Source organism: Phaeobacter inhibens DSM 16374 (genome assembly GCF_000473105.1).
Lineage (GTDB): Bacteria > Pseudomonadota > Alphaproteobacteria > Rhodobacterales > Rhodobacteraceae > Phaeobacter > Phaeobacter inhibens.
Map to the genome: position 1 here is coordinate 3,292,597 of NZ_KI421498.1, position 54,057 is coordinate 3,346,653.

At 62.2% G+C, this 54,057-nt stretch carries 59 protein-coding genes (2 of these 59 cut by a window edge); 34 read left to right on the plus strand and 25 right to left on the minus strand.

Features of this window, described 5'->3' with window-relative positions; translation table 11 throughout:
• The 4 genes in view from INHI_RS0119730 to INHI_RS0119745 are tightly spaced (at most 46 nt apart) and all read left to right on the plus strand, a layout consistent with a single transcriptional unit that may run on beyond the window.
• Positions 1 to 131, plus strand: partial view of a RidA family protein gene (locus INHI_RS0119730; RefSeq protein WP_027248666.1) — the 3' portion only. It extends 328 nt beyond the left edge of the window; the window shows 131 of its 459 coding nt (coding positions 329-459); the start codon falls outside the window, past its left edge; it ends in the stop codon at positions 129 to 131.
• The gene (locus tag INHI_RS0119735; protein WP_027248667.1) at positions 128 to 901 is read left to right on the plus strand and encodes a glycerophosphodiester phosphodiesterase family protein; all 774 of its coding nucleotides are present in this window, start codon (positions 128 to 130) and stop codon (positions 899 to 901) included. Before INHI_RS0119730 ends, INHI_RS0119735 begins: the two co-directional genes overlap by 4 nt.
• 46 nt (positions 902 to 947) lie before the next feature.
• Positions 948 to 2,135, plus strand: coding sequence for a GNAT family N-acetyltransferase (locus INHI_RS0119740; RefSeq protein WP_027248668.1), 1,188 nt, complete (start codon positions 948 to 950; stop codon positions 2,133 to 2,135).
• Positions 2,132 to 2,425 (plus strand): 4a-hydroxytetrahydrobiopterin dehydratase, encoded by a 294-nt coding sequence (locus INHI_RS0119745; RefSeq protein ID WP_014875812.1) that lies wholly within the window; start codon positions 2,132 to 2,134, stop codon positions 2,423 to 2,425. Before INHI_RS0119740 ends, INHI_RS0119745 begins: the two co-directional genes overlap by 4 nt.
• Before the next feature lie 74 nt (positions 2,426 to 2,499).
• Here INHI_RS0119745 and INHI_RS0119750 read toward each other — a convergent pair whose 3' ends face one another.
• Positions 2,500 to 2,988 (minus strand): peroxiredoxin, encoded by a 489-nt coding sequence (locus tag INHI_RS0119750; protein ID WP_027248669.1) that lies wholly within the window; start codon positions 2,986 to 2,988, stop codon positions 2,500 to 2,502.
• A 124-nt stretch (positions 2,989 to 3,112) separates the two neighbouring features.
• On the opposite strand from INHI_RS0119750, the gene INHI_RS0119755 reads away from it, so the two are divergent.
• The 4 genes from INHI_RS0119755 (at position 3,113) to INHI_RS0119770 (ending at position 6,081) form a co-directional block, all read left to right on the plus strand.
• Positions 3,113 to 4,324 (plus strand): NAD(P)/FAD-dependent oxidoreductase, encoded by a 1,212-nt coding sequence (locus tag INHI_RS0119755; protein WP_027248670.1) that lies wholly within the window; start codon positions 3,113 to 3,115, stop codon positions 4,322 to 4,324.
• Entirely contained in the window at positions 4,321 to 4,875 is a 555-nt protein-coding gene (gene rsmD, locus INHI_RS0119760) for a 16S rRNA (guanine(966)-N(2))-methyltransferase RsmD (protein ID WP_014881091.1), read from the plus strand. Before INHI_RS0119755 ends, rsmD begins: the two co-directional genes overlap by 4 nt.
• Before the next feature lie 24 nt (positions 4,876 to 4,899).
• Positions 4,900 to 5,568 carry an HAD family hydrolase gene (locus INHI_RS0119765; protein WP_014875808.1) on the plus strand — a complete coding sequence of 223 codons (669 nt, stop codon included), beginning with the start codon at positions 4,900 to 4,902 and terminating at the stop codon, positions 5,566 to 5,568.
• A 186-nt stretch (positions 5,569 to 5,754) separates the two neighbouring features.
• Positions 5,755 to 6,081, plus strand: a complete 327-nt coding sequence (locus INHI_RS0119770; protein ID WP_027248671.1) for a hypothetical protein — start codon at positions 5,755 to 5,757, stop codon at positions 6,079 to 6,081.
• Between the two features lie 85 nt (positions 6,082 to 6,166).
• On the opposite strand, the gene map is transcribed toward INHI_RS0119770, so the two are convergent.
• Positions 6,167 to 6,976, minus strand: coding sequence for a type I methionyl aminopeptidase (gene map, locus INHI_RS0119775; protein ID WP_027248672.1), 810 nt, complete (start codon positions 6,974 to 6,976; stop codon positions 6,167 to 6,169).
• A gap of 157 nt (positions 6,977 to 7,133) precedes the next feature.
• Here map and INHI_RS0119780 point away from each other — a divergent pair, with 157 nt between their 5' ends.
• Positions 7,134 to 8,060: a mechanosensitive ion channel family protein gene (locus INHI_RS0119780; RefSeq protein ID WP_027248673.1), complete on the plus strand. Its 927-nt coding sequence runs from the start codon at positions 7,134 to 7,136 to the stop codon at positions 8,058 to 8,060.
• A 4-nt stretch (positions 8,061 to 8,064) separates the two neighbouring features.
• Here the strand turns inward: INHI_RS0119780 and sfsA are convergent, their stop codons facing one another.
• A complete protein-coding gene (gene sfsA / locus INHI_RS0119785) occupies positions 8,065 to 8,772 on the minus strand; it encodes a DNA/RNA nuclease SfsA (RefSeq protein WP_027248674.1) in 708 nt (235 codons plus the stop codon).
• A gap of 50 nt (positions 8,773 to 8,822) precedes the next feature.
• On the opposite strand from sfsA, the gene INHI_RS0119790 reads away from it, so the two are divergent.
• The 4 genes from INHI_RS0119790 to INHI_RS0119805 are packed head-to-tail and all read left to right on the plus strand — an operon-like array spanning position 8,823 to position 11,841.
• Positions 8,823 to 9,545, plus strand: coding sequence for a competence/damage-inducible protein A (locus INHI_RS0119790; protein ID WP_027248675.1), 723 nt, complete (start codon positions 8,823 to 8,825; stop codon positions 9,543 to 9,545).
• On the plus strand, positions 9,542 to 10,285 hold the full coding sequence (locus INHI_RS0119795) for a GNAT family N-acetyltransferase (RefSeq protein ID WP_027248676.1): 744 nt from the start codon (positions 9,542 to 9,544) through the stop codon (positions 10,283 to 10,285). Before INHI_RS0119790 ends, INHI_RS0119795 begins: the two co-directional genes overlap by 4 nt.
• 3 nt (positions 10,286 to 10,288) lie before the next feature.
• The gene (locus INHI_RS0119800; protein WP_027248677.1) at positions 10,289 to 10,864 is read left to right on the plus strand and encodes a peroxidase-related enzyme; all 576 of its coding nucleotides are present in this window, start codon (positions 10,289 to 10,291) and stop codon (positions 10,862 to 10,864) included.
• A complete protein-coding gene (locus INHI_RS0119805; protein ID WP_027248678.1) occupies positions 10,861 to 11,841 on the plus strand; it encodes an OmpA family protein in 981 nt (326 codons plus the stop codon). The genes INHI_RS0119800 and INHI_RS0119805 overlap by 4 nt, the downstream gene beginning before the upstream one ends.
• A gap of 87 nt (positions 11,842 to 11,928) precedes the next feature.
• On the opposite strand, the gene INHI_RS0119810 is transcribed toward INHI_RS0119805, so the two are convergent.
• Complete coding sequence (locus INHI_RS0119810) at positions 11,929 to 12,834, minus strand: LysR family transcriptional regulator (RefSeq protein ID WP_014875799.1); 906 nt, start codon at positions 12,832 to 12,834, stop codon at positions 11,929 to 11,931.
• Between the two features lie 222 nt (positions 12,835 to 13,056).
• On the opposite strand from INHI_RS0119810, the gene INHI_RS0119815 reads away from it, so the two are divergent.
• The 4 genes from INHI_RS0119815 (at position 13,057) to INHI_RS0119830 (ending at position 14,670) form a co-directional block, all read left to right on the plus strand.
• Positions 13,057 to 13,500 (plus strand): DUF4399 domain-containing protein, encoded by a 444-nt coding sequence (locus INHI_RS0119815; RefSeq protein WP_027248679.1) that lies wholly within the window; start codon positions 13,057 to 13,059, stop codon positions 13,498 to 13,500.
• Between the two features lie 98 nt (positions 13,501 to 13,598).
• A complete protein-coding gene (locus INHI_RS0119820; RefSeq protein ID WP_027248680.1) occupies positions 13,599 to 13,922 on the plus strand; it encodes an NIPSNAP family protein in 324 nt (107 codons plus the stop codon).
• The gene (locus INHI_RS0119825) at positions 13,919 to 14,275 is read left to right on the plus strand and encodes an antibiotic biosynthesis monooxygenase family protein (RefSeq protein WP_027248681.1); all 357 of its coding nucleotides are present in this window, start codon (positions 13,919 to 13,921) and stop codon (positions 14,273 to 14,275) included. The genes INHI_RS0119820 and INHI_RS0119825 overlap by 4 nt, the downstream gene beginning before the upstream one ends.
• 47 nt (positions 14,276 to 14,322) lie before the next feature.
• The gene (locus INHI_RS0119830) at positions 14,323 to 14,670 is read left to right on the plus strand and encodes a hypothetical protein (RefSeq protein WP_027248682.1); all 348 of its coding nucleotides are present in this window, start codon (positions 14,323 to 14,325) and stop codon (positions 14,668 to 14,670) included.
• A 70-nt stretch (positions 14,671 to 14,740) separates the two neighbouring features.
• On the opposite strand, the gene INHI_RS0119835 is transcribed toward INHI_RS0119830, so the two are convergent.
• Both INHI_RS0119835 and INHI_RS0119840 read right to left on the minus strand, forming a co-directional pair.
• The gene (locus tag INHI_RS0119835; RefSeq protein WP_027248683.1) at positions 14,741 to 15,292 is read right to left on the minus strand and encodes a type 1 glutamine amidotransferase domain-containing protein; all 552 of its coding nucleotides are present in this window, start codon (positions 15,290 to 15,292) and stop codon (positions 14,741 to 14,743) included.
• Between the two features lie 160 nt (positions 15,293 to 15,452).
• Positions 15,453 to 17,480, minus strand: coding sequence for an NADPH-dependent 2,4-dienoyl-CoA reductase (locus INHI_RS0119840; protein WP_027248684.1), 2,028 nt, complete (start codon positions 17,478 to 17,480; stop codon positions 15,453 to 15,455).
• 156 nt (positions 17,481 to 17,636) lie between these two features.
• Here INHI_RS0119840 and INHI_RS0119845 point away from each other — a divergent pair, with 156 nt between their 5' ends.
• Together INHI_RS0119845 and INHI_RS0119850 are read left to right on the plus strand one after the other, a co-directional pair.
• Complete coding sequence (locus INHI_RS0119845) at positions 17,637 to 18,119, plus strand: RNA pyrophosphohydrolase (protein ID WP_027248685.1); 483 nt, start codon at positions 17,637 to 17,639, stop codon at positions 18,117 to 18,119.
• Between the two features lie 39 nt (positions 18,120 to 18,158).
• Positions 18,159 to 18,674: a hypothetical protein gene (locus INHI_RS0119850; protein WP_027248686.1), complete on the plus strand. Its 516-nt coding sequence runs from the start codon at positions 18,159 to 18,161 to the stop codon at positions 18,672 to 18,674.
• A gap of 21 nt (positions 18,675 to 18,695) precedes the next feature.
• Here the strand turns inward: INHI_RS0119850 and INHI_RS0119855 are convergent, their stop codons facing one another.
• Entirely contained in the window at positions 18,696 to 19,565 is an 870-nt protein-coding gene (locus tag INHI_RS0119855) for an EamA family transporter (protein ID WP_027248687.1), read from the minus strand.
• A gap of 83 nt (positions 19,566 to 19,648) precedes the next feature.
• On the opposite strand from INHI_RS0119855, the gene INHI_RS0119860 reads away from it, so the two are divergent.
• Complete coding sequence (locus tag INHI_RS0119860; protein ID WP_027248688.1) at positions 19,649 to 20,137, plus strand: MarR family winged helix-turn-helix transcriptional regulator; 489 nt, start codon at positions 19,649 to 19,651, stop codon at positions 20,135 to 20,137.
• A gap of 101 nt (positions 20,138 to 20,238) precedes the next feature.
• Here the strand turns inward: INHI_RS0119860 and INHI_RS0119865 are convergent, their stop codons facing one another.
• Positions 20,239 to 21,228: an adenosine kinase gene (locus tag INHI_RS0119865; RefSeq protein WP_027248689.1), complete on the minus strand. Its 990-nt coding sequence runs from the start codon at positions 21,226 to 21,228 to the stop codon at positions 20,239 to 20,241.
• Positions 21,225 to 21,869 (minus strand): endonuclease III, encoded by a 645-nt coding sequence (gene nth / locus INHI_RS0119870; RefSeq protein ID WP_027248690.1) that lies wholly within the window; start codon positions 21,867 to 21,869, stop codon positions 21,225 to 21,227. Before nth ends, INHI_RS0119865 begins: the two co-directional genes overlap by 4 nt.
• A gap of 176 nt (positions 21,870 to 22,045) precedes the next feature.
• Between nth and INHI_RS0119875 the strand changes: the two genes are divergently transcribed.
• Positions 22,046 to 22,903 carry a methylated-DNA--[protein]-cysteine S-methyltransferase gene (locus INHI_RS0119875; protein WP_014881070.1) on the plus strand — a complete coding sequence of 286 codons (858 nt, stop codon included), beginning with the start codon at positions 22,046 to 22,048 and terminating at the stop codon, positions 22,901 to 22,903.
• On the opposite strand, the gene INHI_RS0119880 is transcribed toward INHI_RS0119875, so the two are convergent.
• Positions 22,858 to 23,136 (minus strand): hypothetical protein, encoded by a 279-nt coding sequence (locus tag INHI_RS0119880; RefSeq protein WP_027248691.1) that lies wholly within the window; start codon positions 23,134 to 23,136, stop codon positions 22,858 to 22,860. The two genes, INHI_RS0119875 and INHI_RS0119880, sit on opposite strands and share 46 nt — an antisense overlap.
• A 103-nt stretch (positions 23,137 to 23,239) precedes the next feature.
• Between INHI_RS0119880 and INHI_RS0119885 the strand changes: the two genes are divergently transcribed.
• The 3 genes from INHI_RS0119885 to INHI_RS0119895 all read left to right on the plus strand — a co-directional run bounded on the left by INHI_RS0119885 (position 23,240) and on the right by INHI_RS0119895 (position 25,483).
• On the plus strand, positions 23,240 to 23,947 hold the full coding sequence (locus tag INHI_RS0119885) for a helix-turn-helix transcriptional regulator (RefSeq protein ID WP_027248692.1): 708 nt from the start codon (positions 23,240 to 23,242) through the stop codon (positions 23,945 to 23,947).
• A gap of 123 nt (positions 23,948 to 24,070) precedes the next feature.
• The gene (locus INHI_RS0119890) at positions 24,071 to 24,730 is read left to right on the plus strand and encodes a YiaD family glycine zipper/OmpA-like lipoprotein (protein WP_014875783.1); all 660 of its coding nucleotides are present in this window, start codon (positions 24,071 to 24,073) and stop codon (positions 24,728 to 24,730) included.
• Positions 24,731 to 24,940: 210 nt separating this feature from the next.
• On the plus strand, positions 24,941 to 25,483 hold the full coding sequence (locus INHI_RS0119895) for an NADPH-dependent FMN reductase (protein ID WP_027248693.1): 543 nt from the start codon (positions 24,941 to 24,943) through the stop codon (positions 25,481 to 25,483).
• Between the two features lie 77 nt (positions 25,484 to 25,560).
• Here INHI_RS0119895 and INHI_RS0119900 read toward each other — a convergent pair whose 3' ends face one another.
• Together INHI_RS0119900 and INHI_RS0119905 are read right to left on the minus strand one after the other, a co-directional pair.
• A complete protein-coding gene (locus tag INHI_RS0119900) occupies positions 25,561 to 25,977 on the minus strand; it encodes a VOC family protein (protein ID WP_027248694.1) in 417 nt (138 codons plus the stop codon).
• Between the two features lie 23 nt (positions 25,978 to 26,000).
• Positions 26,001 to 27,065 (minus strand): NAD(P)/FAD-dependent oxidoreductase, encoded by a 1,065-nt coding sequence (locus INHI_RS0119905; protein WP_027248695.1) that lies wholly within the window; start codon positions 27,063 to 27,065, stop codon positions 26,001 to 26,003.
• Positions 27,066 to 27,123: 58 nt separating this feature from the next.
• On the opposite strand from INHI_RS0119905, the gene mnmC2 reads away from it, so the two are divergent.
• Both mnmC2 and INHI_RS0119915 read left to right on the plus strand, forming a co-directional pair.
• Positions 27,124 to 27,822 (plus strand): tRNA (5-methylaminomethyl-2-thiouridine)(34)-methyltransferase MnmC2, encoded by a 699-nt coding sequence (gene mnmC2 / locus INHI_RS0119910; protein ID WP_027248696.1) that lies wholly within the window; start codon positions 27,124 to 27,126, stop codon positions 27,820 to 27,822.
• Positions 27,819 to 28,736 carry a DMT family transporter gene (locus INHI_RS0119915; RefSeq protein ID WP_014881064.1) on the plus strand — a complete coding sequence of 306 codons (918 nt, stop codon included), beginning with the start codon at positions 27,819 to 27,821 and terminating at the stop codon, positions 28,734 to 28,736. The genes mnmC2 and INHI_RS0119915 overlap by 4 nt, the downstream gene beginning before the upstream one ends.
• Here INHI_RS0119915 and INHI_RS0119920 read toward each other — a convergent pair.
• Entirely contained in the window at positions 28,710 to 30,668 is a 1,959-nt protein-coding gene (locus INHI_RS0119920) for a lytic transglycosylase domain-containing protein (protein ID WP_027248698.1), read from the minus strand. The genes INHI_RS0119915 and INHI_RS0119920 overlap by 27 nt on opposite strands.
• A 141-nt stretch (positions 30,669 to 30,809) precedes the next feature.
• Between INHI_RS0119920 and dapA the strand changes: the two genes are divergently transcribed.
• A complete protein-coding gene (gene dapA / locus INHI_RS0119925) occupies positions 30,810 to 31,682 on the plus strand; it encodes a 4-hydroxy-tetrahydrodipicolinate synthase (RefSeq protein WP_014875776.1) in 873 nt (290 codons plus the stop codon).
• A 370-nt stretch (positions 31,683 to 32,052) separates the two neighbouring features.
• Here dapA and INHI_RS0119930 read toward each other — a convergent pair whose 3' ends face one another.
• The 7 genes from INHI_RS0119930 to INHI_RS0119960 form a co-directional block, all read right to left on the minus strand.
• On the minus strand, positions 32,053 to 32,934 hold the full coding sequence (locus INHI_RS0119930) for a sigma-70 family RNA polymerase sigma factor (protein ID WP_027248699.1): 882 nt from the start codon (positions 32,932 to 32,934) through the stop codon (positions 32,053 to 32,055).
• The gene (locus INHI_RS0119935) at positions 32,931 to 33,401 is read right to left on the minus strand and encodes a carboxymuconolactone decarboxylase family protein (RefSeq protein ID WP_027248700.1); all 471 of its coding nucleotides are present in this window, start codon (positions 33,399 to 33,401) and stop codon (positions 32,931 to 32,933) included. Before INHI_RS0119935 ends, INHI_RS0119930 begins: the two co-directional genes overlap by 4 nt.
• A gap of 147 nt (positions 33,402 to 33,548) precedes the next feature.
• Positions 33,549 to 34,436: a dimethyl sulfoxide reductase anchor subunit family protein gene (locus INHI_RS0119940; RefSeq protein ID WP_027248701.1), complete on the minus strand. Its 888-nt coding sequence runs from the start codon at positions 34,434 to 34,436 to the stop codon at positions 33,549 to 33,551.
• Positions 34,436 to 35,230 (minus strand): 4Fe-4S dicluster domain-containing protein, encoded by a 795-nt coding sequence (locus tag INHI_RS0119945; RefSeq protein WP_027248702.1) that lies wholly within the window; start codon positions 35,228 to 35,230, stop codon positions 34,436 to 34,438. Before INHI_RS0119945 ends, INHI_RS0119940 begins: the two co-directional genes overlap by 1 nt.
• Entirely contained in the window at positions 35,227 to 35,748 is a 522-nt protein-coding gene (locus INHI_RS0119950; protein ID WP_044041642.1) for a DUF6882 domain-containing protein, read from the minus strand. The genes INHI_RS0119945 and INHI_RS0119950 overlap by 4 nt, the downstream gene beginning before the upstream one ends.
• Positions 35,749 to 35,789: 41 nt before the next feature.
• Positions 35,790 to 38,630 carry a molybdopterin oxidoreductase family protein gene (locus INHI_RS0119955; RefSeq protein ID WP_027248704.1) on the minus strand — a complete coding sequence of 947 codons (2,841 nt, stop codon included), beginning with the start codon at positions 38,628 to 38,630 and terminating at the stop codon, positions 35,790 to 35,792.
• Positions 38,631 to 38,706: 76 nt separating this feature from the next.
• Positions 38,707 to 39,840, minus strand: a complete 1,134-nt coding sequence (locus tag INHI_RS0119960) for a citrate synthase (RefSeq protein ID WP_027248705.1) — start codon at positions 39,838 to 39,840, stop codon at positions 38,707 to 38,709.
• Between the two features lie 32 nt (positions 39,841 to 39,872).
• Here INHI_RS0119960 and INHI_RS20640 point away from each other — a divergent pair, with 32 nt between their 5' ends.
• Positions 39,873 to 40,724, plus strand: coding sequence for a phosphate acyltransferase (locus tag INHI_RS20640; RefSeq protein WP_036767203.1), 852 nt, complete (start codon positions 39,873 to 39,875; stop codon positions 40,722 to 40,724).
• Between the two features lie 37 nt (positions 40,725 to 40,761).
• Here the strand turns inward: INHI_RS20640 and INHI_RS0119980 are convergent, their stop codons facing one another.
• From INHI_RS0119980 to pdxR, 4 genes are all read right to left on the minus strand, one after another.
• On the minus strand, positions 40,762 to 41,922 hold the full coding sequence (locus INHI_RS0119980) for an acetate/propionate family kinase (RefSeq protein ID WP_027248708.1): 1,161 nt from the start codon (positions 41,920 to 41,922) through the stop codon (positions 40,762 to 40,764).
• Positions 41,919 to 42,665, minus strand: a complete 747-nt coding sequence (locus INHI_RS0119985; RefSeq protein WP_027248709.1) for a TSUP family transporter — start codon at positions 42,663 to 42,665, stop codon at positions 41,919 to 41,921. The genes INHI_RS0119980 and INHI_RS0119985 overlap by 4 nt, the downstream gene beginning before the upstream one ends.
• Before the next feature lie 5 nt (positions 42,666 to 42,670).
• Complete coding sequence (gene xsc / locus INHI_RS0119990) at positions 42,671 to 44,446, minus strand: sulfoacetaldehyde acetyltransferase (protein WP_014881051.1); 1,776 nt, start codon at positions 44,444 to 44,446, stop codon at positions 42,671 to 42,673.
• Between the two features lie 193 nt (positions 44,447 to 44,639).
• The gene (gene pdxR, locus INHI_RS0119995; protein WP_027248710.1) at positions 44,640 to 46,115 is read right to left on the minus strand and encodes a MocR-like pyridoxine biosynthesis transcription factor PdxR; all 1,476 of its coding nucleotides are present in this window, start codon (positions 46,113 to 46,115) and stop codon (positions 44,640 to 44,642) included.
• Between the two features lie 250 nt (positions 46,116 to 46,365).
• On the opposite strand from pdxR, the gene INHI_RS0120000 reads away from it, so the two are divergent.
• From INHI_RS0120000 to INHI_RS0120010, 3 genes are all read left to right on the plus strand, one after another.
• Complete coding sequence (locus INHI_RS0120000; protein WP_014875764.1) at positions 46,366 to 46,683, plus strand: ArsR/SmtB family transcription factor; 318 nt, start codon at positions 46,366 to 46,368, stop codon at positions 46,681 to 46,683.
• Complete coding sequence (locus INHI_RS0120005) at positions 46,676 to 47,704, plus strand: permease (protein ID WP_027248711.1); 1,029 nt, start codon at positions 46,676 to 46,678, stop codon at positions 47,702 to 47,704. The genes INHI_RS0120000 and INHI_RS0120005 overlap by 8 nt, the downstream gene beginning before the upstream one ends.
• 261 nt (positions 47,705 to 47,965) lie before the next feature.
• Complete coding sequence (locus INHI_RS0120010; RefSeq protein WP_027248712.1) at positions 47,966 to 48,721, plus strand: SDR family oxidoreductase; 756 nt, start codon at positions 47,966 to 47,968, stop codon at positions 48,719 to 48,721.
• A gap of 81 nt (positions 48,722 to 48,802) precedes the next feature.
• Here INHI_RS0120010 and INHI_RS0120015 read toward each other — a convergent pair whose 3' ends face one another.
• Positions 48,803 to 50,200, minus strand: coding sequence for an aminotransferase family protein (locus INHI_RS0120015; RefSeq protein ID WP_027248713.1), 1,398 nt, complete (start codon positions 50,198 to 50,200; stop codon positions 48,803 to 48,805).
• 242 nt (positions 50,201 to 50,442) lie between these two features.
• Between INHI_RS0120015 and INHI_RS0120020 the strand changes: the two genes are divergently transcribed.
• From INHI_RS0120020 to INHI_RS0120030, 3 genes are all read left to right on the plus strand, one after another.
• Positions 50,443 to 51,249 (plus strand): 3-keto-5-aminohexanoate cleavage protein, encoded by an 807-nt coding sequence (locus INHI_RS0120020; RefSeq protein ID WP_027248714.1) that lies wholly within the window; start codon positions 50,443 to 50,445, stop codon positions 51,247 to 51,249.
• Positions 51,246 to 52,568 carry an aspartate aminotransferase family protein gene (locus INHI_RS0120025; protein WP_027248715.1) on the plus strand — a complete coding sequence of 441 codons (1,323 nt, stop codon included), beginning with the start codon at positions 51,246 to 51,248 and terminating at the stop codon, positions 52,566 to 52,568. The genes INHI_RS0120020 and INHI_RS0120025 overlap by 4 nt, the downstream gene beginning before the upstream one ends.
• 208 nt (positions 52,569 to 52,776) lie before the next feature.
• Positions 52,777 to 54,057, plus strand: the 5' portion of a protein-coding gene (locus tag INHI_RS0120030) for an aminotransferase class V-fold PLP-dependent enzyme (protein WP_027248716.1). It continues 189 nt past the right edge of the window; only the first 1,281 of its 1,470 coding nucleotides appear in the window; it begins with the start codon at positions 52,777 to 52,779; its stop codon lies beyond the right edge, outside the window.

Here is a 54,057-nt window from a genome sequence, read left to right on the forward strand (position 1 = left end):
TGAACGGGGCGTCTGACCTCATGGTCGAGGTGCTGGGCGATGCCGGTCGTCATGCTCGCGCTGCGGTCAGCTCGCCCTCGCTACCGCTGGGCGTGGCAGTGGAAATCGACGGCGTGTTCCAGATCTCATGACTTCTGATCTGCCTGCCGCATTCCTGCGCCAGCCCATCACCCATCGCGCGCTGCACGACGTGCGCGATGGTCGCCCGGAAAACAGCCGGGCCGCCATCCTCGCGGCGATTGAGGCCGGGTATGGCATTGAAATGGATCTGCAACTGTCCTCCGATGGGTGCGCCATGGTGTTCCACGACTACAATCTGGAACGGCTGGCCGAGGGTACGGGGCTTGTTGCTGATCACACCCGCGATCAGCTGCGCGCCATCCCTCTCAAGGGCGGTGATGGCGAATGCATCCCGGATCTGGCCGAGATCCTCGACCTGGTTGATGGGCGCGTGCCACTCTTGATCGAGCTGAAGGATCAGGACGGCAATATGGGGCCAAACATCGGCGCGCTGGAGGCCGACACCGCAGACCAGTTGAAAAACTATACCGGCGAGGTCGCGCTGATGTCTTTCAATCCGCATTCCGTGGTCGAACTGGCGCGCTTGGCGCCCGAGCGGCCCCGGGGCCTCACCACCAGCAGCTACAGGGTTGAGCATTGGCCCGAGCTGACGGCGGAGGTCTGCGACCATCTGCGCGCAATCCCGGATTTTGACCGCTCTGGCTCCTGTTTCATCAGCCATGAGGTTGCGGATCTCGCCAGCCCGCGTGTTGGCGAACTGCGCGCCCAGGGGGCGCCGGTTCTATGCTGGACCGTGACCTCCGCCGCGATGGAAAAAGAGGCCCGCAAAATCGCGCATAATGTCACCTTTGAGCGGTATCTTTCTGATATCCCGGCTTGATCCCATCCACGGCGGACCCAGATACTATCTGTCGCGGAGGAACTGAATGGAACAGGCGCAGATTGAAATCGAAGTGCTCGGCGCGCTGTCGCAGCTATCGGCTGAGGAATGGGACGCCTGCGCCTGTCCCGAAGCGGCCGATGGCAGCGCCCCGCTGGATCCCTTCACCACGCACCGGTTTTTGAGCGCGCTGGAGGACAGTGGCTCCGTTGGGCGCGGCACCGGCTGGCAGCCGCAGTATCTGACCGCGCGCCGCGACGGTGTGTTGATTGCCTGCGCGCCGATGTACGCCAAATCCCACAGTCAGGGCGAATATATCTTCGATCACAACTGGGCCCATGCCTATGAACAGGCGGGCGGGCGCTATTACCCCAAACTGCAGATCGCAGCCCCCTTCACCCCTGCCACCGGACGGCGTTTTCTGGTGAAGCCGGAATTCGAAGGTCTGGGCCAGTCAGCACTGGTGCAGGGGGCTGTACAGCTGGCGGCAGACAACCGCGTCTCTTCCCTGCATGTGACCTTCTGCACAGAGGATGAGGCGAAGATGGGCGCCGAGATGGGGCTGATGGCCCGTGTTACGCAACAGTTCCATTGGCTGAACGAGGGCTACCGCAGTTTTGACGATTTCCTCGGTGCACTCTCGTCGCGCAAGCGCAAGACCATCCGCAAGGAACGCGCGCAGGCGCAGGGCTTTGGCGGGGAGATCCGCGCCTATCGCGGCAGCGATCTGCGCCCTGAACATTGGGATGCCTTCTGGACCTTCTATCAGGACACTGGCGCGCGCAAATGGGGGTCGCCCTATCTCAGCCGCGCCTTCTTTGACATCGCCCATGACACCATGGCCGACGATATGGCGCTGATTCTCGCCGAACGCGACGGGATACCGGTAGCGGGTGCGTTGAATTTTCTAGGCCGCGAGACACTTTACGGGCGCTATTGGGGCTGCCGCGAACACCACCCCTGCCTGCATTTCGAACTGTGTTACTATCAGGCCATCGACCAGGCGATTGCCCGCGGGCTGAACCGGGTCGAAGCGGGCGCGCAGGGGGAACACAAACTGGCGCGCGGCTATCTGCCGACGCAAACGCATAGTCTGCATTGGGTGGGCGATCCGGGATTTGCCGATGCCATTGCCCGCTATCTGGAGGCCGAACGCGGCGCCATCGAAGAAGAAATCGAGATCCTGACGGACTATGGTCCGTTCCGCAAACCTCATGTGGAGGAGCAACAATGACGGAAAAACTCTCGGACGCCACCCGTGGCCCACTGCTGGATCCGCTGTTCAGCGCCGGTTGGCAGGTGGTTGACGGCCGTGATGCCATCACCAAGACCTATAAATTTGACAGTTTTGTCGATGCCTTCGGCTGGATGACCCGCGCTGCGATCTGGGCCGAAAAATGGGATCACCACCCGGAGTGGAGCAATGTCTACAACACCGTTACCGTGACCCTGACCACCCACGATGTGGGTGGCATCAGTGCGCTGGATGCAAAACTCGCCCGCAAGATGGAAAGCCTGTTTTAGGGCAAGGTTCCCGGCAGATAAGACCAGAAAAGGCGCGGAATTGTCCGCGCCTTTTGCGTTTCAACTGGTGGGGATCAGCCCATCGCCTCAAGCAGCGCTTCGCCCGCAGACAGCTCGCATTGGCCGGGATTGTCTTCGGCGTTCATGATTTCGACCTTGCCATCGCGTGCCAGCATCGCATAGCGCAGCGAGCGCCCGATCAGACCCGCCGCAGGCGCGTCCAGCCGCATCCCGATCGCATCGGTGAAGCCGCATTCGGCGTCCGATAACATGGTGATACCGGCAGCACCGGCCCCGGTCGCCTCTGACCAGGCCTTCATTACAAAGGGATCGTTGCCCGCAATGCAGATGATCTCATCCACGCCTTTGGCTGTCAGCGCGTCCTTATTGCGGATGAAACTGGGCACATGGGCCGAATGGCAGGTCGGGGTGAACGCGCCCGGCACCGCAAAAATGGCAACTGTGCGCCCTTTGGTCAGCTCGGCCATGCTCACCTGTTCAGGGCCCTCGTCTCCCATGCGGGTCAGAGTCGCCTCTGGCAGGGTTTCTCCAACGGAAATCATGATCTGTTCCTCTCCCGTGATTGTGTTTTATATCCTCACACATATAGGGTCGGGCAGCAGGCATGCCAGTGGGATGTAACAGCCACCAGCCGCAGACCGGGACAGCAGAAAGATAGGGGGAACCATGACCCATTTCGTCGTGATCGGGGCAGGGCAGGCCGGCGCCTCGCTGGTGGCTCAGCTGCGCAAGCAGGGCTTTGAGGGCGAGATTACGCTGATCGGCAGTGAACCTGTCGTACCCTATCAGCGTCCGCCTTTGTCGAAGGCCTATCTGCTGGGTGAACTGGAGCTGGAGCGGCTCTATCTGCGGCCTGAAAGTTTCTATGCCGATAGCAATATCACCCTCAGACTGGGGCAGCAGGTGCAGGCAATTGATCCTGCCGCCAAGACCGTGACCCTCGCGGATGAGGTGCTGCACTACGACCAGCTGGCGCTCACCACCGGGTCCAGCCCGCGCCGTCTGCCTGCCGCCATTGGTGGCGATCTGGGCGGCGTCTACGTGCTGCGCGATCTGGCAGATGTGGACGCCATGGCCCCGGTGGTCAAGGAGCGCGCGCGTACCCTGATTGTGGGCGGCGGGTACATCGGGCTGGAGGCCGCCGCCGTCTGTGCCAAACGCGGGGTCTCTGTCACGCTGGTCGAGATGGCCGGCCGTATCCTGCAACGGGTGGCAGCCCCCGAAACCTCGGATTACTTCCGTGCGCTTCACACGGGCCACGGTGTCGACATCCGCGAAGGCATCGGGCTTGAGCGGCTGGAGGGCGAGAATGGCACCGTCAGCCGCGCCGTGCTCAGCGACGGCTCAACGGTTGAGGTGGATTTTGTAGTTGTCGGTGTTGGCATCACCCCCGCAAGTGATCTTGCAGAGGCTGCGGGCCTGACGCTTGAGAACGGGATCAAGGTGGATGCGCAGGGCCGTACCTCGGATCCGTCCATATGGGCCGCCGGGGATTGCGCATCTTTCCCCTATCGCGGCAACCGTATCCGGTTGGAAAGCGTGCCCAACGCCATTGATCAGGCAGAGGTCGCCGCCCGCAATATGCTTGGCGCGAATGAAACTTATGTGGCCAAGCCGTGGTTCTGGTCCGATCAATACGACGTCAAACTGCAAATCGCCGGCCTCAACACCGGCTATGACAACGTCGTCACCCGCACCGGCAGCGATGGTACCATGTCCTTCTGGTATTACACTGGCGATCAACTGGTCGCGGTGGATGCAATGAACGACCCGCGCGCCTATATGGTGGCCAAACGCCTGATTGAGGCTGGGCGCACCGCCGACAAGGCCGTGGTGGCGGACGTTGAGGCGGATCTGAAACCGCTCTTGCGCGCATGAGGATCATCGCCGGAGACTTTCGGGGCCGCGCGCTCACCAGCGTGGGCAAGGGCGATGCGGGCGCCCACCTGCGCCCCACCACCGACCGTGTGCGTGAAAGCCTGTTTAATGTGCTGTCGCATCTGGTCGATTTCGACGGGCTACGGGTGCTGGATCTGTTCGCAGGCACCGGTGCCCTAGGGCTTGAGGCGCTATCGCGCGGCGCGGCTGAGGCGGTGTTTGTGGATGATGGCCGGGTATCGCAGGGGCTGATCACCAAGAATATTGATCTGCTGCGCATCAAGGACCGCGCCCGTCTCATCCGCCGCGATGCCACCCGCCTGCCGGTCAATGAGGGTGCGCCCTGTGATGTGATCTTCCTCGATCCGCCCTATGGCAAATCGCTGGGGCAAAAGGCGCTGGCCGCCGCGACCAAGGGCGGTTGGCTGGCCGAGGATGCGTTGGTCGTCTGGGAAGAAAGCAGCCCCATGCAGCCCCCCGAAGGTTTCACTCTGCACGACAGCCGCAAATACGGTGACACGCATGTCACCCTTCTGTGGCGCGAGAGCTGAGCATCAGCACAAAAGGACAGCACCATGCCGATCACATATCCCACGCCGAAACTGGTGATTTTTGATTGCGACGGTGTGCTGGTCGATAGCGAAACACTTAGCAATCAGGTGCTTGTCGAAAACCTTGCCCGCCACGGTCTGCAGCTGTCGCTTGCGGACTGCATGGATCTCTTTGTCGGCGGCACCATGCAGGGCGTCATGAAAAAGGCGCAGGAACTCGGCGCGGACCTGCCTGCAAACTGGGTGGATGAGGTCTACGGAGAAACCTACGCCCGTCTGCGGCAGGGCGTGGACCTCGTTCCCGGCATTCCTGATCTTCTGGCGCTCTTGCAAGCGCGGGGCATTGCCTTTTGCGTGGCCTCCAACGGCAGCGAGGACAAGATGCGCATCACCCTTGGCCAGAACGGGCTCTGGGATCAGTTCCATCCCCAGGCGATGTTCTCTGCCCATACGCTCAAGACCGGTAAGCCCGATCCGGATCTGTTCCTTGCAGCGGCCTGTCATTTCGACGTGCAGGCCCGCGACTGTCTTGTGGTTGAAGACAGCGAAAACGGCGCCATCGCCGCCGCCCGCGCAGGCATGCGCTGCCTCGGCTTCGACCCCCACGGCAAGGGCACGCGCCTGAAGCGGCATAATGCCGAGCATATCACCGCCATGTCAGAGGTTCCGCGTCTGATAGGCCTGCGTCCCTGACGGCACTCTCAGGTAGAGTGCGACATTTTCACAGCAATCTATACGCTTTGTTCAGCGGAACTCCCAACAGTCCAATCGCAGGATTTACAAGGTCCCATGTTGGACATATTCGGCCTGTGAAACGGACGATCTATCGTTCCGTTCAGCATCTCATTTCAGATGCCCAGAATTGATGTAGGACATGATATGAAACTTAATCTCCGCATTGGCCTGGCCCTTGCCAGCGCCTTGGCCCTGTCGGCCTGCGTGTCGCCTGATGTTGTCACCAAAACGCAGGTGGGGGATGCCAAGCTGACCTGCACCGAAATCACGGTGCAGCTGAACCAGCTGGAAGAGATCCGCAAAGAAGCCAAGAAGGGCAAGAGCATGTCCGGCGAGAATATCGCAGCCGCGCTGTTGTTCTGGCCCGCGGTGATCGGCAACCATTCCAACGCCAAGCAGGCGCTTGAAGCCGCGAATGAGCGTCACGAGGTTCTGGTTGCCTTGGCAGAACGCAAACGCTGCAAGCTCTGATACCGGTACGGGGCAATCTGTATCGCTGAACGACAAAGGGGCGCGCCAGATGGCCCGCCCTTTTTTTTAGTGGAGTGATACGGTCTCAGCCGTAGGTCGGGTGAAACTTGCCCGCAGGCGACAGGGTGAAAATCTCAGCACCATCTGCCGTCACCCCGACCGAATGTTCAAACTGCGCAGACAGCGATTTGTCGCGGGTCACGGCGGTCCATTCATCGGCCAGAATCTTGGTTTCCGGACGGCCAAGGTTCACCATCGGCTCGATGGTGAAGAACATACCTTCCTCCAGCACCGGACCGGAGCCTGCGCGGCCATAGTGCAGCACGTTGGGCGGGGCATGGAACACCTGACCCAGACCGTGGCCGCAGAAATCCCGCACCACGCTCATACGCTGCGCTTCCACATAGGACTGGATCGCATGGCCAATGTCGCCAAAGGTATTGCCGGGTTTCACCGCCTCGATCCCCTTCATCAGGGAGTCATGGGTGACCTGGATCAGCCGCTCGGTTTTGCGCGATAGCTTGCCCGCCACATACATGCGGCTGGTGTCGCCAAACCAGCCATCGACGATGACGGTCACGTCGATATTCAGGATGTCGCCATCCTTCAGCTTCTTGTCGCCGGGAATCCCGTGACAGACCACATGGTTCACGCTGATACAGCTGGCGTGCTGATAGCCCTTGTAGCCGATGGTGGCCGAGGTCGCGCCTGCGTCCTCCACCATCTGGGTGATCAGCCGGTCCAGCTCGCCAGTGGATTGCCCCGGCACGACATGGGCTGCAATATCGTCAAGGATCCGGGCCGCCAGCGCCCCAGCCGCGTGCATTCCCGCGAAATCACCGGGTTCATAGATACGGATGCCGTCTTTTGTGGTGCGGCCGTCTTTCGATCTCATCAGATGAGGCTCCATCGGGTGTCTTTGACATAGCTATGTAAGCGGTTCGCGCGAAAAGGGCCAGAGCCGGCACGGCCGCCTGCCGGGAACTTTTTTCCACATAGGCGCGTTTCCCTCCCTGACGAATTGCAATCGCACGACGGAGGACCCCGCAGCCATGGACAGCATGAATGCCCTGATGGAGACTGAAATCTACAACGGAAAATCGCTGGCGGATTTGGTCACGCTGGAATTTCTCGCCCAGGCCATGGGCAGCGTGCTTGCAGCCATCGTGATCCTGCTGGCCGGGTTCATCGTCGCGAGCTGGGTCAAACGCCGGATTGTGCAGATCGGCGACAGCCATGCCAGCCTTGATGTGACGCTATTCCACTTCCTCGGCAATCTGGCGCGCTATGTGATTCTGGCCTTTGCGGTGCTGTTTGTGCTGAACACATTTGGGGTGCAGACCACCTCCATAATTGCCGCCATCGGTGCGGCGGGCCTGGCCATTGGTCTGGCCATGCAAGGCGCGCTGTCCAACGTCGCCGCCGGCATCATGCTGATCCTGTTCCGCCCGTTCAAGCTGGGCGATTTCATTGAGGTGAATGACGAAATGGGCACGGTGAAGGAAATCACCCTGAACAACACCGTGATCGCCAGCCTCTCCAACCTGAAGGTGATTATTCCCAACTCCGAGGTTTGGGGCAACACGATCACCAATTATTCCGAGTTTGACACCCGCCGGGCTGAATGGAATTTCGGTGTTGGCTATGGGGCGAACCTCGCCACCGCCGAACAGGTGATCCGCGACACCATCATGTCCGACAGCCGCTCGCACGCAGAGCCGGAGCCGTTCATTCAGGTCAACAATCTCAACAGCAGCTCGGTGGATTTCCTGGTGCGCGTCTGGGTCGATGCGGCGGAGTATTTTCAGTATCAGGCCGACATGAAACGTAAGGTGAAAGAGGCACTGGACGCGGCAGGAATTGATATTCCCTTCCCGACCCGCACGTTGGTTCAGGCAGGCCCTGATGCGTCGCAGCAGGCTTCAGAAGACGGCGATCAGCAGGACAGCGCTGGAAACCGCAACGAGGCCGCTGCCTGAGGGATCAGCCCGCGATCACGCCCGCAATCTCAACGCCTTGCGGGCTGATGTGGGTGCTGATCACCAGACGCTCCACACCGGTAGCCGCCGCCGCATCCCAAGCGGCGGCATAGATCGGGTCGATGTCGTGGGCAATCTCAAAGCGATCACAATCCTCGCGCTGCACCAGATAGAGCAGCACCGCCCGGTGGCCGGCCCGGCACATATCCGCCAGGTTGCCCAAATGTTTGGCGCCGCGCGCGGTGACGCTATCGGGGAATTCCGCCAGACCGGGCTGGCGCGATAGGGTGACGCTTTTGACTTCGACATAGCAATCGGGCAGGCCGGGCAGGCCGGGCTGGCTCAGCAGGAAATCAATGCGGCTCTTCTCGGCGTATTTCACCTCGGCCCGGACCGTTTCATAGGCCGATAGCGCTGCGATCTGGCGCGCCTCCAACGCCGATTTCAACGCGCGGTTTGGCACAGATGTATCCACACCCACCAGGGTGCCACCGGCAACCTCGACCAGCCGCCAGCCGTATTTCAGCTTTTTCTTCGGATCGTCATTCGGCTCCAGCCAGACCGCGCTGCCGGGCTCGGCCAGCCCGAGCATCGAACCGGGGTTGGCACAATGGGCAGTCACCTCGCGCCCATCCGGCAACTGGCAGTCCGCCAGAAACCTTTTGTAGCGTCGGATCAGCACGGCGGGCAGGAGAGGGGTTTGAAAGCGCATGTGACTGGGCCTATACCTGCGCTATCATTGGATCAAGAGGAGGAGCGCAGATGGCAAACCCAACCGCCGCAATGCTGGTGATCGGAGACGAAATTCTGTCCGGGCGCACCCGTGACGCCAATATGTATTACCTCGCCGGTGAACTGACAAAACACGGCATCGACCTGCAAGAGGTTCGGGTGATCAGCGATGATGCGGCTGCGATCATCGCGGCTGTCACGGCGCTATCCGACAGCTATGACCATGTCTTCACCAGCGGAGGCATCGGCCCCACCCATGATGACATCACCGCCGATTGCATCAGCAAGGCCTTTGGTGCGCATCTGGACGTGCGCGATGATGCCCGTGCGCTGTTGCAGGCCCATTACGACAAATCCGGGCAGGAGCTGAACGCCGCCCGCCTGCGGATGGCTCGGATCCCCGATGGCGCGACACTGATCGAAAACCCGGTGTCCACTGCGCCCGGTTTCACCCTGCGCAATGTGCATGTGATGGCCGGGGTGCCCAGCGTGTTTCAGGCCATGGTGGCCTCGGTCCTGCCGACGCTTACGGGCGGCGCGCCGCTTCTGTCGCAGACCCTGCGGGTACAGCGCGGCGAGGGCGATATCGCGCCCATCCTGACCGCCATTGCCGAGGCTTATGATGACCTCTCCATCGGCTGTTACCCGTTCCAGCAGAACGGTGCCTTTGGCGCCAATGTGGTGGTGCGCGGTGCCGACGGCGCGCGGGTGGATGCGGCGATTACGGCGCTGGCGCGGGATCTTGATCTTTGACCACCGCTCCCTCTTTGACCGACCCCAAATATTACGACGTCACTGATCACACCTGGCCCGCCGCCGAGATGCGGCAGCTTGGCCCGGTTACCCTGCGCCGGGGCGATGGCGGTGGCAGCCGTGTCTCCGCAGCAACCGTCATCACAGGCCACGCAAGCGAGGCAGAAATCACCGGCGCTGAACAGGCGATGTCGGAGATGGGACAGGATTCTCTGTTCATGATCCGCGATGGTCAGGACGCCCTTGATGCGCAGCTCGCCGCGCGGGGCTATGTGATCAAGGATCCGGTGGTGCTCTGGACCTGTCCCGTCGAACCGCTCTGCCATGTTGAAATCCCGCCGGTTACCGCCTTCTGTGTGTGGGAGCCTCTGGCCATTCAGCATGAGATCTGGGCCGCAGGCGGCATCGGTCCCGAGCGCTTTGCGGTCATGCAACGGGTGGAGGGGGCCAAGACCTCGCTGTTGGGCCGCTGTGATGATGCGCCGGGCGGCACCGGCTTTGTAGCGATCCACGGTGGCACCGCCATGGTCCACGCGCTGGAAATTCTGTCACATCAGCGGCGCAAGGGCATGGGCGTCTGGATGATGCACCGCGCTGCGCAATGGGCCGCCGATCAGGGTGCGCGCGAACTGGCGGTTCTCTGCACCGAGGCCAACGCCGGGGCAAACGGTCTATATGCCTCACTTGGCATGCTGCGCGCCGGGCGTTACCACTATCGGCACAACCCAAAGGGAGTGTAACCAATGACCCGCGACACCGACGCACCCACAGCACTTGATCTGCCGATGGTGGACCCGCTTCCGCCCGAGACACAGAAGTATTTCGACATCTGCCAGGAGAAGCTGGGCATGGTGCCCAACGTGTTGCGCGCCAATGCGTTCGACATCGACAAGCTCAACGCCTTTACCGGGATGTATAACGACCTGATGCTGGCGGACAGCGGCCTGTCAAAGCTGGAACGCGAGATGATCGCGGTGGTCGTGTCTTCCATCAACAGCTGTTTCTACTGCCTCGCAGCCCATGGCGCTGCGGTGCGTCAACTGTCGGGTGATCCCAAGCTGGGCGAGATGCTGGTGATGAACTACCGCGTTGCCCCGTTGGAGCCCCGCCAGCGCGCCATGCTGGATTTCGCCGCCAAGGCAACCAGGGCCAGCGCCGAGATCGAAGAGGCCGACCGCCAGATCCTGCGCGACCACGGGTTCAGCGACCGCGATATCTGGGACATCGCCAATGTCACCGGGTTTTTCAACATGTCCAATCGGGTTGCCAGCGCCACCGGCATGGTGCCCAACGACGCCTATCACGCGCAGCACCGGTGATCCGTCGCGCTGTCTTTGCCGCCCGGCGGCTGACGCCTGCGGTGGCGGGGCTGCTCTGCGCGGCCCTGCCATCGTTTGTAGCAGCCCAAGGGATCGAACTGCCCCCCGGCGCCCGCCAGCTGGCCGAGCGCGCTACCGCCCTTGGCAGCTACGCGGTGCCGCTGGGCCCTGCCAGCGACGATGGTGTGCCAGAACGCCAGGTGGAAGGGCAAATCCTGCGCCGCAGCTGGCGGATTTCCGGTGATGCCACGGTGCTGCAGGTGCTGGCCCCCCTGCGCGCGCACTTGGTCGAGGCGGGGTATGAACTGCTCTATCAATGCCCCGCGCGCAGCTGTGGCGGCTTTGATTTTCGCTTCGATATTGAGGTGATCCCCGCCCCGGACATGACCGTGGATGTCAGCAACTACAGCTTTGTTGCGGCTGAGCATCCCGACGGGCGCATCGTCACACTCTTGGTCTCGCGCTCTGGCAACGCCACCTTTGTGCAGGTGATTGAGGTCACGCCCGAAGGTCTCAGCACGCCGGTCATCACAGATGGCATCACTCCGGCAAGCGGCGGCACCGACGCAGCCCCGACCGTCGCGCTGCCACTCATTGGCGCGGCAGAGCTGATCACCGGGTTGCGCCGCAACGGGCGGGCGGTATTGGCGGATCTGGAGTTTGAAACCGGCGCCGTGACACTGGGGGCAAAACCCTATGACAGCCTTGCGGCCCTTGCGGAGTTTCTGATCCAGAATCCGGATTTTGATGTGCTCCTGGTCGGGCATACCGATACGGTGGGGTCGCTGGAGCAGAATATCGCGATTTCTGAACGCCGCGCCGATGCGGTGCGCCGCCGCCTGCTGGCCGATAGCGCGGTTGACCGTGCACGGGTCGCGGTGGCAGGCGCGGGCTTCATGGCGCCGCTGACCACGAATCTCACCCCCGAGGGACGCGAGGCCAATCGCAGGGTAGAAGTGGTGCTGATCAGACGCTGATGTGGTGCGGTCCAACTCGGCCTTTCGGGCAGATACAGAAAACCCGGCACAACGGCCGGGTCCTGTCCAATTCCAAAGAGGTGCGCCTTACCAGGTGATGCCATCCTTGTCGGCAAAGGCATTGGCGAGGAAGTCGATAAAGGCCCGCACCTTGGGCTGGGTGAAGCGGCCGGGAGGGTAGACCGCATAGATGCCTTGGGTCTCCATCGGCAACGAGGGCATGACGTCCTCGACCAGCCCCTCGGCCATGGCATCGGAGTAGAGATAGCTTGGCAGATAGGCGATCCCCAGACCGGAAATGGCGGCATTCAGCAGCGATTGCCCGTCATTGACCGATAGCCAGCCGGAGGTCCGCACCTGCCGCTTTTCGCCCGACGGCGCGGTGATCTTCCACATGCTGCCGCTTGACTGGTTCGAATAATGCAGCAGCTTGTGCATGTTAAGATCGTCGATTTTCTGCGGACGGCCGAATTTCTCCAGATAGGCGGGGGAGGCGATCATCCGCTTGGTGGTTTCGGTCAGTTTGCGCGCCCGCAGAGAGCTGTCTTCCAGCTCACCAATCCGCAGCGCCATGTCGAACCCTTCAGAGATCAGCTCTACATAGCGGTTGTTCAATACCATATTGACGGTGATGTCAGGGAAATCGCGCAGGAAGTCCGACAGCACCGGCGACAGGTGGTTGACGCCAAAATCCGTCGCCACCGAAATCCGCAACAGCCCGGAAGGCGCAGATTGCATCGAGGTCACCAGCGCATCCGCTTCACCGGCATCATTCAGGACACGGCGCGCCCGATCATAATAGGCCAGACCAATTTCTGTGGGCGATACGCGCCGCGTGGTCCGGTTCAGCAGCCGCGCGCCCAGCCGGGCCTCAAGGCTGGACACATGTTTGGACACCGCCGATTTGGATATCCCCATTTTCTTTGCCGCATCGGTGAATCCGCCCTGATCCACCACATTGGCAAAGGCCTCCATTTCGGTCAGTCGATCCATGGCGTTCGCGTCCTTATCCATCCGAGTTCCCCTATTTTTCGCGGTGAAATCGGGCAAGAACGGGGCAGGGATGGGATAATTGCGAGGTTATTCACCCATAGTTTACCAGCTGGAAACACCTGCAGCTCTGCCCGAATATCGCATTAGTGGTCGAAGCCACTATGTTGAGAGGGGCTTACACCAATGGGAGGACATCTTATGAATGCGATGATCAGATCCACGATGAGAACCACGCTGGCGGCCCTCGTCGCCTGTGCCCTACCGGTTTCCGCGGCCTTGGCCGGTGGTGAAACCCCCGCACCGGAGGGGGCGGAGGTCTACTTTGTGATGCCCAAGGATGGCGATACAGTTTCATCCCCGGTCACCGTGGTCTTTGGCCTGCGCGGTATGGGCGTGGCACCGGCAGGGACGGAGAAAGAGAACACCGGCCATCACCACCTGCTGATCGACCGCCCGCCACTTGGCGAGGGCGAGGATGGTGCGGATGAGCTGTCCTACGGCCTGCCATCGGATGAAAACCACATCCATTTCGGCGGCGGACAGACCGAAACTACGCTGGATCTGGCACCGGGTGAACATACGCTGCAGCTGGTGATGGGTGATTACGGCCACGTCCCTCATTCGACACCCATCGTCTCAGAGGTGATCACCATCAAGGTTGAATAGGCGGGGCAACGGGCGGCGATACTTCGGCGTAGGGCGAAGCATTCCCCGCATCCTGCCTGCTAGATCAGGGGCGTATTTTCCAGCAAAGGACGCCCCTGATGCTCACCTGTGTTATCCGCTACCATATCGACCCCACCAAACGTGAGGATTTCGCCACCTACGCCCGCAACTGGGGGCAGGCAATTCCGCGATGTGGTGCGGATCTCATCGGCTACTACGCCCCGCATGAGGGCTCATCAACGCTGGCCTATGGCATCTATGATGTGGCAAACCTTGCCGAATACGAAGCCTACCGCGCGCGCCTCGCAGCCGACCCGCTGGGGCGTGAAAACTATGCCTTCGCCCAGGAGCGCCGCTTTATCCTGCGTGAGGACCGCACCTGGCTGAAAAAAGTCTCTGACCCGGAAGGATCCACAGGATGATTGCCGTTATCTTCGAGGTCGAAATCAAGGACGGCGCCAAGGACCGCTACCTTGAGATCGCAGCCGACCTGAAACCCCTGTTGCAGGAGATTGAAGGTTTCATCTCCGTCGAACGGTTCCAGAGCCTCACAACACCGGGCAAACTCCTGTCGCTGTCCTTCTGGGAAAGCGAGGAAGCCGTGGCCAACTGGCGCCGCCTCAGCGCCCACCGCGCGGGGCAGGCCGAGGGCAGAGAGAGCGTGTTCAGCGACTACCGCCTGCGGGTGGCAGGCGTGCTGCGCGACTACGGCATGGACCGGCGCGATGAAGCCCCCGCCGATGCCCGCGCGGCCCACGATCCTGTTGTCACGTGAAACACAAGGCGCGCAGACTGCGCCTCTGGGGCTGTGCTGGGATCGGCATGGCCCTTTTCACCTCTCTGGTTGGGGCGGAAGGGACGCGAATACCCGGCGCGGCGATCCTGTCGCCCCGAGATGGCGATATCGTCGCATCGCCCATCGCCGTTGATCTCCGGGTGCCCGCAGAGGGCGCATATCACCTCTATGTCGATGGCGATCCTGTAGACCCCGAGGGACTACCCATGGGCGATGTCCGCCTGACCTTGGATGTGCCAACAGGGATCCACGAACTTGACGTGCGCCAGATGGGCGCCGCCTTCAGCGGTCAGGCTATCACCGTGCTTGTTGATCGGATCACCTTGCCGGACGACACGAACTGCCTCGCCTGTGGCGGTTTGCGCCGCCCTTGACCGTTACGGCAAAGACCCCGGCGGCGAACCGGGGCCGTTGTGGAAATAGACACATTCACCGGTCGCAGGCTCAGCGCGGGTGCCGACCTTCTTCGATCTCTTCTACGATCTTGCCGACAAATGCCTTCAGATCATCGGGGGTGCGGCTGGTCACGATCCCGTTGTCCGCGACGACCTCCGCGTCCTGCCAATCGGCCCCCGCGTTGATCATGTCGGTCTTGATCGACTGAAACGATGTCATGGTGCGGCCCTTGACCAGACCGGCCTCAATCAGAAGCCAAGGCGCATGGCAGATTGCGGCGACAACCTTGCCCTGATCGTAGAAAGCGTTGATCAGCTCGATCACATCGTCATTGATGCGCAGCAGATCCGGGTTGACCTGACCGCCGGGTAGGACCAGCGCGTCGTAATCGTCGACACGGACCGCCTCCAGCGCCAGATCCGCCTCGGCCTCGCGGCCCCAATCATCGCCTTCCCAACCCTTGATCGCCTTGCCATCGAGGCTGGCGACAGAGACCTCAGCGCCCTTGACCCGCAGCTGATCGCGCGGGAATTCCAGTTCGGACTGCTCGAACCCATGGGTGGCAATCATCAGGATCTTGGCGTCGGTGATACGGGGCATGAAACTCTCCTGTTCGTCGTGTCGGTAATCGCGCCGCAGGGGCGGCGCCGTTCACCGACAAAACGCCACCGGGCGCCGGAGGTTCCACAATAGCAAACGACCCCCGCCACCACAGGCGGCGAGGGTCGCAAGACTTACAAGGGGGCGAAATGGTGCCGGATCAGAGGCTGGCCGCCAGCCGTGTGCCCTGATTGATGGCCCGTTTGGCGTCCAGTTCTGCGGCCAGATCCGCGCCGCCGATCACGTGGCAGGATGTGCCCTGTGCCTCCAGCGCATCCACCAGCGACCGCTCCGACAGCTGGCCAGAGCACAGCACAACGGTGTCCGCCGCAATTACGGTCGGGTTCTCACGCGCCTCGCCAAAGCTGACATGCAGCCCGTCGTCGTCGATCTTCTCATAGTTGACGCCGCCGACGAAATTCACATCCTTCATCTTCAGCGTGGCGCGGTGGATCCAGCCGGTGGTCTTGCCCAACCGCTTGCCGTGGCGCTCCGCCTTGCGCTGCAACAGCGTCACCTCGCGGGCCGGGGCCTCGGGTTGCGGGCCTTCGGGGGCCAGACCGGCGCGATGCTCGGCCGGGTCCGCAACGCCCCATTCCTTCATCCACAGGGGCAGGTTTTCGGTGGCGCTTTCACCTTCGTGCAGCAGGAATTCCGACACATCAAAGCCGATGCCGCCTGCGCCGATCACCGCCACCCGCTTGCCCACCTCGGCCTTGTGGCGCAGCACATCGATGTAATCGACCACATTGTCACGGTCCTGACCGGGGATCTGCGGATCGCGCGGCACCACACCGGTGGCAATCACCACCTCGTCAAAGTCCTTGAGATCGCCCGCAGAGACTTCGCGGTTCAGTTCCAGCGTGACGTCGCTCTGGGCCAGCATGGTGCGATACCAATCGACCAGCCCCCAGAACTCTTCCTTGCCCGGCACCTGCTTGGCCATGTTCAACTGGCCGCCAATCTCACTTGCGCGATCAAACAGCGTCACCTTATGGCCGCGCTCCGCTGCCGCCAGTGCAGTGGACAGGCCTGCCGGGCCCGCACCGACAATGGCGACGGTCTTCACGCTCTCCGCAGGCGTCAGCATCAGTTCGGTCTCATGGCAGGCGCGCGGGTTCACCAGGCAGGAGGTCAGCTTGCCACCAAAGGTATGGTCCAGACAGGCCTGATTGCAGGCGATGCAGGGCGCGATCTGGTTGGATTTGCCTTCGGCAGCCTTGGCGACAAAATCCGCATCCGCCAGCATCGGTCGCGCCATCGACACCATATCGGCGCAGCCGTCCGACAGCACCTGTTCGGCGACCTCAGGCGTGTTGATCCGGTTTGAGGTGATCACCGGAATGCCGACCTTGCCCATCAGCTTTTTGGTGACCCAGGCAAAGGCCGCGCGGGGAACAGATGTGGCAATCGTCGGAATACGCGCCTCATGCCAGCCGATCCCGGTATTCAGGATGGTCGCGCCGGCTTTCTCGATCTCCTGCGCCAGCTCGACCACCTCGTCATAGGTGGAGCCATTGGGCACAAGGTCGATCATCGACAGGCGGTAGATAATGATGAAATTCGTTCCCACCGCCTCGCGGGTGCGGCGCACCACATCAATCGGCAGGCGCATCCGGTTTTCATAGGAGCCACCCCAGCGGTCCTCGCGTTTGTTGGTATGGGTGACCAGGAACTGGTTCAGGAAATAGCCCTCGCTGCCCATGATCTCAACGCCATCATAGCCGGCCTGCTGCGCCAGCACGGCGGCATTCACGATATCCGCGATCTGCTTCTCAATGCCCTCTTCGTCCAGCTCATTTGGCGGGAAGGGCGAGATGGGTGATTTGACCGGGCTGGGGGCGACACATTTTGGCCCGTAGGAATAGCGCCCCGCATGCAGGATCTGCATCGCGATCTTGCCGCCCGCCTCATGCACGCGGTTTGTGACGATGCTGTGGTTTTCCACATCCTGATCGGTGGTCATCATCGCGGCCCCCGGCAGAACGGACCCTTCAAGGTTCGGACCAATACCGCCGGTGACCATCAGCGCCACGCCACCCCGCGCCCGGTCAGCATAGAATTTGGCCACCCGGTTCCAGTCTTTGGTTTCCTCAAGCCCGGTGTGCATGGATCCCATCAGCACGCGGTTTTTCAACGTGGTAAAGCCGAGATCCAGCGGCGCCAACATTTTCGGGTACGCAGTCATGACACTCTCCCTGGTAGTTCTCTGGTAAGTCTTCTGTCTTGGTTTGCGCGAAAATGGCCCAGCCTGAAAGGGATTGTCACTTTGGACGCGGCGTCAACCTCTTGCACGACGCTGGGGCACAGGTGCACAAGGGGGCATCCAACCAAGGAGAGCCTGATGACGCCCGAAGAAATCGCCGCCTTGCCCTATCGACCCAATGTGGGTGTGATGCTGATCAATGCGGCAGGGGATGTCTGGGTCGGCCAGCGCATGGACCGGCACAAGGACGCCTGGCAGATGCCACAGGGCGGCATTGACGCAGGCGAAGATCCTAGGCTGGCGGCCCTGCGTGAGCTGGAGGAAGAAACCGGTGTCACCGCCGATCTGGTTGAGATCATCGCCGAAAGCAACGGCTGGCTGCCCTATGATCTGCCCGCCGAGGTGGTGCCGCAGTTTTGGGGCGGCAAATATCGCGGACAGGAACAGAAATGGTATCTGATGCGCTTTCTCGGGCGCGATGATCAGATCAATATCGCCACCGACCACCCGGAATTCTCCGCCTGGTGCTGGCAGCCGGTGGATCAGCTGGTCGGCAAGATCGTGCCATTCAAACGCGAGGTTTACGAACGGGTTATTCAGGAGTTTCAGGACCATCTATGATGATTTGGACTGACCTCCCGTCTGACAAAGGATGTTCTGATGCCGCCTCTTCGCAGTCTCATCGCGCCAGCTGCCATCTCCGTCGCGCTCATCGCGACCTTGGCGGGGCCTGCCACAGCCCTCAGCTGTCTACCGTGGGGGCCGTCGGACGCCTATCTTGAGGCCGCAAAATCCGACAAGAGCTATGTCGTGGTCGAGGGCGTGCTGAGCTTTGACGAGGGCGCGTTGCCCAAGGCCCCGCAGGACAATCCCAATGACGCGCCGCCGCGCAGTCTGATTCCAGCGCAGATTGAGGGCAAGCTGATGACGGCGCAGGGCTTTGCGAAACCGGTTGATCTGCCGATCACGCTGGAGATCCTGTGCTTTGGGCCGTGGTGTGCTGGCGCAGCGGATGGCGTGGACTATCTGGCCTTTCTGGAACAGCGCGCGGATGGCTATGTCCTGCGGATGGATCCCTGTGGCGGCTTTGGCTTCGGGGGCACCGATGGTGCCGCCCGAGAGGAGGTTCTGGCCTGCCACGCGGGCACATCCTGCACCCCTTGGTCCGAACGTTAACCCGCAGTAGGTTTGGGGCGACTAGGCTCCCGCCACCCGCGGCCTGCGCCAGCGCAAACCGCTTTGCCCCAGCCACAGGCTGAACAGCGCAAGGCCTGCGCCAATGGCCTGTTTCGCCGTCAGGACTTCGCCCAGAAACACCCAGCCCAGGATCACGGCTGACAGCGGGCTGAGCACCCCGAGAAGCGACACCACCGATGGTTCCAGCCGGGCAATGCCACGAAACCACAGGACGTAGGTCGCAGCGCCACCGATCAGGCTCATATAGGCCAGCCCAAGCAGGTTCTCGCCGCTCAGCTGCGGCACAGCGGGCAAGGACCACAGCGTCACCGGGATCAGCAACAGCCCGCCCGCCGTCAACTGCCACGCGGTGAAGGTCAGCAGCGACACAGGCGGCTGCCACTTGCGACTCAGCACCACGCCAGCCGCCATCGCAATGGCCCCGGCGAGCCCGGCAAAGACACCGATCCCGTCCAACTGTGCGCTCGGCGTCAGCACCAGCAGCGCCACGCCCAGAATGCTCAGGCCCGCCGCCAGCACCGCCGCTGTCCGCACCGGCGTCTTCAGCATCAGCGCCGACAGGAACACCACCACCAGCGGCTGCACAGCGCCAAGGGTCGCGGCCACCCCGCCGGGCAGGCGGTAGGCGGCGACAAATAGCAGGCTCCAGAAGATCGAGAAGTTTAGCGCCCCGAGCACCAAAAGCCGTGGCACCCAGTTCAGCGGCGGCAGTTGCCGCACCATCAGCATCAACAGCAACCCGGCTGGCAAAGCCCGCAGTAGGGCCACCAGCAGCGGCGACTGCCCGGGCAGCAGGGTAGTCGTGACAATATAACTGCTGCCCCAGATCATGGGCGCCAGCGCGGTAAGGATCAGATCACGGCTCTGCATAGCAGACTCCTTTTGGATTTCTCGATATCAAGATATAATGGTTTTTCTTGACGTCAAGATATTACCCGGTAAAACCTTCCGACATGGACCATGTGGATTTTGTGACCCAGCAATGGGAGCGGGAACGCCCCGACCTTGATGTATCGGCGATGGCCGTCATCGGGCGGGTTGGGCGATTGGCGCAAGCCTATCAGAAGGAAATGCAGAAAACCTGGGCGCGCTATGATCTGAACGCGGCTAAGTTCGACGTGCTGGCCACCCTGCGCCGCGCGGGTGCGCCCTATCGGCTATCACCGGGTGATCTGTTGCAGGCCACCATGGTCGCCTCCGGCACCATGACCAACCGTATCGACCGGCTGGTGGATGCAGGGCTGGTGGCCCGCAGCGTCAACCCCGAGGACAGTCGCGGTTTTCTGATTGAGCTGACCCCGGAGGGGCTGCGCCTGATCAATGAGGTGGTCGAGGCCCATGTGGCCACACAGGCGCGCCTGCTTGATGGTCTCGGAACGGAAGAGCAGAAGCTGTTGACCGACTTGCTGTCAAAGGCGCTGACCTCCGCCGAAAACGCCTGACCCCGAACCGGGAAAACCAAAATTTTTCACCGATGAAAAAAGCCGCCCCCGATGGCTCCGGGGCGGCTTTATCATATCAGTTGCAGGGGGGACGCCCAGGCTCAGAGCAGCCCTTCGCGGCGCAGCACCTGGCTCATCACCGCTTTAGGGCGGGGGCCGATGTGGCTGATCACCTCGGCGGCGCAGGCGTTGCCGATCTTGGCACAGGTCTCGATATCCAGCCCTTTGGCCATGCCAAACAGGAACCCGGCAGCAAACTGATCGCCTGCCCCGGTTGCATCCACCGGCACCACCCGCTCAACCGGTACAGTCACGCGGGTGTCGCCCTCAACCACGGTGACGCCATCGCCGGAGCGGGTGCAGACCACCAGCGGGCAGATGGCGGCTGTCTTGGCCAGCGCCTCTTCCAGATCGTCGGTTTCAAACAGCGATTTGATCTCGGCCTCATTGCCGATCACGAAATCGAGGTCGTGTTCGATCAGCGACAGGAAGTCGGCCCGGTGGCGTTCCACACAGAAGGGATCGGAAATCGCGATGCCGCATTTGCCGCCGCCGTTGCGGCAGTCCCGCGCCGCTTCCATAAAGGCGGTCTTGCCCTTGTCTTTGTCGAACAGATAGCCCTCCAGGAACATCAGCTGCGCCTTGCCGGCCACCGTGTCCGGCACATCCGACGAGGACAGCTCGGAGGAGATGCCCAGATAGGTGTTCATCGACCGCTCGCCGTCGCCCGAGACAAAGATCATCGACCGCGAGGTGGGCAGCTCGCCGCCCGCAACCGGCGGGTTCACAAAATCCACGCCATCATCGGTCATTGCCTGTGCATAGAACCGTCCCAGTGCGTCGTCATGCACCCGGCCGATAAACGCCGCCTCCAGCCCCAGCGCACCGGCACCAGCGATGGTATTTGCGACTGAGCCGCCGGGCGTCTGCACCCGTTCCTGCATCGCCGCATAAAGCACCTCGCCGCGATCACGTTCGATCAGCTGCATGATGCCTTTTTCAATGCCCATATGCTCCAGAAAGCTGTCGTCGCATTGGCTGATCACGTCCACAACGGCATTGCCGATCCCGACGAGCTGGTAGGTTTTCATAGAGTCTTGTCCTCAAACTGGCAGAGATCGCGGATGATGCAGGTAGGGCACATCGGCTTGCGAGCTTTGCAATGGTATCGTCCGTGCAGGATCAGCCAATGATGGGCATGAAGCTGGAAATCTGCCGGAATATTGTCTTCGATGGCACGTTCGACCGCATCGACATCCTTGCCCGGCGCAATGCCCGCCCGGTTGCCAACGCGAAAGATATGGGTGTCCACCGCCTGTGCAGGCTGGCGCCACCACATGTTCAGCACCACATTCGCCGTCTTGCGCCCGACACCCGGCAGGGATTGCAGCGCCGCGCGGGAATTGGGCACAATGCCATCATAGTCTTCGACCAGAATCCGCGACATCTTGATCACGTTCTTGGCCTTCTGCCGGTAAAGGCCAATGGTCTTGATATGCTCGATCAGACCTTCTTCGCCTAGATCCAGCATTTTCTGCGGGGTATCTGCGATCTTGAACAGCTCGCGCGTGGCCCGGTTGACACCGGCATCCGTAGCCTGTGCCGATAGCGCCACCGCCACCACAAGGGTATAGACGTTGACGTGATCCAGTTCGCCCTTGGGTTCTGGATCCGCTGCCTGAAACCGCGTGAAGATCTCACGCAGGGTGTGATAATCGAGTTGCTTTGCCATCGCGGACCTTAATGCCGCGCAGGGTCCCCCGGCGCAAACAGAAAAGCCGCAATAGGTGAGCGAAGCGTTACCCCGTGGTCACGGCCCATAGTCCGCTGTTCTCGCAAGATCCGGGTCGCGCGGTCAGGGCTTGTCCCTATAATGAGGGGCAGGAACACAGGTCGGGAGGGCTCCCCATGAACATCCAAACACGCGAGCAGAGCTATCACTACGGCGTCATGCGCCGCGCGATTGAGCTGATTGACGATGGCGGTGAGGATCTGACCCTGGCCGAACTGGCCGCTGCCATGGATATGAGCCCGGCGCATTTTCAGCGTCTGTTCTCCGCCTGGGTCGGCGTCTCCCCCAAGCGTTACCAACAGTATCTGCGCCTTGGCCACGCCAAGACCCTGTTGCAGGACCATTTCACCACGCTGGAGGCCGCCCATGCTGTCGGTCTTTCGGGCAGCGGCCGTCTGCATGATCTGTTCCTGCGTTGGGAGGCGATGAGCCCCGGTGAATACGCCCGCAAAGGGGCCGGTCTGCGTATCCTCTGGGGGTGGTTTGACAGCCCCTTCGGACTGGTGCTGGTGATGGGCACGGAGAAAGGCATCTGTGGCATGGGCTTTGCGGCGGAAACCGGGGCTGAGCCGACCATGGCCGACATGCGCAGCCGCTGGCCCGATGCTGATTTTGTCGAGGATCCGATGGCCCTGCGCACGATGGTGGAGGCGATCTTTGATCAGCGGGGCGAGGCCGTCCTGCATATGATCGGGGCGCCCTTGCAGATCAAGGTCTGGGAGGCGCTGCTGCGCATTCCTTCGGGACAGGTCACCACCTATTCCGAGATCGCCCATGCCATCGGCGCGCCCCGTGCGGTGCGCGCCGTCGGCACGGCGGTAGGGCGCAACCCGGTCAGCTGGCTGATCCCCTGTCACCGCGCCCTGCGTAAATCCGGTGCCCTTGGCGGTTACCACTGGGGGCTGCCGGTCAAACGCGCGATGCTGGCCTACGAGGCCGCGCGGGATGAGGGGCAGCAGGACGGCGCGGCCTGACCCGCACCTGCCGCGCCCTGACCCATGCGTCGCGCAAACAGGCGCCGCAGCAGGCCGGGGCGCTTGGCGGTCGGCTCTGTCTCGGCCCGCGCTGCGGCCTTTGCCGCTGCCTCAGCCGCACCCCGGATCTGAGCGGCATCCCGCTCCAATTCATAGGATTTGGGAAACTGGCGCTGTGCCTCCCATTTGTCTTTGCCCAGTGTGATCAGAACAATCCAGTCATAGGTCAACATGGTGTCTCTCCTTCTGTCTGAAGCCAGAACACCACAACGCTGCTGACACGCATTGTCAGCGGCCTGTGCTAAGATGTCAGCAGCCTGTCAGTGGAGAGAGACCATGGAACGCACCGGTCGCCTGTTCGAAGTCATTCAAATCCTGCGCGCCGCCTCCGCCCCGATCCGGGCCGAGGATCTGGCGGAAAAGCTTCAGGTCTCAAAACGTACGATCTACCGCGATATCGCTGCACTTCAGGGCATGCGCACCCCGATCGAAGGGGAGGCGGGCATCGGATATATGCTGCGCAAAGGCTATGATCTGCCACCGCTCAACTTCGATGAGGAGGAGTTGGAGGCGCTTTATGTCGGTCTGTCCCTGTTGATGCGAACCGGCGATGGCGCCTTGCAAGAGGCCGCCATACGGGTCTGTCGCAAGGTGATGGAATGCCGCTCCCCCGGGGATCGGCTGCAGGTGGCCCCCTGGGGTGGGGCCCCGCAGGATGATCCCGAACAGGGCTGTGTCTCCAAGGGGCTGCTGCGTCAGGCGGTGCGCGAAAGCCGCAAACTGCATCTGACCTATCTTGGCCCTGACAGTGGCGAAACCCGACGAATCCTGCGCCCGCTGGCGCTGATCTACAATGTCGAAACCACGCTGCTGGCGGCCTGGTGCGAATTGCGGGGCGGGTTTCGTCACTTTCGCACCGACCGAATGCTTTGTGCTGATCTGCTGGACGACAGCTTTGCGCCAGAGGCCGATATGCTGCGCAAGCTGTGGATTGATCAGGGAGGTGGCGTGCTTGGCGATGAAGAGGGTGTCGCCTCAGCTTAAAGCAGAGATTTGGCAGGTTTTCGCCGAGCAGAAAAGACGTTACCTTGTGATGAACGCGCCGCAGCACGATATTCTCCGCAGCACGGGCCCCGCCCGGATTGAGCAAGCAAAAGGCAGATTTTGATGATTCAGATGAAACTTACCACCGCCGCCATCGTGGCCGCTGGCCTTGGCCTGACCGCCTGTACCGATCCCGCAACCATCGGGACCCCCGGCAGCAAAACCCAGAACGGTGCGCTGATTGGCGGCCTGATCGGCGCGGGTGTTGGCGCTGCTGCCAATGATTCCGACCGTGGTCTGGGTGCTGTCACCGGCGCGCTGGTCGGTGCTGCTGCTGGCAGCGTGATCGGCAACCAGCTGGACGCACAAGAGCGCGAGCTGCGCCAGTCGATCTCCAACGACGGCATCTCCATCGTCAACACTGGCGACCGTCTGATCGTGTCCCTGCCGAATGACCTGACATTTGCCACCGACAGCGCGGCGGTCTCGCCCGCTGTACGGTCTGATCTGAACAAAGTGGCCAGCAGCCTGGTGCGCTACCCCAATAGCCAGGTGCAGGTGATCGGTCACACCGACAGTGATGGCGACGCGGGCTATAACCAAGGCCTGTCCGAGCGCCGCGCCAATGCGGTCGCCGATCAGATCCAGGCCGGCGGTGTGCCCTACAACCGCGTGCAGATCATCGGCCGCGGTGAGAGCCAGCCGGTGGCGTCGAACCTCACCGCTGAAGGCAAGGCGCGCAACCGTCGTGTCGAAATCGTGGTGATCCCGCAGGGCGCCTGATTTCCGGCCTCACTGTTAAGGTCTGATAGACAACAGGGCCGCGCCGCAGGGTGCGGTCCTTTTTTGTGCGAAAATGTGCAAAACTAACGTTACGTTGTGCGTATTGTGAGCTTTTGCACAGTCAGTGCGCAGGCTTTGGGCTTTTCTTGTGACCCAAGCGGAATAGGTTGGAGCCAGACAGACATTCCCAACCGAAAGAGGCATCCTTCCATGTCCGATCCCAAACTCCTCACCATTTCCGGCTCGCTGCGCGCAGGGGCCACCAATCGCAAACTGCTGGCCGAGGCCGCGCGCCTGTTTGGTCCCGCTGAGGTGACAGAGGCCGATCTCAATCTGCCGCTCTATGATGGTGATGATGAGCAGGCGAACGGTATTCCCGAAGCGGTTCAGCGGCTTGCGGATCAGATCGGGGCCGCAGATGCGGTGATTATTTCGACTCCGGAGTACAACGGCGCGCCGTCAGGTGTGTTGAAAAATGCCCTCGACTGGGTCAGCCGCACCAGCAACAAGCCCTGGCAGGACAAACCCGTCGCCATCATGTCCGCCGCTGCGGGCCGCGCCGGCGGCGAGAAATCCCAAATGCTGCTGCGCACATTCTTGGTGCCATTCCAGCCCCGCGTCCTGACCGCGCCGCAGGTGCATCTGGCGGCATCGCATTCGGAGTTCGACGAAGGTGGCCGCCTGCTGAGTGAACTCTATACCGAAACGCTTGAGGCGCTGATGACAGGGTTGCGGGCTGAAATCGCGCGCTAAGTCAGATGAAGCCCCAACAGGCCCTGTGTGTGCGATCACTCCGGGCCTGTTGCCTTATGGGCTAGGGCGGGCAATGGCTACCCGTCACGGCCCGGCTCATCCGGGTTGCTGGAAAACAGCGCAATCTTATTGCCCTGCGGGTCACGCAGATAACCGACGTAGAACCCTGCACTATAGGCCGCGCGAAACCCCGGCGCGCCATCGTCTGTTCCGCCTGCCGCCACTGCGGCTGCATGTAGGGCCCGCACCTGAGCCTGAGTGTCGGCCTCAAACGCCACCATCATCCCATTGCCCGCCGCGGCAGGCGCACCGTTAAACGGGTGTTTGACATAGACATCTGGCGCGGTCGGCACTTCTCCCTCCGGCACCGGCAGGGCAAAGCTGAGGCCGTCGGACCCTTCGCTGAACTCATAGCCAAGTGCCGGCAGGAACGCGGTGTAGAACGCCCGTGCGCGGGTCATGTCATTGGTACCGATGGTGATATAGGCGATCATCTCTCTGCCCCTTGGCCTGGCATTCAGAAGTTATCTTCGACCCGGAAACCATCGGGGATATTATCCTGCCCGTCCAGCAGAAGATTGGCCATGGTCTCGGCCATCTTGGGCGCCATGCCAAAGCCGATCTTGAAGCCCCCGTTGGCGATGAAATGGTCCGCGCGATCAGGCCAGGCCCCCAGCATCGGCGCGCGTGAGCGGGCACGGGGGCGGACACCGGCCCAGCGTTCGATCACCTCGGCCCCGTGCAGGATCGGCAAAGCAGCCCGCGCGCGGTCGATCACATCGTCCAGCTGCGCATCGGTGCTGCTGGGATCCTCAAACTCACGTTCGCTGGTGGAGCCAATCGCGAGGGTGCCATCGGCATGCGGGATAATATGCAACCCATCGGCATAAAGCTGCGGCACATCCCCCTCGGCAAAGCGCAGCAGCGCCGCCTGTCCCTTGACCCCATTGCCCAGCGTCTTGCCCTCGGCCACGCCGCCGGGACCTGCCAGCCTGTCGTTCAGCTCCAGCAGCCCGGCATAGCCCTTGGCATGTACCACGAGCCCCTGATCGGCGCCCTCTGCCTGCACCTCAACACCCATGACGGACAACCCAGCCACCAGCGCGGCACAGGCGCGGCGGGGGTGCATTCGCGCGCTCAGCGTGTCGTGGATGACAAAATCGGTGGCGCTGGGCGGCACCCATGGCCCCGCGTCGGCAGCGGCGATGACGGACCAATCCGCCTTCCCCTGCCACAGGTTCCGGGCGCTTATTGCGCGTTGATGCGCCAGATCCAATGTGCGCTGATCATTGATCGGTTGCAGCCGTCCGGTGCGGCCATAGCCGGGGGAAACCCCGCCCGTTGCCTCAACCTCGGCCCAGAAAGCTTCGGCCATCAGCAGGCTTTCCAGCTGGTACTGTTTCTTGGCGTTCCAGTTTTCCGGCACATGCGGCGCCAGCGCACCGATCAGCCCGCCGCTGGAGCCGGAGCCCGCACCAAAGGGGTCGATCACCTGCACCGATGCGCCGCGCCGGGCGCAGGTCCAGGCAATCGAAAGCCCAAAGATCCCGGCGCCCCGGACGGTGATATCTGCCATTGCCATTTTCGCACCCTTTCGCCAGTGTCGCGCCGTTCCACCGCATCATTTAGGGGATAATAGCATGGCAGACCAGCAGGCGCGGCTCAGCTGGCGGGATGGCAGCATTCCGGTATCCGATCAGTTCGACGATCCCTATTTCTCCATCCACGATGGGCTGGCCGAGACGGAGCATGTGTTTCTGGCAGGCAATGATCTGGCCACGCGGTTTGCCAGCGCCGCAGAGGCGGGGACCGATTTCCACGTTGCCGAGTTGGGGTTTGGCACCGGTCTGAACCTGTTCGCCGCCTGGCGCGCGTGGGAGGCGGCGCAGGCGGACTATGACACCGCAGCGGTGCTGCATTTCACCAGTTTTGAAGCCTTCCCGATGGCGACGGATGATATGGCCCGCGCGCTGGAAGCCTTTCCCGAGGTGGCGCCTTGGGCCGCGCGGTTTCTGGCGGTCTGGCGTGGTGCAGGTCTGTGCGATCTGGGCAATTTGCGCGTCAATGTCATCACCGGCGACGCCCGCATGTCGCTGCCAGACTGGACAGGGGCGGCAGACGCATGGTTTCTGGACGGGTTTTCACCGGCCAAAAACCCGGAGCTGTGGCAGGATGATCTGCTCGCCGCTGTCGCGGGGCACACCCGCGCTGGCGGTACGGCGGCAACCTACACCGCAGCGGGATTTGTCCGCCGTGGGTTGGAGACTGCCGGATTTGAGGTTTCCCGCACACCCGGTTTCGGGCGCAAGCGGCATATGACAAAGGCACGATTGCGATGACCATGCGCCCCGACGCCAGAATACTTGAGCCGCGTCCTCCGCAGTTGACCCAAAAGAACAACGTCTCGGCGGGCGTTCTGTTGATGATCGCGGCCACCGTTGTCTTTGCGATGCAGGACGGGATCTCTCGGCATCTGGCAGGGGAGTATAACACCTTTATGGTGATCATGGTGCGTTATTGGTTCTTTGCGCTGTTTGTGATCGCGCTTGCGGCGCGCGCACCGGGGGGTATTCGCGCCACGGCCCGCACCGATCAGCTGGGGTTGCAGATCTTTCGCGGCGTGCTGCTGGTCGCGGAGATTTGCGTTGCGGTCTATGCTTTTACCGTGCTGGGACTGGTCGAAAGCGTGGCGGTGTTTATCTGCTATCCACTGTTGGTGGCGGCCCTGAGCGGGCCGGTGCTGGGGGAGCAGGTGGGCTGGCGGCGGTGGGCAGCGATTTCGGTCGGACTGATTGGCGTGCTGATCATCCTGCAACCCGGCATCGGTATTTTTGACCCGCTGGCGATCATCCCATTTGTCTCGGCGTTGATGTTTGCGCTTTATGGTCTGATCACCCGCTATGCCGCGCGGCGCGACAGCACGGCGACCAGTTTCTTCTGGACCGGGGTTGCGGGCATGGTGGCGATGACCCTTGTCGGCATCTGGTACTGGGAGCCGATGAGTCAGGGCGATTGGATGTGGATGGGCATCCTGTGTCTGACGGGTGTGACCGGGCATTGGCTGCTGATCAAATGCTATGAGATGGCCGAGGCCAGCGCGGTGCAGCCCTTTGCCTATTTCCACCTGATCTGGGCGGCGGCGCTTGGGGTGATTGTTTTCGGCGAGGTGATCCGCACCAATGTCGCCATCGGTGCGTCCATCATCGTGGCGGCCGGCCTGTTCACCCTATGGCGCGAACGCGTTAAGGGTTGATCCGGCCAGTTCTTTGGAGAAAGGCACCGGCAGCGGTGTCTTGCCAAGGCGCGCGCGATAGACTGGCAGGCTCTCGGTGACGCGCATCACGTAGTTGCGCGTCTCATTAAAGGGGATGTGTTCGATCCAGTCGACAATCCCCGGCGTGCCGCCACGCGGATCGCCATAACGCTCCATCCAGGCCTTGGGGCGATGCGGGCCTGCGTTATAACCCGCCGCCATCATCACCACATTGCCGTTAAAATCACCCGCCAGATCCGCAAGGTAATTGCTGCCCAGAAGCGCATTATAGGACCAGTCGGAAATCAACCGACCGGTTGTGTGATTGGCCTGAATACCCATGTTCGAGGCCACCAGTTTTGCGGTGGCGGGCATCACCTGCATCAGCCCCCGCGCGCCCGCATGGCTGATCACGATGGGGTCAAATTCACTTTCGCGGCGAGCAATGGCAAGGGTCATTTCCTTGGCCATGGGCAGGTCCTTCTGCGCGACGGGATGCAGCGGGAAATAGGCCGCTTCCAGCTCTTCGCCGGTCTGCGCGGCGCGTTTGGCGATCATCACTGCCAGATGTGGTTCGTTCATGCTGACAGCCATTTCGCCCAGCTGGCGTGCCTCAATCGGGTTTAGCCCCTCAACCAGATGGGTGAGGAAGCGCTCGGCCAGGGGCAGATCGCCAGTCTGCAACAGCAACAGCCCGGCCTCTGCCACGGTGGAGTTCAGGAAGCTGGCCGCGCGCCAGTCGGGCAGCTGCGGCGGAGTGATCAGATCGGGATCAAAGGGACGGCCCAGAACCTCTGCCGCCAACAACCCGTAGAAAGACGTCTGATAATCCGCCGCCTTGGCATAGGCGGCATGGGCTTTCTCAATGTCGCCATGGGCACCATAGGCCTGTCCCAGCCAATAGCCGCCACGACCCACCGAAATCGGGCTTTCGACAGAGGCGAGGAACCGTTCAAAGTGGTAGGCGGCCAGTTCCGGGTCGTTCAGTTTGCGCAAGGCGATATAACCTGCCAGCCATTCGCAATCGGAGTAGCCATAGCCCGCATCCTCGGGCGCGAAGTGATGTGCGGCCAGCTGATAGGCGCGTTCGTGATTGCCGTCACGCATGTCCTGCCGCGCCAGATCGCGGCGACGGCGCAGCCATTTGGCCGGCTCGCCCAGTTTTTCGGCGGTGGTGCTGCGGTCCATCATCAGGGTGATGGCATCCTCTTGGCGCCGCTTGCGGTCGCGCCAGGCAAAGCGATCATAGGCAAGGCCCGCGTTATTCTTCAGCGCGTCGGGTACGGCGGCGATCTTGCCATCCACACCCGGTTCGACCTCTTGCAGGGCCAGACGCGCCTCTGCCAGCTTGCGCGGCCCGTCCTTAACCAACGGCAACATCCGCCGCGCGCTGACCTTGTGACCGTCCCACAGCAGCCGGTCCAGCCGGGCTGCGTGATGGGACGCCAGAAGTTTGGCGTGATGTTTCAGGTAATCGTCCTGAATGACCGATCCCATGGGCATGGTGCGCCAGGCCAGAACCAGCTCTGCCTCGCCTTCGCCTTTTTGCCCGGCTGCGATCAGCGCGCGGCCATAACTCAGCGCGCCTTCGGCGGTCTGTGGCCGGGTGTCGCTGTAAAAGGCAAGGATGGTCTTGCGACCTGCGCTGGCAATCTCCGGCTCATTCTTGCGCCGCAGCAGCGCCAGCCCCGGCCAGTCCGACCGCCGCGCCAGAAACGCCATCACATCGGAGGCCGACCCCATCCCGGCGCGCAGGCGGTGCCATTCAATGACATCGCGGGCGACGGTGGCTTCGTGGCCTGCGCTGCGACCTGCCTCGCTCCATTTTTCCGAGCGCATCAGCTCCAGCGCGCGGCTTAGGTCCACGGCCATGGCAGCGGTGCCGCTCAGAGTGGCGGAAATGAGGGCAATAAGGGCCAGAATGCGTGTCATCTCTTGCATTTTCCAACGTTCCGGGGATAGAGCCAATGACGATAATCCGTGACCTGCCGGTATCAACTCAAATCCCCGGCATGTCCATCACCCAAGCCGGTGCAATTCTGCGCCCGCACGAACAGCAAAGGGAGCGTGCCCATGTTCAAAGGCTCTATGCCAGCCCTCGTCACCCCGTTTTCCAACGGCGAGCTGGATCTGGATACGCTCAAACGTTTGGTCGAGTGGCATATTGATCAGGGCTCTACTGCGCTGGTCCCGGTGGGCACCACCGGCGAAAGCCCGACGCTGACCCATGACGAGCATGAAACCGTGATTGCCGAGGTGGTGAAGATTGCGGCAGGCCGGGTGCCGGTGATTGCCGGTGCGGGCTCCAACAACACGGTTGAGGGCAAGCGGTTCGTGCAATTCGCCGCCGAGGTTGGCGCCGATGCCGCGCTGGTGGTGACGCCGTACTACAACAAGCCCACGCAGCGCGGGTTGATCGCGCATTTCACCGAGCTGCATAACTGCGCCGATATTCCGATTGTGATTTACAACATCCCCGGTCGCTCGATCATCGACATGACCCCGGCCACCATGGGCGAACTGGCCAAGCTGGAACGCATCATCGGCGTGAAGGATGCAACCGGCGATATCGCGCGTGTATCGCAGCAACGTGCGTCCTGCGGTGCGGATTTCATCCAGCTGTCCGGTGAGGATGCCACTGCTCTGGGGTTCAACGCCCATGGCGGGGTTGGCTGTATTTCGGTAACGGCCAATGTGGCGCCGAAGCTTTGCGCGGAATTCCAGGCGGCGACGCTGGCCGGTGATTACGCATTGGCGCTGGAGTATCAGGACAAACTGATGCCGCTGCATGAGGCGATTTTCATTGAGCCGGGTCTGGTTGGGGCAAAATATGGCCTGTCGAAACTGGGCTTGTGCAGCGAAGAGGTGCGCCTGCCGCTGACGGGTCTGGAAGACAGCACCAAGGCCGCAATCGACGCGGCCATGGCGCACGCGGGCCTGCTGTAAGCGCAGCACACCGACCATGGACATGGTTTTTCGGACCGGGACGCTTATGCGTTCCGGTCTGTTTCGTTTTGGCTGTCTTCTGTCTCTAACTGACGGTTTAGGGTCACATCGCCAGGGCCAGATCCGTCGAAAATGAAAAAGGCGGCGCCGCCCCGAGGAAAGATCCCGGGAAAGGCTGGAAGTTGCGGGACGCGTCACTGCCCCGGTGCCAAACTGTTTTGCACGAACCCTGAGGGCATAACTGCCAACAGGGCCGGTTTCCATGGTGTCCGGGGGCGTAAATCCCGGAGGTGATCGCGATCCGGAACAGGATAGTGCCGCCAGATGTATCAACGGTAAGCAGGGCGCGCGCCGCATTGGCAACGGCGGGTCACCCCAGCACGGATGTCAGATGCCGTGTCTTATCCGGGTTGCGAGTCACATAGATGCGGGCAATCCGGCCGTCGCGAATCTCCAGCGAGGTGGCTTGCAGAATGCCGTCCTCGCCCCGGCTCAGAATGGCGGGCAGGCCATTGAGCTGGCACAGGCGCCATTGATCTGGCGCTGTGTGATGGCCTTTGCGGGCAAGCCCTGCCAGCAGCCGCATCACCTTCTCGCGTCCGTATATCGGGTTGAGCGCCGCAGTCGCCTTGCCGCCGCCATCGGAAATCAGCTGCACATCGTTGCTCAGCAACCGGGTGAGGGCGGTCATGTCCCCGGTTTTGGACGCGCGAAAGAACGCCTCGGTCAGCGCGTCGCCGTGATCGGGGCGGCTGGGGGGATCCGGTCGCAGTGCCTGCACCTTGCGGCGCGCGCGGGTGGCGAGCTGGCGACAGGCCTCCGGCGAGCGATTGAGCGCAGAGGCCACATCGCCATAAGGGCTGTCAAAGATGTCATGCAACAGAAAGGCCGCGCGTTCCAGCGGCGACAGCGCGTCCAGCGCCAAGAGCAGCGCAACCGAGACGTCATGGTCCAACTGATCGGTCGCATCATCGGTGAGCACGGGTTCCGGCAACCACTCCCCCGGATAGGTCTCGCGCTGTTTGCGGGCTGATTTCAGCTGATCAAGGCACAGCCGCGTGGTGATCCGCATCAGATACCCGGTCGGGTCCAGAACCTCGCCCTTGGGTGCGGATTGCCAGCGCAGATAGGCGTCTTGCAGGATATCCTCGGCATCGGTCACGCTGCCCAGCATCCGGTAGGCGGCCGCGAACAATCGCGGCCGCGCTGTCAGAAACGCATCGGTTCCTGTGTCTTTGGTCTGTGCTGTCACGCCGCGTTGGCCCCTGTTGTGCTCTCGCTCACAGGGTGGGCGCTGCGAAAGCCGATTGCAATGCGGTTCCAGCTGTTGATGGCGCCAATCAGCAGCGTCAGCAGCACCTGTTCGCGTGGCTCAAACAGGTCTGCCATGGCGTCATAATCGACGTCCGGTGCGGCGGTGGCCTCCACCCGCGTCAGCGCCTCGCACCATGCCAGGGCGGCGCGTTCGCGGGGCGTGTAGAGCGGAGATTCGCGCCAGGCGTTCAGCAGATGCATCCGGTCCTCGCTCTCGCCATGGGCGCGCATCTCATGGGTGTGCATATGAATGCAGAAGGCGCAGCCGTTGATCTGGGAGGCGCGCAGTTTCACCAGTTCCACCAGACTGAATTCCAGCGTGCTGTTCTTGAACAGATTCTCCTGCTCCAGCATCGGTTTGAACAGATCACCGGCGACAGAGAAATAATCGAGACGTTGGGTCATGGGTTTGGTCCTTTCTGATGGGTTCAGAAACAGGACGAGGCAGCGGGCGGGTTTGTGACATGACCGGCGCGATTTTTTTAAAAAGGATGTGCATTCAATGAGAAAAGGGCGCCGCTGGGGCGCCCTGATTGTGGTCTTTGGTGGTGATCAGCGTTTGCCGTAATAGAGCCCGACCACATGTTCGGCCTGTGCAAAGAACAGCCAGCGCGAGACGGCAATACCGGCGATATGCAGGAGCACGGCAACGCCTGCGAACAGGTGTTTGAGCATCAGCCCCTCAACCGGCAGGATCAGGCAGATCAAAGGCAGCGCGAAGCCAAGGGCGAAGGCGATCACCCGCAGTTTCTGCGCATGTTTGCGCCCGACCACATGCACGAATTCGCGCAGCAGATAGTTGGAGCCGGTATGGGGCGGCTCAAACGCGCGCACGGTGCCGCGATCGCCAAGGCCAGTGGCGGTGCCCATATTGGTGCCAGAGGTGGCAAAGGCCTGATCGCCCTTGGCCCAATAGGCCAGCTGCACCGAGCCTGCGATGGCCAGAAGCCAGGGTGCCAGCGCCTCAGCCCCGGCCAGTAGCGACCCGCCCGCAAGGCTGAAAGACAGGAACATCACCGGCGTCAGGGACATGTTCCAGCGCGGGATGGTCTTCAGCTGGGTGTAGATCATCGAAGTGGTAAAGACTGTCGCCAGCGACAGCGCCGCGCCCAGCCAGCCAAGCGCCCACCAATGGGTGTCCAGAAACACCGCGCCAAAAGCAAAAAGCCCCATCACGATGAGGGCTGCAACCGCGCAGATGCCCTCACGGCTGAGCCAGCTGGTTTTCCACTGGGTGAAGGCGCGCCAGGCCCGTTCCGGTCGGCCGAGGTGAAAGGTGGAGGCCAGTAGCCCGCCCACCGCAAAGCCAAAGGCGAGGGCATAGAACACAAAGGCCACCCAGCCGGTGACCTCGGGCTTGCCGAGGCCAAGAAAGGCCAGAAGACCAAAACCGAGACCGGAGAGGGTGGTGAAGATGATAACGGATGGTGCCGGATGCATCAGCTTGCCCCTCCTGACGTTTGTCCCGGAAGCTTATCAAGCGCCTTGTCCAGCCAGCCAAGGAACCCCTTGGGATCTTCGGCGACGGGGGCCAGCAGCGGGGCGAGGATGTCGATCTGGTCCTCGATCTGGTCCTTCGGGCGGGGCGGCAGGTATTTGTTCACCGGTTTGGTGCCCATTTCCGGCATCAGATCCATGCCGGCGCGCGCGGCCACCAGTTTGGAGACATCGCTGTCAGGATCCCCCAGATCGCCAAAATGGCGCGCGCCTGCCGGGCAGGTCCGCACGCAAGACGGCACACGGTCCACCTCTTCGAGGTTCTCATTGTAGATCCGGTCGACGCAGAGCGTGCATTTCTTCATCACACCTTCGGCCAGATCCAGCTCGCGCGCGCCATAGGGGCAGGACCAGGCACATAGGCCACAGCCGATGCAATTGTCCTCGTTCACCAGAACGATGCCGTCTTCCACCCGCTTGTAGCTGGCGCCGGTGGGGCAGACGGTGACGCAGGGGGCGTCTTCGCAGTGCAGGCAGGATTTCGGGAAATGCACCAGTTGGGCCGCCGGGTTGGGCTGGCTGGCACAGGGGGAGGGCTGCACCTCGTAGGAGTGCACACGGTTGAGGAAGGTGCCGGATGGATCAGCGCCATAGGCGTTCTGATCGCTGAGCGGCGCGCCATAGTTTTCGGTGTTCCAGCCCTTGCAGGAGATCACACAGGCATGGCAGCCGACGCAGGTATCAAGGTCAATGACCAGACCCATCTTGCGGTCGGTCCTGGTGGGAAGCTCGGTCATTGCAGGACCCTCCATTTCGGATCTGTAATCGCCCAGAAAAATCGCAAATTATCGTCGACAAGCGCGGAATAAATCCCCTCGACCTTGGTGAGGTTGCCCGCCAGTTTCGCCAAGTGCCACGCATTGTCCAAAGAGCACCAAACCGGTTGGGACATCAGAACCTGATGGTTGTTGGCTTGACCAAAGTCAAAGCAACGTGAAGCAACCTCTGTGCGCATCGTGTCCAAATGCGGATTGCCCCAGGCCCAGAGAAACTCCTCGCGGGGCGCGAACCAACTACCGATGTAGGACAACGGTGTTTCCACGATGCCGCCGCCCGGGAAATGGAACTCAAGAAGGCCAACGTCTTCGTCGTACCCCCAGGTGCCTTGGCCATTGCCGATGCCAAAGTCGCGTCTCAGGAGGGTCATCTTCTCGTCAATTTGCACGCAGGCGTGTTGGATCTGCGCATCTAAATCTGGATCCGTCACAGCATGGCGGATGTTGCAGTTTTCGCAGGTTACCTCAAATTCAAACATAGGGGGCTGCGTTGGTATTTGGGTGCGTTTGAAAGGCCAGATCATTTGCCCACCTTCCATGTCAGGTCCTTGGGACCGGTGCCCACCGGTGAGGTTTGAGGCTCTACCGCAGGTTGGCTTTCGTCCAGATCCTGCGGCGCGGCGGCTTTTTCGATCTTTACCTTCAGATCGAACCACGCGGCCTGACCGGTGATCGGGTCGGAATTGGCCCAGCGAAGCCCGTCGCCCTTCGGCGGCAGCAGCTCGTGTATCAGATGATTCAGCAGGAAGCCCTTGGTGGCTTCCGGCGCGTTTTCTTCCAGTGCCCAGGCGCCCTTGCGTTTGCCAATGGCGTTCCAGGTCCAGACGGTGTTTTCATTGAGCGCCGCCATCTCCATCACGGGCACGGTGATTTCACCGTGGGGGGAGGTGACCCTGGCCCAGTCGCCATCGCTGAGGTGGTTTTCGCGCATCAGCTTGGTCGGCACATAAAGCGGATTGCGGCCGTGGATCTGGCGCAGCCAGGCGTTCTGCGTGCCCCAGGAGTGATACATTGCCATGGGGCGCTGGGTGAGGGCGTTGACGGTGAAGCCGTCGTTGCCCTGCTGATCGGTTTCATACCAGATCGGCAGCGGGTCCATCGTCTCTTTGATGCGGTCGCGTAGGTGCTCGGGCGGCTGGCGCTCACCGTGGCCTTCAGCGGCCAGCTGGAATTTGCGCAAGGGCTCCACATAAAGCTGGAACAGATAGGGCTGTGGGCTGTCAAAGAGACCGAGATTCACCGCCCAGTCCTGATAGGCCATGTTCCAGGGTTTGAAATAGCTGGCCTCGGCCGGGATATGTTCGACAAAGAAACCGCCCTTTTCGATGTATTTGTTCAGCTGTTCGGGATTCACCTCGCCCCGGCCAACCTTGTCGCCATTCTCACCGCGAAAGCCAGCCAGCGGGCCGATGCCCGGCTTGCGTTCATGGTTCACGATATAATCGGCATAGTCCTGCCATTTGGCGGTGCCGTCTTCATGGGTGAAGCCGGGCAGCTTCATCTTATTGGCAAGCTGCACCAGCACGGTCTGGAAACCCCGCACATCGCGGTCGGGTTCGACCACAGGCCAGCGGATCGCATCCGCTGCGCCGTCGGCTTCGCAGATGGGGCGGTCCAGCAGTGAGATGCAGTCGTGGCGTTCCAGATAGGTGGTGTCGGGCAGGATCAGATCGGCATAGGCCACCATCTCCGACGAATAGGCGTCCGAATAAATGATCCGGGGGATCACATAGTCGCCGTTGTCATCGGTGTCGGTCAGCATCTCCATCACGCCGCGCGTGTTCATCGAGGAGTTCCACGACATATTCGCCATATACATGAACAGCGTGTCGATCTTGTAGGGATCGCCGGCATGGGCGTTGGAGATCACCATATGCATCAGCCCGTGGCTGGACATCGGGTTTTCCCAGGTAAAGGCCTTGTCGATGCGGGCGGGGCTGCCGTCGGTTTTCAGCGCCAGATGTTCCGGCCCGTGTACAAAGCCCAGATGCGGGCCATCCAGCGGTTTATTCGGGGTGACGCGGCAATGGGGCGCGGGATGCGCCTCTACCGGTTTGGGGTAGGGCGGCTTGAAGCGGAAGCCGCCGGGGGCCTCCACCGTGCCCAGCAGGATCTGCAACACATGCAGCGCGCGGCAGGTCTGGAACCCGTTGGCATGGGCCGAGACGCCGCGCATGGAGTGCATGGCGACCGGCCGGCCTTTCATGGTTTTATGGGTTTCACCGCGGAAATCGGTCCATTCCTGATCCAGCTCAAACGCCTCGTCAAAGGCGACGCGGGCCAGTTCGGCGGCGATGGCACGGATGCGTTTGGCGGGGATGCCGCAACGCTCAGCCACGGCTTCGGGGGCGTAGTCATCGCTGAGATAGCGCTGGGCCATCAGCTGGAACACCGACACATGGGTGATGCCATTGAGTTCAAACGAGCCGCCCAGATCGGGGCGCACGCCGCGCATATCAAAAGGCGCCAGCTTGCCGGTGGTGCGGTTGATGACCAGCGGCGCGCCGTGATCGTCGCGCAGGAACAGGCCATAGTCGGGGCTGTCCGGATCCTGATTGACCAGCACCGGCGCATTGGTGAACTGGCCGAGGTAGTCGAGGTCGATCTTGCCGGCCTTCATCAGCACATGCACCAGCGCCAGGATGAACAGCCCGTCGGTGCCCGGCGTGATGCCGACCCAATCGTCAGCCACAGCATTGTAGCCAGAGCGGATTGGGTTTACCCCGATGACCCGCGCGCCACGCGCCTTGATCTTGCCGATGCCCATCTTGATCGGGTTGCTGTCGTGATCCTCGGCGACGCCGAACAGCATGAACAGCTTGGTATGATCCCAGTCGGGCTGGCCGAATTCCCAGAACGCGCCGCCCATGGTGTAGATGCCGGCGGTGGCCATATTGACCGAGCAGAAACCGCCATGGGCCGCATAGTTGCAGGTGCCAAAGTTCTGCGCCCAGAAACTGGTGAAGCTTTGGGATTGATCGCGGCCGGTGAAAAACGCCAGCTTTTCCGGGTTATCCTCGCGGATCGGTTCCAGCCAGCCCGCGGCGATGTCCAGCGCTTCATCCCAGGAGATTTCCTCAAACTTGCCGGAGCCGCGCGGGCCGACGCGTTTCATCGGCGCGCGCAGACGTGACGGCGCGTTGTGCTGCATGATCCCGGCGGAGCCTTTGGCGCAGAGCACGCCCTTGTTCACCGGGTGATCGCGGTTGCCTTCGATATAGGCGACTTTCTTCTGGCCATCCTCATCCGTCTTCATGTGGACGTTGATGCCGCAGCGGCAGGCGCACATGTAGCAGGTGGTCTGGCGGATCTCGTCCGATACGGGCGGCGAGGTGTCTAGCTGGGGCTGGGTATGTGCCATGGTGTCCCTGTTTGATGATGCGCCGGGCCTGCATGGGCCGGGCGGCGTTATTTGGTGTGGCGCGGAGCGTGGCGGATCAGCGCGTATTTATTGGAATATAGGCGCGGGGTTCCGGCCCGTTGTAAAGGGTCAGCGGGCGGATCAGGATATTGCCGCGCTGCTGTTCGATGCACTGGATGATCCAGCCGGGCATCCGCCCGATGGCAAAGATCGGCACGTAGAGATCCATCGCGATGCCATGCAATTGGTAGATCACGCCGGAGTAGAAATCGACATTCACGTTGAGACCATGGCGCGCGTAGGGTTGCATCGCCTCAACCACGGCTTGCAGGATTTCGTACCATTCGGGCGCGCCCATTTCCGCGCCCAGCTGGCGCACGCCGTCGCGCATGTGCCGCGCGCGGGGGTCTTCCTTGCGGTAGACGCGGTGGCCAAATCCGGTGACGGCCTCCTTGGCGGCGCGCTTGGCCTTCACGTAGGCGGCGGCTTTGTCGGGGGTGCCGATCTCATGCACCATTTTCATCACGTCCTCGGCAGCGCCGCCATGGGCCGGACCTGCAAGGGTAGAGAGCGCGGTGACGATCCCGCCGTGCAGATTGGTCTCTGTCCCGATGGTGACGCGCGCGGCAAAGCTGGAGGCATTGGCGCCATGTTCGGCGTGCAGGATGAAATCCACATCCGCCAGCCGGGTCGCCTCGGGTGTGGGTTTCTCGCCCTTCAGCATCCACAGCCAGTTGCCCGCATGGCTGAGATCCATGTCCGGGGCCACAACTTCGCGGCCATTTCGGATCGCGTCATGGGCCGCGATGATGATCGGCACCTGCGAAATCAGCCGGATCCCGTTGGCGACAAAAGCGTCTTCGCCGACCTGCTGGCTGTTCGGTTCCAGTGCCGCAAGCGCCGAGACGGCGGTGCGCAGCACGTCCATCGGATGGCCATCCTTGGTGGCGCGGATGATATCGAGCACCGCCGACGGCAGTACGCGTGCGGTTTTCAATGCGGCGTCAAACTCTGCGAGTTGGTCTGCGGTCGGCAGCTCGCCGTGGATCAGCAGGTAGCAGACTTCCTCAAAGGTGGAGTGGGTGGCGAGATCGTGGATCGAACAGCCGCGATAGCTCAGCTCTCCCTTGGCGCCATCAATGTCGGAAACCCCGGAGCGTTCGAAGTAGATCCCCTTGAGGCCGCGGTTGATCTTGACGTTATCGCTCATTGCTGGCTCCTTTCCCCGCAAGGGAGATCAAAATGACTGTACTTGAAAAGGCATATGCGCTGGCCCGCAACCGTAGGGCGCGGGTGGTGTTCCCCGAAATGGACGACCCCAGAGTGGCGGCTGCGGTGGACCAGCTGACCCGCGAGGGGCTGGTTGAGGCGGTGCCTTTGGCGCCGGTGTCTGACGCGCATGTGGAGGTGCTGGTGGCCGCGCGCGGCATGAAGGAAGGTATCGCCAAGCGGATGCTCGCAAAACCTTTGTACCGCGCGGCGGCAATGGTGGCTGCAGGCGAGGCGGATGCGATGGTGGCGGGCGCGGATGTGCCCACGCGTCGGGTGATTGAGGCGGCCAGCATCGGCATCGGGCTGGATGCAGGGGTCAGTACCGCGTCATCGTTTTTTCTGATGCTGTTTCCCGATGGGCGCGAATTGGTGTTTGCCGATTGCGCGGTAAATGTCGCGCCGGATGCAGCACAACTGGCTGATATTGCACGGGCCTCTGCGCGTTCGGCTGAGACGCTCTTGGGGTCTGCGCGGGTTGCGATGCTATCGTTTTCCACCGGCACCTCGGGCGATGGCGACAGCGTGGCACTGGTGCGCGCGGCGGCAGAGGCCAGCGGATTTGCAGGCCCGGTGCAGGCAGATGCGGCGCTGAACACTGCGATTGCCGAGAAGAAAGGCATCGCTCCGGTTGAGGCCAATGTGCTGATCTTCCCGACGCTGGATGCGGGCAACATCGGGTACAAACTCTGCCAGGAATTGGGCGGCGCGCAGGCGCTGGGGCCGTTCCTGCAGGGCTTTGCCAAGCCGGTTTGCGATCTGAGCCGAGGTGCCTCGGTCGAGGATATCGTGGCGGCGACGGTGTTGACGGTGGCGCAGATCTGATCTGACGCCGGGCCGGACAGGAGGACGGGAGCGGCGATCATGGCGTCCCCATCAGGGTCTGGGCGTCCATCGCGATCTGGCGCTCTTCCTCGGCCTCGACCACCCAGATCGCCACCTTAGAGCTGCCCGCATGCAGGCGCGATTTGCGGGCGTGGTTGGCATCGACATCCATGCGCGCGCCGATCCATTCCAGACCGCGCAGGATGCGGGCGCGCACACCCACCGCGTTTTCGCCGATGCCGCCGGTGAAGGCGATGGCATCCAGCCCCTCCATTGCGGCAATCAGACTGCCTGCATGACGCAGGCTCCAATAGCAGAAATGTTCGATGGCAAAGGCGCTGTCAGCGCTGGGGTCGAGCATCAGGTTGCGCATATCGGATTTGCCGCCCGACAGGCCAAGCAGGCCGCTTTCGTTGTTGAGGATCGCCTTGGTGCGGTCGAGGCCGTTGTCCTCGACCAGGCGTAGCACCGCATTGGCGTCGATCCCGCCCGACCGCGTGCCCATGGTCAGGCCATCCAGGGGTGAATAGCCCATGGTGGTGGCAACGGACTGGCCATTGCGGATCGCACAGAGCGACGCGCCATTGCCGAGGTGAAACGCCAGCAGGCGCGAGGGCAGGGCGGCGCCGGAAATTTCCGGCAGGCGCCGCACCAGCGAGGCGTAGGACAGCCCGTGAAACCCGTAGCGGCGGATGCCCTTGGTCTCTTCCACGCGAGGGATCGCATAGCGGGTTGCGACCTCTGGGTTGGTGGCGTGAAACGAGGTGTCAAAGCTGGCAAACTGCGGCAGATCGGGGGCAGTGGTGGCCATGGTGTCGATCGCGGCGAGGCTATGGGGGTTGTGCAGCGGGGCCAGCGGGGTGCAGTCGGCGATTTCGGTCCGGATCTCGGGCGTGATCCGCACCGGCTTGGTCAGTTTGCGCCCGCCATGCACGACCCTGTGACCCACGGCTGCCAGCTGTGTCGGGTCAAGCCCGTGGTCGGGCAGCGCTGCGAGGATCGCGGCGAGCGCTTCGGCATGGGTGGGGAACTGGCTGTCGCGGCTGGTGTCTGCGATGCGCAGGCGCGATTGCGGCGTGCCGATCCCCTCGGCCAGACCGGCGAGCCGCTGATTGAGATCCGTATCGAAGATCGCGAATTTGATCGAGGAGGAGCCTGCATTGAGGATCAGGATATTGTCGGCGGATCGGGGGCTCATAGCGCAACCTTCGCGATATTGAGGGCGGCCAGAGCCGCCAGAAGGGTGACGACATAGCGGCGAAACAGATGCGGCGCGGCGAGCGCAAAGCCGCGAGAGCCGACCCAGACACCTGCGCCGAGGATGGGAAAGGCAAGGAGAACCCCCCAGAGCGTGTCCGGCCCGGTCAGCCCATGGGCGGACATCACCGGCAGGGCCATCAGGTCGATACCGGTGAGAAACACGATCATCGTGGCGCGAAACACCGCAGGCGGGATCGGCTGCGCGGTCATGAAGGCGGCAGCGGGCAGACCGCCGACGCCGGCGCTATTGGCCATGCCGGAAGCCATGCCCACAGCGACATGGCCGACGGTGCCGATGGGGCGCGCGAGGCTCCAGCCGCTGAGCAAGAGCAGGCTGAGCACAAAGATCAGCACCGAGATTACCAGCCGCGCCTGATCCGGGCCAAGGCGGGCCATCACGGCCACGGCGGGCAGGGTCGCAACGGCGGCACCTGCCAGCAGAGCGAAGGATCTGCGCCAATCGATATGGGGGCGGATGCCGCGCGCCTGAAAGGCGGTCATCGCAATCTCGCAGGCAAAAACCACAGGGATCAGCGGCAGCGGATTGGTGACGAGTGCGGCGAGAATGATGAAGATCGCGGAGAACCCGAAGCCTGAGTATCCGCGGATAAAGGCCGCCGCAAACAATGCGGCGGCCAGAAAGGCGCCCGCGCCCATTGAGAGATCAAAAGGCAGGGGCATTTGCGTCAGACCTGCTGCTCGCGCATGTCGGCCTTGTCGATGCCTGCCACGCGGACCGGCTTCTTCATGGCGTCACGGCGGAACGGTTCGCCCAGTTCCTGATTGATCATGGCTTCGATCAGGGTGGTTTTGCCGTTTTTCTGATCCTCGATGGCCTGCGCCAGCGCCGAGGTCAGCTCATCCATGGTGCGGGCCACAACGCCGTTGAGACCACAGGCCTTGGCGATGCCTGCATAAGAGACCTGCTCGTCCAGTTCGGTGCCGACGAAGTTGTCATCGAACCACAGGGTGGAGTTCCGCTTCTCCGCGCCCCACTGGTAGTTGCGGAACACGATATGGGTGATCGCGGGCCATTCACCGCGGCCAATCGCGGTCAGCTCGGTCACGGCGATGCCGAAGGCACCATCGCCAGAAAAGCCGACAACCGGGGTATCCGGGCAGCCGATCTTCGCGCCGACAATGGCGGGCAGACCATAGCCACAGGGACCAAAGAGGCCGGGGGCGAGGTATTTGCGCCCCTCGTCAAAGGAGGGGTAGGCGTTGCCGATGGCGCAGTTGTTGCCGATGTCAGAGGAGATGATCGCCTCACGGGGGAGGGCCTGCTGGATGGCGCGCCACGCCATGCGCGGGCTCATCCATTCGGGTTTGTCGGCACGGGCGCGCTGGTTCCAGGTGGTGCCCGGATCGTCGTCCTCGTGGGTCATTTCAGTCAGCTGCTGCGCCCAGCGGGATTTGGTTTCCGAGATGCGATTCTTGCGCTCCTCGCGGCCTGCATCGCCTGCGGTGTCGCTCAGCTGGGAGAGGATCCCGGAGGCCACTTTGGCCGCGTCGCCGATGATGCCGACGGAGACTTTCTTGGTCAGGCCGATGCGATCGGGGTTGATATCGACCTGGATAATTTTGGCGTTGGCCGGCCAGTATTCCATGCCGTAACCCGGCAGGGTGGAGAACGGGTTCAGACGGGTGCCGAGGCAGAGGACGACGTCGGCGTCCTTGATCAGCTCCATCCCGGCCTTGGAGCCGTTGTAGCCGAGCGGACCTGCAAACAGCGGGTGGTTGCCGGGAAAGGCGTCATTGTGCTGATAACCCACGCAGACCGGGGCATCCAGACGTTCGGCCAGTTCTTGAGAGGCTGCGATGCCGCCTTTGGAGAGAACCACACCAGCGCCGTTCAGGATCACGGGGTTCTTGGCTTCAGACAGCAGCTTTGCCGCGTCACTGACGGCGGTTTCGCCACCGGAGGGGCGTTCGAATTCGACGATGGCGGGCAGCTCGATGTCGATGACCTGGGTCCACATATCGCGGGGGATGTTCAGCTGCGCCGGGGCTGACGCACGTTTGGCGTTCATGATCACACGGTTCAGAACCTCGGCGACGCGGGAGGGGTCGCGGACCTCTTCCTGATAGGCCACGCAGTCGGCGAACATGCGCATCTGTTCCATTTCCTGGAAACCGCCCTGACCAATGGTCTTGTTTGCGGCTTGCGGGGTGACCAGCAGCAGCGGGGTGTGGTTCCAATAGGCGGTTTTCACGGCGGTGACGAAGTTGGTGATGCCGGGGCCGTTCTGCGCGATCATCATCGACATCTTGCCGGTGGCGCGGGTGTAACCATCGGCCATCATGCCGCCGGAGCCTTCATGGGCGCAGTCCCAGAAGGTGATCCCCGCTTCGGGAAAGATGTCGGAAATCGGCATCATGGCCGAGCCGATAATGCCAAACGCATGTTGGATGCCATGCATTTGCAGTGTTTTTACAAATGCTTCCTCGGTGGTCATTTTCATCGCGTATTCTCCTGATGAGACGCCAAAAGGGCCGGCACAAAGGCCGGGATGAATCTGGTGTATTCCGCCCGGCAGACCCGGGTTAGGGCCAGTTCCCGCCCCGGCTTAGTACCAGTATGCGACGGGGTGTTGAATGCTGCGGTGCAGCGTCAAGCAGGCGGCCGTGAGGCGGGCGAACCACGGCTGTGGCTGGCTAGCCAGCCTTTGCACGGCTGGGGCGGAGGGCCTCTGCGATGAGGGCCAGCCCGGGCGCGATCCGGTTGGACGGGATCGAAGAGTACCCCAAGCGGTAATAGTTCTGTTTGCGGTGTTCCGCCGCGAAGAAAGGCGCGCCGGGTTCGATCAGGACGCTCGTTGCCTTCAGCGACTGGGCGACCGCGGCGGTATCCACACCTTCATCGGCGCGCATCCACAGGGAGGAGCCACCGTAGACCCCAACCCCCGCGACGCTGAGCCCGTGATGGGTCACCGCGTCTTCGATCACGCAGCGGCGATCGTGCAGTACCTTGGCCATGCGGCGGATCTGGGCATCGTAGTGGCCCAGCGACAGGAAATAGGCCACGGTGCGCTGCACATGGCCGGGCGGATGGCGCAGCACATTGGCGCGCAGGGCGCGGGCCTGCCGGATGAAGGGCTCGGACCCCACCAGATAGCCAAGGCGAAGGCCGGGAAAGAGCGATTTGGAAAAGCTGCCGACATAGACCACCCGCCCATCCGCATCGAGTGATTTCAGCGCGGGGGAGGGCGCGCCGAGGAAGGACATTTCAAACTCATAATCGTCTTCGACAATCACCGCGTCGATCTCGCGGGCGCGTTCCAGAAGCTGCTTGCGCCGGGCCATGGGCATGGTCGCCGTGGTCGGGCTTTGGTGGCTGGGGGTGGTGAAGATGACATCGGTGTCATCCCGGATGGTGTCAGGCGGCAGCCCGTCATGATCTACAGGCAGGCAGTCGATCTCGCAGCCGCGATAGACCAGCTGATCGCGCAGGGTATAATAGGTCGGATCCTCCAGCGCGGCCTTGCGTCCCGGTCCCAGCAGCAACTGGGTCACCAGCCAGAGCGCGTTCTGGGCGCCAAGCGTGATCAGGATTTCCTCCGGCCGGGCAGAAATACCGCGGCGGGGCAGGGTGTGGCGGGCGATATATTCCACCAGGAGCGGATCGTCCTGATCGAAGTAATCATTGGTGAGCGCGGCAAAATCCTTCTGTCCCAACGCCCGCAGCGCGCAGAGCCGCCAGTTGGCATGATCAAACAGCGAGGCATCCGCCTGCCCGTAGATGAAGGGATAGCGGTAATCGCGCCAGTCCTGCGGTTTGCGGGGGGTATCGCCGCCGCAGTAATTGCCGACGATGGCCGAGGACCAGTCTACCGTATCCGCAGATTTCTGTGAGGGCGCGTAGCTGGGCGGCACCGGGGCATTCTCGGAGACATAATACCCGGATCGCCCCTTGGAGATCAGGTAATCATTGGCCAGCAGCTCTGTATAGGCCAGCGTCACGGTGATGCGACTGATGCCCAGATGCGCGGCCAGCTTGCGCGAGGAGGGCAGTTTCTCCCCCACTCGCAGGCGCCCGGAGAGAATGCCCTCCGCAATCATTTCCTGGATCTGCGCCTGCAGAGTGCCTTGCGCATCGGGGTTGAGAAAGAAGGTGTCGACAGAGATAGCCATGAATCACTGTAGGCTGGACATAAATGGGGTGCAATCTGGACTTAGTGCCAGTTTGTGGGAATCTGTGCCGTGTACTGGCTTGAGACCGGTGGCGCAGGCCGGTTTCATCCTATCAAGCGGGGTGGCAAGACGAATATGCTCATTTGCCGTTTGATCCCATGCACCAGAGGTATCTTGCATTTCGCCATTAAAACTATAAAACTAGTTATATAGAATAATTTGAGGCCAGGACGAGGCCAAGAGGTGCGTTATGGAATGGGAACATGCGGCGGGTGGATTTGCGGCGATGGGGTCGGAGGCGCGGCTGGCGGTGTTGCGCTGTCTGGTGCGCGCGGGCGAAGGCGGGTTGATGGTGCAGGATATTCAGGCCCGCACGGGCATTGCGCCGTCCACATTGGCCCATCATCTGAAACTGCTGGCAAGCGCGGGGCTGATCCTGCAGCGCAAGGAAGGGCGCAGCACCTATAACACGGCAGATTATGCCCAGTTGAAGCAAATGGCGGAGTTTATCCTCAGCGAGTGCTGCGCGGATGATGTCTCTGTCCGGGAGGTGGCGAACGATGGCTGAGCTGACACAAAACCTGCGTCCCGTGGCGCTGATTGCGCGGGGGATTAAAACGCCATGGGCGTTGTGTGTGGCGATCCTGCTGGCGGTGGCTGTGCTGGATCCCGGCAATCTGGCAGAGGTCATCCGGTTCGCCGGGGCGGCGTTGCTGCACACCGGGCGTTACATTCTGTTTGCGGTGCTGCTGTTGTCCTACCTCAAGGCGACGGGGGCCGAGGTGATGGTGGCGCGGGCCTTTGAAGGGCGCGAAGTGCGGATGATCTTTCTCGCGGCGGTCTTTGGCGGGCTGGCACCGTTTTGTTCCTGCGAGGTGATTCCGTTCATTGCGGGGCTTCTGGCGCTGGGCGCGCCGCTTTCTGCGGTGATGGCGTTCTGGCTGGCCTCGCCCCTGATCGACCCGCCGACGCTGCTGATCACGGCTGGGGCGCTCGGCTGGCCGTTTGCGATTGCCAAGGCGGTCGCGGCGGTGGCGCTGGGGCTGTTTGGTGGCTTTGTCATCAAGGCATTGCGGGGGGCTGGAGCCTTTGCCAGCCCGCTGAGGCAGGCGCCGACCTCAGGCTGCTGTGGTTGTGGAGCGCCCAAGGCCGAGGCGCCGGTCTGGGCCTTTTGGCGGGAACCTGCGCGGCGCAGTCAGTTTCGGCAGGAATTCATCAGCAATGGCCTGTTTCTGGTGAAATGGTTGACGTTGGCCTATGTGCTGGAGGCGCTGTTGGTGTCCTATGTGCCTGCGGATCTCATTGCCACTTTGGTTGGTGGGGAGGGGATTCTGCCGATTGCCACTGCGGCGCTGGTGGGGATGCCTGCCTATCTCAACTCCTATGTGGCGCCGCCTTTTCTGGCGGGGCTGATGGAGCAGGGGATGAGCGCGGGGGCTGCCATGGCGTTTATGGTGGCCGGGGCGGTCAGTTCAATCCCGGCGATGGCGGCGGTTTGGTCACTGGTGAAACCGCAGGTCTTTGCCGCCTATCTGGCATTGGGGATCACCGGCGCGATTCTGTCTGGGATCCTGTTTCAGATGGTTTAACAAATGCGCAATGAGCGGGGGCTTGGCTCCCGCCCGTTGCAAGGCAATCAGAGATGACCCTGCGCCCGTTGGGCCAAGCGCCGCGCATCTGCGCGGCGCAGCGCGTATGGGGCGGCGATTCTGGCTGGCTGGGGACCGGTGGCCTCCTCGATCCGTTTCTTGCGGGAAAGGGAAGAGCCTCCGCTGCAACCGCATGAAACGGGTCGAGTGCATGTCGGTGAGGCGGTTAGCTCAGGGCGTCAACCAATGGAGGCTTTGATCATGGAACTTAAGGACAAGACACTCATCATAACCGGTGCTAGCAGCGGAATTGGCGCCGCAGCCGCGCAATTGTTTGCGGCAGAAGGGGCCAACGTCGTGCTGGGTGCACGGCGGCAGGCTGAACTGCAAACCCTTACCGGGAAGATCAACCAGAGCGGTGGAGGGGCAGCCTGTCTGGCCGGGGATGTTACGGAGGAATCCTATTCAGAAGCCCTGGTGGCCCTGGCGACAGAGGAGTTCGGCGGGTTGGACGGCGCCTTTAACAACGCGGGCATGATGGGCGATATAGGGCCGGTTGAACAGATGGATGCCGCCAACTGGAACGCCGTCATCACGGCAAACCTGACCGCCGCGTTTTTCTCGGCCAAGGCGCAGATCCCGGCTCTGCGCGCAGGCGGCGGTGGCGCGCTGGTGTTTACCGGATCCTTCGTCGGTTTCAGCAATGGCGGCATGCCGGGCATGGGGGCCTATGCGGCCTCCAAGGCGGGGTTGATCGGCCTAGTTCAGTCGCTGGCCTCCGATCTGGCTGCAGAGGGTATCCGCGCAAACGCGCTGCTGCCCGGGGGAACCAAAACCGCCATGGCCGGTGATGATCCGGACACCCACAGTTTTATCGCCGGGCTGCACCCGATGAAACGAATGGCCGCTCCGGTGGAAATCGCCCAGGCGGCGCTGTTTCTTCTGTCGGACCGGTCCAGTTTCGTGACCGGCGGTCCGGTGGCGGTGGATGGCGGAATCGCGGCACGGCTTGTCTGAATCCGACCGGGCCAACTGTCTCAACAAAAAAGCGCCCCGGACATACCGGGGCGCAATTCGTTCCTCCAGCAGGGAAGTGTATCAGCCAAAGACCTTGGTCAGGGCCACATCCACCGCGTCGGTGATCTTGTCCACATCTTCTGGCGTGACGATCAGTGCGGGGCTGAAGCACAGGGTGTTGTTCTTGCCCGGAATGGAGCGGTTGGTCACACCGATGATGACGTTCTGATTGCCACATTCAGCCACAACCGCCTGTGCCAGTTTCTCGTCCACCGGTTCCTTGGTCTCGCGGTCCGCGACCAGTTCGGCGCCGAGGAACAGACCCTTGCCGCGGACATCGCCGATGACCTGATGTTTCTCCATCAGCGCCTCAAGGTTGGCCTTCATCCGCGCGCCCATGGCGGTGCAGTTGTCGAGCAGGTTCTCATCCTCGATGATCTGCATATTGACCAGCGCGGCCGCAGGGCCAGCGGTACAGCCGCCGAAGGTGGAGATGTCGCGGAAGTAGTTCAGCGGATCGCTGGCGTCATCCTTGAACATGTCAAAGACCGCTTCGGTGGTGACGAGGCAGGCAATCGCCGCATAGCCGGAGGCCACACCTTTGGCCATGGTCACGAAATCGGGCTGGATACCGTAGTGCTGATAGCCAAACCAGGTGCCGGTGCGGCCAACGCCACAGACCACTTCGTCGATGTGCAAGAGGATGTCATACTGTTTGCAGATCTCCTGCACGCGCGGCCAGTAGCCTTCGGGGGCCTCGATAACACCACCACCTGCGGTCACCGGTTCAAGGCAGAGCGCGCCAACGGTGTCGGGGCCTTCGCGCAGGATGATCTCTTCGATCTGGTTGGCCGCTGCAATGCCGAACTCCTTGCCGGAGAGATGCTCCAGACCCAGCTCGTGCTTGCGGTATTCCATGCAGTGGGGAACCTTCACGAAATCAGGCGCGAAGGGGCCGTATTGCATGTTGCGCTCTTCCTGACCGCCTGCGGACATCGCCGCGAGGGTGGAGCCGTGGTAGTCGCGGTCGCGATAGAGGATCTTGGTTTTCTTGCCGTCGTATTTCTTGTGCGCGATCTGGCGCACCATCTTGAAGGCTTTCTCATTCGCCTCAGAACCGGAGTTGTTGTAGTAGACCCGGCTCATGCCCGGCATCTTCTCAATCAGCTTCTCTGCGAACAGCGCACCGGGGATGGACCCTGCCGACTGGGCGAAATAGCAGAGTTTCATCAGCTGGTCATAGACCGCCTTGGCGATTTCCTCGCGGCCATAGCCGACGTTGACGGTCCAGACACCGCCGGAAACGGCATCGAGCCATTCCTTGCCGTTCTGGTCCCAAACCCGCATGCCCTTGCCCTCGACGATGATGCGGGGGTCGTTTTCTTCAAAAGGCTTGTGCTGGATCAGGTGATGCCAGACGTTGGCCTTGTCTGCGGCGATGACCCGGCTCAGGTCGTTTTCATTGAACGTGCCATCCATGACATGCCCTTTCCAAGTTGTTCGAAAATGCGGTCTGCCATGGATTGTCTGGTCAGACTCGCCCTGTATCTACGAAACGCTATATTTACGTTTTGCTCTAGGTCCAGTTGCCGGCGCAATTTAGCTCCAGACGCGGAGCTGGCGGATGATTGCGGTAAAAAACATTTGTTCTGGATTTGCCGGATTGAGAACGTGCGTCGTTATGCGCCAAATCGGTGCAGTAACACATGCGGAGCGAAGCGTTGACGACATATCATCTGATGGTGGCCCCCAATGGGGCGCGGCGGCGGCAGTCGGATCATGCAGGGCTGCCGTTGCGCACGGCGGAGATTGCCGCGACGGCGGCGACCTGCCAGCGCGCCGGGGCGGACGCGCTGCATCTGCATGTGCGCGACCGGGACGGCGGGCATTCGCTGGATGCGGGACGCTACCGCGCGGCGATCGCGGCGGTGGCCGAGGCCGCGCCGGGCATGGCGATCCAGATCACCACCGAGAGTGCCGGGGTTTTTGACGTGGCCGATCAGCTGGCCTGTCTGGAGGCGCTGCGCCCGGCGGCGGCCTCTGTGTCTATCCGAGAGATGGCGCGGGATTGGCGATTGGCATCGCGGGCTTATGCGGTCTGTGCGGAGGCGCGGACCGAGGTGCAGCATATCCTTTATGACCTGAACTGTGTGGCCCTGCTGCGGGCGGGCTATGCTGCGGGGCGGATTCCCGCAGCGATGCGGTCAGCGATATTCGTTCTGGGACGCTACGCGCCGCCGCGTCTGGCCCATCCGTCGGAGTTGCGCCCGTTTCTGGCGGCAACTGCGGATCTGGATCTGGACTGGGGGCTCTGCGCCTTTGGCCAAGAAGAGCACGCCTGCCTGCTGGCAGGGCTTGAGGCCGGCGGGCGGCTGCGGATCGGGTTTGAAAACAATACCCAGGCTGCGGATGGATCAGCGTATCCTGACAACGCGGCCTCTGTCGCGGCTTTTGTCGCATTGGCCCGCGCGGCGGGGCATCGCCCGCACATGATGTCTGTAATTAGTGATCAAGGAACCCAGTTATGAGCCATGTTTTCCCCCGCCACACCAAGGCCGTTCTGCCCACCGCCGTTGCAGGGGACGGCTGCTACCTGATTGATGCCAATGGCAAACGCTATTTCGATGGCTCCGGCGGCGCGGCGGTGTCCTGTCTGGGCCATTCCGATGCCGAGGTGATTGCGGCCATACAGGAGCAGGTTGGCAAGCTGGCCTTTGCCCATACCGGGTTCATGACGTCGGAACCCGCAGAAGCGCTGGCGGATCTGCTGATTTCACAGGCGCCGGGGGATCTGGACCGGGTCTATTTCGTCTCTGGCGGGTCAGAGGCGACGGAGGCCGCGATCAAGCTGGCGCGGCAGTATCATCTGGAGCGTGGCGACAGCGCGCGCCGTCACGTGATCGCGCGCAGGCAGAGCTATCACGGCAATACGCTGGGGGCACTTGCAGCGGGCGGCAATGCATGGCGACGCCAGCAGTTTGCGCCGCTGCTGATCGATATTTCGCATATCGCGCCCTGCTATGAATATGTTGATCGGGGCGAGGGCGAGAGCCGCTATGACTATGGTCAGCGCGTCGCCAATGAGCTGGAGGCGGAGATCCTGCGGCTTGGGCCAGAAACGGTCATGGCCTTTATGGCGGAGCCTGTGGTGGGGGCGACATCCGGCGCGGTGCCGGCCGTTGAGGGGTATTTCAAACGCATTCGCGAAATCTGCGACCAATATGGCGTGTTGCTCATTCTGGATGAGGTAATGTGTGGCATGGGGCGGACTGGTCATTTGTTCGCCTGCGAGGCGGATGGTGTTGCGCCGGATATCCTCTGTATCGCCAAGGGGCTGGGCGCTGGCTATCAGCCGATTGGCGCGATGCTGTGCAGCCGTCAGATCTATGACGCCATTGAGGGCGGAAGCGGTTTTTTCCAGCATGGCCACACCTATATCGGCCACCCGGTGGCAACGGCGGCGGGGCTGGCAGTGGTGCGGGCGCTGCTGGATCGCGGGCTGGTGCAGCGCAGTGCGGAGATGGGCGAGACGTTGCACGCGGCGCTGGTTGCGCGCTTTGGTCAGCATCCGCATGTGGGCGATCTGCGCGGGCGTGGGTTGTTCCGGGGGATCGAGCTGGTGGCAGATCGGGAGAGCAAGACGCCCTTTGATCCTGGCCTAGGTATTGCGGGCAAGCTGAAAAAGGCCGCGTTCGAGGCCGGGTTGATCTGCTACCCTATGGCGGGCACGCGGGATGGGCGCAACGGTGATCATATCCTGCTCGCGCCGCCCTTTATCCTGAGTGAGGATCAGATTGGCGAGATCACAGACAAGCTGGAGGTTGCCTTGGATCAGGTGCTGCCCTGAGCGAGTTGGTACTGGGGCGGTCTTAAGAGATTCGCGGACTGGCCGATCAAGCCATGGGGATTCAGCCCGGTGCATGGGATTTTGATCGGTTTTGGATGTGTATTTGGTGTCATTTTCTTTAAGCACTGACTTAATTATGCAGTAAATGAGTGAATATTTTCCGCTCTTGCTTGGTAGTGTGTTGGAATACACCAAGAGGACCGTTCAAATGACCACAGATATCGCCACTCCCGACCTTCTTGATCGCTTCAGCGCGTCACTTGCCGGGGCTGAGTGTCTGGACCGGCTGCGGGCCGGTGTCATTGGTGAAGGGGCGGAACTGCCAGGGCCGAATGGGCCGGTGACGATGATCTATGCCGATTATGTCGCCTCTGGCCGCGCCCTGCGGCAGGTTGAGGACTTTGTTCTGACGGAGGTGCTGCCGTTCTATGCCAACAGCCACACCGAGGCGTCTTATTGCGGCAGCTTCATGACCCGGCTGCGTGGCGCAGCACGGCAGACAATTGCGCGGATCTGCGGTGCGGATGATCGCTTTGCCACGGTGTTTACCGGATCGGGTGCAACGGCGGGCCTGAACCGGCTGGTGCATCTGCTGGGGGTTTCCGGCGCGGTGGCTGCGGGGCAGACGCCTCTGGTGATCCTTGGCCCTTATGAGCATCATTCCAACATCCTGCCGTGGCGCGAAAGCGGCGCCGAAGTGGTGGAGATTGCCGAAGCGGCCGAGGGCGGGCCGGACATGGCGGAGCTGGAGGCGGTCTTGCAGCGGGCGGCGGGCGGCGACCGCCTGATCGTGGGGGCGTTTTCAGCGGCGTCAAATGTGACAGGGATTGTTACCGACACCGATGCGGTCAGCCGTCTGCTGCGCCAGTACGGCGCGCGGGTGGTCTGGGATTACGCCGGTGGTGGGCCCTATCTGCCGATGGATATGTCTGCGGGTACCGATGCCGAGAAGGACGCGATTGTATTTTCAGCCCATAAGTTCCTGGGCGGGCCGGGGGCGTCTGGCGTGATGATCCTGCGCAAGGCTGCGGTGGCAAGCACACGCCCGACGCTGCCCGGTGGCGGCACCGTGAAATTTGTCTCCCCCTGGCGGCATGATTACGCGGATGATCTTGCCGCGCGGGAAGAGGCGGGCACGCCCAATGTTGTGGGTGATATCCGGGCCGCGCTGTGCCTCCTGGTGAAGGAGGCGATGGGTCAGGCGTTTATGGACCGGCGGCAGGAAGAGCTGCGCCAGCGGGCGCTGGCGGCCTGGCAGGATCTGCCCAATCTGCAAATCCTCGGCAATCCGAACGCAAGGCAGAAGCTGCCGATCTTCTCGTTTCAGGTGCAGGATCCCGAGACCGGCGCGCCGATCCACCAGCAACTGTTCACCCGCATGCTGTCGGATCACTACGGGGTGCAGGCCCGTGGCGGCTGCGCCTGTGCGGGGCCTTATGCGCATCGGCTGCTGAATATCGGGCAGGGGCAGTCCTGCGCTATGCGCGCG

Bases quoted from the DNA above. Each gene is read 5' to 3' on its own strand.
- INHI_RS0119735 (WP_027248667.1), top strand. From the start codon at position 128: ATGACTTCTGATCTGCCTGCCGCATTCCTGCGCCAGCCCATCACCCAT.
- INHI_RS0119740 (WP_027248668.1), top strand. From the start codon at position 948: ATGGAACAGGCGCAGATTGAAATCGAAGTGCTCGGCGCGCTGTCGCAG.
- INHI_RS0119745 (WP_014875812.1), top strand. From the start codon at position 2,132: ATGACGGAAAAACTCTCGGACGCCACCCGTGGCCCACTGCTGGATCCG.
- INHI_RS0119750 (WP_027248669.1), bottom strand. From the start codon at position 2,988: ATGATTTCCGTTGGAGAAACCCTGCCAGAGGCGACTCTGACCCGCATG.
- INHI_RS0119755 (WP_027248670.1), top strand. From the start codon at position 3,113: ATGACCCATTTCGTCGTGATCGGGGCAGGGCAGGCCGGCGCCTCGCTG.
- rsmD (WP_014881091.1), top strand. From the start codon at position 4,321: ATGAGGATCATCGCCGGAGACTTTCGGGGCCGCGCGCTCACCAGCGTG.
- INHI_RS0119765 (WP_014875808.1), top strand. From the start codon at position 4,900: ATGCCGATCACATATCCCACGCCGAAACTGGTGATTTTTGATTGCGAC.
- INHI_RS0119770 (WP_027248671.1), top strand. From the start codon at position 5,755: ATGAAACTTAATCTCCGCATTGGCCTGGCCCTTGCCAGCGCCTTGGCC.
- map (WP_027248672.1), bottom strand. From the start codon at position 6,976: ATGAGATCGAAAGACGGCCGCACCACAAAAGACGGCATCCGTATCTAT.
- INHI_RS0119780 (WP_027248673.1), top strand. From the start codon at position 7,134: ATGGACAGCATGAATGCCCTGATGGAGACTGAAATCTACAACGGAAAA.
- sfsA (WP_027248674.1), bottom strand. From the start codon at position 8,772: ATGCGCTTTCAAACCCCTCTCCTGCCCGCCGTGCTGATCCGACGCTAC.
- INHI_RS0119790 (WP_027248675.1), top strand. From the start codon at position 8,823: ATGGCAAACCCAACCGCCGCAATGCTGGTGATCGGAGACGAAATTCTG.
- INHI_RS0119800 (WP_027248677.1), top strand. From the start codon at position 10,289: ATGACCCGCGACACCGACGCACCCACAGCACTTGATCTGCCGATGGTG.
- INHI_RS0119810 (WP_014875799.1), bottom strand. From the start codon at position 12,834: ATGGATCGACTGACCGAAATGGAGGCCTTTGCCAATGTGGTGGATCAG.
- INHI_RS0119815 (WP_027248679.1), top strand. From the start codon at position 13,057: ATGAGAACCACGCTGGCGGCCCTCGTCGCCTGTGCCCTACCGGTTTCC.
- INHI_RS0119820 (WP_027248680.1), top strand. From the start codon at position 13,599: ATGCTCACCTGTGTTATCCGCTACCATATCGACCCCACCAAACGTGAG.
- INHI_RS0119825 (WP_027248681.1), top strand. From the start codon at position 13,919: ATGATTGCCGTTATCTTCGAGGTCGAAATCAAGGACGGCGCCAAGGAC.
- INHI_RS0119830 (WP_027248682.1), top strand. From the start codon at position 14,323: ATGGCCCTTTTCACCTCTCTGGTTGGGGCGGAAGGGACGCGAATACCC.
- INHI_RS0119835 (WP_027248683.1), bottom strand. From the start codon at position 15,292: ATGCCCCGTATCACCGACGCCAAGATCCTGATGATTGCCACCCATGGG.
- INHI_RS0119840 (WP_027248684.1), bottom strand. From the start codon at position 17,480: ATGACTGCGTACCCGAAAATGTTGGCGCCGCTGGATCTCGGCTTTACC.
- INHI_RS0119845 (WP_027248685.1), top strand. From the start codon at position 17,637: ATGACGCCCGAAGAAATCGCCGCCTTGCCCTATCGACCCAATGTGGGT.
- INHI_RS0119850 (WP_027248686.1), top strand. From the start codon at position 18,159: ATGCCGCCTCTTCGCAGTCTCATCGCGCCAGCTGCCATCTCCGTCGCG.
- INHI_RS0119855 (WP_027248687.1), bottom strand. From the start codon at position 19,565: ATGCAGAGCCGTGATCTGATCCTTACCGCGCTGGCGCCCATGATCTGG.
- INHI_RS0119860 (WP_027248688.1), top strand. From the start codon at position 19,649: ATGGACCATGTGGATTTTGTGACCCAGCAATGGGAGCGGGAACGCCCC.
- INHI_RS0119865 (WP_027248689.1), bottom strand. From the start codon at position 21,228: ATGAAAACCTACCAGCTCGTCGGGATCGGCAATGCCGTTGTGGACGTG.
- nth (WP_027248690.1), bottom strand. From the start codon at position 21,869: ATGGCAAAGCAACTCGATTATCACACCCTGCGTGAGATCTTCACGCGG.
- INHI_RS0119875 (WP_014881070.1), top strand. From the start codon at position 22,046: ATGAACATCCAAACACGCGAGCAGAGCTATCACTACGGCGTCATGCGC.
- INHI_RS0119880 (WP_027248691.1), bottom strand. From the start codon at position 23,136: ATGTTGACCTATGACTGGATTGTTCTGATCACACTGGGCAAAGACAAA.
- INHI_RS0119885 (WP_027248692.1), top strand. From the start codon at position 23,240: ATGGAACGCACCGGTCGCCTGTTCGAAGTCATTCAAATCCTGCGCGCC.
- INHI_RS0119890 (WP_014875783.1), top strand. From the start codon at position 24,071: ATGATTCAGATGAAACTTACCACCGCCGCCATCGTGGCCGCTGGCCTT.
- INHI_RS0119895 (WP_027248693.1), top strand. From the start codon at position 24,941: ATGTCCGATCCCAAACTCCTCACCATTTCCGGCTCGCTGCGCGCAGGG.
- INHI_RS0119900 (WP_027248694.1), bottom strand. From the start codon at position 25,977: ATGATCGCCTATATCACCATCGGTACCAATGACATGACCCGCGCACGG.
- INHI_RS0119905 (WP_027248695.1), bottom strand. From the start codon at position 27,065: ATGGCAATGGCAGATATCACCGTCCGGGGCGCCGGGATCTTTGGGCTT.
- mnmC2 (WP_027248696.1), top strand. From the start codon at position 27,124: ATGGCAGACCAGCAGGCGCGGCTCAGCTGGCGGGATGGCAGCATTCCG.
- INHI_RS0119915 (WP_014881064.1), top strand. From the start codon at position 27,819: ATGACCATGCGCCCCGACGCCAGAATACTTGAGCCGCGTCCTCCGCAG.
- INHI_RS0119920 (WP_027248698.1), bottom strand. From the start codon at position 30,668: ATGACACGCATTCTGGCCCTTATTGCCCTCATTTCCGCCACTCTGAGC.
- dapA (WP_014875776.1), top strand. From the start codon at position 30,810: ATGTTCAAAGGCTCTATGCCAGCCCTCGTCACCCCGTTTTCCAACGGC.
- INHI_RS0119935 (WP_027248700.1), bottom strand. From the start codon at position 33,401: ATGACCCAACGTCTCGATTATTTCTCTGTCGCCGGTGATCTGTTCAAA.
- INHI_RS0119940 (WP_027248701.1), bottom strand. From the start codon at position 34,436: ATGCATCCGGCACCATCCGTTATCATCTTCACCACCCTCTCCGGTCTC.
- INHI_RS0119945 (WP_027248702.1), bottom strand. From the start codon at position 35,230: ATGACCGAGCTTCCCACCAGGACCGACCGCAAGATGGGTCTGGTCATT.
- INHI_RS0119950 (WP_044041642.1), bottom strand. From the start codon at position 35,748: ATGTTTGAATTTGAGGTAACCTGCGAAAACTGCAACATCCGCCATGCT.
- INHI_RS0119955 (WP_027248704.1), bottom strand. From the start codon at position 38,630: ATGGCACATACCCAGCCCCAGCTAGACACCTCGCCGCCCGTATCGGAC.
- INHI_RS0119960 (WP_027248705.1), bottom strand. From the start codon at position 39,840: ATGAGCGATAACGTCAAGATCAACCGCGGCCTCAAGGGGATCTACTTC.
- INHI_RS20640 (WP_036767203.1), top strand. From the start codon at position 39,873: ATGACTGTACTTGAAAAGGCATATGCGCTGGCCCGCAACCGTAGGGCG.
- INHI_RS0119980 (WP_027248708.1), bottom strand. From the start codon at position 41,922: ATGAGCCCCCGATCCGCCGACAATATCCTGATCCTCAATGCAGGCTCC.
- INHI_RS0119985 (WP_027248709.1), bottom strand. From the start codon at position 42,665: ATGCCCCTGCCTTTTGATCTCTCAATGGGCGCGGGCGCCTTTCTGGCC.
- xsc (WP_014881051.1), bottom strand. From the start codon at position 44,446: ATGAAAATGACCACCGAGGAAGCATTTGTAAAAACACTGCAAATGCAT.
- pdxR (WP_027248710.1), bottom strand. From the start codon at position 46,115: ATGGCTATCTCTGTCGACACCTTCTTTCTCAACCCCGATGCGCAAGGC.
- INHI_RS0120000 (WP_014875764.1), top strand. From the start codon at position 46,366: ATGGAATGGGAACATGCGGCGGGTGGATTTGCGGCGATGGGGTCGGAG.
- INHI_RS0120005 (WP_027248711.1), top strand. From the start codon at position 46,676: ATGGCTGAGCTGACACAAAACCTGCGTCCCGTGGCGCTGATTGCGCGG.
- INHI_RS0120010 (WP_027248712.1), top strand. From the start codon at position 47,966: ATGGAACTTAAGGACAAGACACTCATCATAACCGGTGCTAGCAGCGGA.
- INHI_RS0120015 (WP_027248713.1), bottom strand. From the start codon at position 50,200: ATGGATGGCACGTTCAATGAAAACGACCTGAGCCGGGTCATCGCCGCA.
- INHI_RS0120025 (WP_027248715.1), top strand. From the start codon at position 51,246: ATGAGCCATGTTTTCCCCCGCCACACCAAGGCCGTTCTGCCCACCGCC.